At 61.0% G+C, this 55,707-nt stretch carries 59 protein-coding genes and 1 tRNA gene (2 of these 60 running past the window's edge); 37 read left to right on the top strand and 23 right to left on the bottom strand.

What is annotated here, in order from left to right; translation table 11 throughout:
- The 7 genes from FHS64_RS10060 to FHS64_RS10030 form a co-directional block, all read left to right on the top strand.
- A protein-coding gene (locus FHS64_RS10060) for a TCR/Tet family MFS transporter (protein WP_243862915.1) crosses the window boundary here: on the top strand, positions 1-531 show its end. It extends 699 nt beyond the left edge of the window; only the last 531 of its 1,230 coding nucleotides appear in the window; its start codon lies beyond the left edge, outside the window; the stop codon is at positions 529-531.
- A 119-nt stretch (positions 532-650) separates the two neighbouring features.
- Positions 651-2,030, top strand: a complete 1,380-nt coding sequence (locus tag FHS64_RS10055) for a trypsin-like peptidase domain-containing protein (protein WP_167178062.1) — start codon at positions 651-653, stop codon at positions 2,028-2,030.
- A gap of 39 nt (positions 2,031-2,069) precedes the next feature.
- The gene (locus FHS64_RS10050; RefSeq protein WP_167178061.1) at positions 2,070-3,410 is read left to right on the top strand and encodes a replication-associated recombination protein A; all 1,341 of its coding nucleotides are present in this window, start codon (positions 2,070-2,072) and stop codon (positions 3,408-3,410) included.
- A gap of 81 nt (positions 3,411-3,491) precedes the next feature.
- Positions 3,492-3,944 carry a hypothetical protein gene (locus tag FHS64_RS10045; protein ID WP_167178060.1) on the top strand — a complete coding sequence of 151 codons (453 nt, stop codon included), beginning with the start codon at positions 3,492-3,494 and terminating at the stop codon, positions 3,942-3,944.
- Between the two features lie 100 nt (positions 3,945-4,044).
- Positions 4,045-4,479, top strand: coding sequence for a hypothetical protein (locus FHS64_RS10040; protein WP_167178059.1), 435 nt, complete (start codon positions 4,045-4,047; stop codon positions 4,477-4,479).
- Between the two features lie 40 nt (positions 4,480-4,519).
- Complete coding sequence (locus FHS64_RS10035; RefSeq protein WP_167178058.1) at positions 4,520-5,245, top strand: RluA family pseudouridine synthase; 726 nt, start codon at positions 4,520-4,522, stop codon at positions 5,243-5,245.
- 86 nt (positions 5,246-5,331) lie between these two features.
- Positions 5,332-5,844: a CC0125/CC1285 family lipoprotein gene (locus FHS64_RS10030; RefSeq protein ID WP_167178057.1), complete on the top strand. Its 513-nt coding sequence runs from the start codon at positions 5,332-5,334 to the stop codon at positions 5,842-5,844.
- A gap of 4 nt (positions 5,845-5,848) precedes the next feature.
- Here the strand turns inward: FHS64_RS10030 and FHS64_RS10025 are convergent, their stop codons facing one another.
- The gene (locus FHS64_RS10025) at positions 5,849-6,301 is read right to left on the bottom strand and encodes a DUF2214 family protein (RefSeq protein ID WP_167178056.1); all 453 of its coding nucleotides are present in this window, start codon (positions 6,299-6,301) and stop codon (positions 5,849-5,851) included.
- Positions 6,302-6,345: 44 nt separating this feature from the next.
- Here FHS64_RS10025 and crcB point away from each other — a divergent pair, with 44 nt between their 5' ends.
- From crcB to FHS64_RS09985, 8 genes are all read left to right on the top strand, one after another.
- Positions 6,346-6,732 (top strand): fluoride efflux transporter CrcB, encoded by a 387-nt coding sequence (crcB, locus tag FHS64_RS10020; protein WP_167178055.1) that lies wholly within the window; start codon positions 6,346-6,348, stop codon positions 6,730-6,732.
- A complete protein-coding gene (locus FHS64_RS10015) occupies positions 6,729-7,724 on the top strand; it encodes an RluA family pseudouridine synthase (RefSeq protein ID WP_167178054.1) in 996 nt (331 codons plus the stop codon). The genes crcB and FHS64_RS10015 overlap by 4 nt, the downstream gene beginning before the upstream one ends.
- 42 nt (positions 7,725-7,766) lie before the next feature.
- On the top strand, positions 7,767-9,260 hold the full coding sequence (locus FHS64_RS10010) for a putative 2OG-Fe(II) oxygenase (RefSeq protein WP_167178053.1): 1,494 nt from the start codon (positions 7,767-7,769) through the stop codon (positions 9,258-9,260).
- A 19-nt stretch (positions 9,261-9,279) separates the two neighbouring features.
- Positions 9,280-9,957 carry an HAD-IA family hydrolase gene (locus tag FHS64_RS10005; RefSeq protein ID WP_167178052.1) on the top strand — a complete coding sequence of 226 codons (678 nt, stop codon included), beginning with the start codon at positions 9,280-9,282 and terminating at the stop codon, positions 9,955-9,957.
- Positions 9,958-9,972: 15 nt separating this feature from the next.
- Positions 9,973-10,734, top strand: coding sequence for an ATP12 family chaperone protein (locus FHS64_RS10000; protein ID WP_167178051.1), 762 nt, complete (start codon positions 9,973-9,975; stop codon positions 10,732-10,734).
- A gap of 56 nt (positions 10,735-10,790) precedes the next feature.
- A complete protein-coding gene (locus FHS64_RS09995; protein ID WP_167178050.1) occupies positions 10,791-11,753 on the top strand; it encodes an SRPBCC family protein in 963 nt (320 codons plus the stop codon).
- A 90-nt stretch (positions 11,754-11,843) separates the two neighbouring features.
- Entirely contained in the window at positions 11,844-12,290 is a 447-nt protein-coding gene (locus FHS64_RS09990) for a hypothetical protein (protein ID WP_167178049.1), read from the top strand.
- On the top strand, positions 12,290-12,592 hold the full coding sequence (locus tag FHS64_RS09985; RefSeq protein ID WP_167178048.1) for a winged helix-turn-helix domain-containing protein: 303 nt from the start codon (positions 12,290-12,292) through the stop codon (positions 12,590-12,592). The genes FHS64_RS09990 and FHS64_RS09985 overlap by 1 nt, the downstream gene beginning before the upstream one ends.
- Here FHS64_RS09985 and FHS64_RS09980 read toward each other — a convergent pair.
- Positions 12,589-13,356 (bottom strand): pseudouridine synthase, encoded by a 768-nt coding sequence (locus FHS64_RS09980; RefSeq protein ID WP_167178047.1) that lies wholly within the window; start codon positions 13,354-13,356, stop codon positions 12,589-12,591. The two genes, FHS64_RS09985 and FHS64_RS09980, sit on opposite strands and share 4 nt — an antisense overlap.
- Before the next feature lie 55 nt (positions 13,357-13,411).
- A complete protein-coding gene (locus FHS64_RS09975) occupies positions 13,412-14,044 on the bottom strand; it encodes a DUF938 domain-containing protein (protein ID WP_167178046.1) in 633 nt (210 codons plus the stop codon).
- A gap of 204 nt (positions 14,045-14,248) precedes the next feature.
- Here FHS64_RS09975 and FHS64_RS09970 point away from each other — a divergent pair, with 204 nt between their 5' ends.
- Entirely contained in the window at positions 14,249-16,096 is a 1,848-nt protein-coding gene (locus FHS64_RS09970; protein ID WP_167178045.1) for a phosphoenolpyruvate carboxykinase (GTP), read from the top strand.
- 81 nt (positions 16,097-16,177) lie between these two features.
- Positions 16,178-17,224, top strand: a complete 1,047-nt coding sequence (locus tag FHS64_RS09965; RefSeq protein ID WP_167178044.1) for an NAD(P)/FAD-dependent oxidoreductase — start codon at positions 16,178-16,180, stop codon at positions 17,222-17,224.
- Here FHS64_RS09965 and FHS64_RS09960 read toward each other — a convergent pair.
- The gene (locus tag FHS64_RS09960; RefSeq protein ID WP_243862914.1) at positions 17,190-17,933 is read right to left on the bottom strand and encodes a TonB family protein; all 744 of its coding nucleotides are present in this window, start codon (positions 17,931-17,933) and stop codon (positions 17,190-17,192) included. The two genes, FHS64_RS09965 and FHS64_RS09960, sit on opposite strands and share 35 nt — an antisense overlap.
- Positions 17,934-18,100: 167 nt before the next feature.
- Here FHS64_RS09960 and FHS64_RS09955 point away from each other — a divergent pair, with 167 nt between their 5' ends.
- A complete protein-coding gene (locus FHS64_RS09955) occupies positions 18,101-18,877 on the top strand; it encodes a transglycosylase SLT domain-containing protein (protein ID WP_167178043.1) in 777 nt (258 codons plus the stop codon).
- A 136-nt stretch (positions 18,878-19,013) separates the two neighbouring features.
- Complete coding sequence (gene spbR, locus FHS64_RS09950) at positions 19,014-20,168, top strand: SpbR family protein (protein ID WP_167178042.1); 1,155 nt, start codon at positions 19,014-19,016, stop codon at positions 20,166-20,168.
- 12 nt (positions 20,169-20,180) lie between these two features.
- On the opposite strand, the gene FHS64_RS09945 is transcribed toward spbR, so the two are convergent.
- The 3 genes from FHS64_RS09945 to FHS64_RS09935 all read right to left on the bottom strand — a co-directional run bounded on the left by FHS64_RS09945 (position 20,181) and on the right by FHS64_RS09935 (position 22,559).
- Complete coding sequence (locus FHS64_RS09945) at positions 20,181-20,657, bottom strand: Hpt domain-containing protein (protein WP_341771139.1); 477 nt, start codon at positions 20,655-20,657, stop codon at positions 20,181-20,183.
- A 63-nt stretch (positions 20,658-20,720) separates the two neighbouring features.
- Positions 20,721-21,500 (bottom strand): NAD kinase, encoded by a 780-nt coding sequence (locus tag FHS64_RS09940; RefSeq protein ID WP_167178122.1) that lies wholly within the window; start codon positions 21,498-21,500, stop codon positions 20,721-20,723.
- Between the two features lie 63 nt (positions 21,501-21,563).
- Positions 21,564-22,559: a DUF2336 domain-containing protein gene (locus FHS64_RS09935; RefSeq protein WP_167178041.1), complete on the bottom strand. Its 996-nt coding sequence runs from the start codon at positions 22,557-22,559 to the stop codon at positions 21,564-21,566.
- A gap of 223 nt (positions 22,560-22,782) precedes the next feature.
- Here FHS64_RS09935 and FHS64_RS09930 point away from each other — a divergent pair, with 223 nt between their 5' ends.
- From FHS64_RS09930 to FHS64_RS09915, 4 genes are all read left to right on the top strand, one after another.
- Positions 22,783-23,547 (top strand): class II aldolase/adducin family protein, encoded by a 765-nt coding sequence (locus FHS64_RS09930; RefSeq protein WP_167178040.1) that lies wholly within the window; start codon positions 22,783-22,785, stop codon positions 23,545-23,547.
- Complete coding sequence (locus FHS64_RS09925) at positions 23,547-24,338, top strand: hypothetical protein (protein ID WP_167178039.1); 792 nt, start codon at positions 23,547-23,549, stop codon at positions 24,336-24,338. Before FHS64_RS09930 ends, FHS64_RS09925 begins: the two co-directional genes overlap by 1 nt.
- A 99-nt stretch (positions 24,339-24,437) precedes the next feature.
- On the top strand, positions 24,438-25,583 hold the full coding sequence (locus tag FHS64_RS09920) for an efflux RND transporter periplasmic adaptor subunit (protein WP_167178038.1): 1,146 nt from the start codon (positions 24,438-24,440) through the stop codon (positions 25,581-25,583).
- 2 nt (positions 25,584-25,585) lie between these two features.
- A complete protein-coding gene (locus FHS64_RS09915) occupies positions 25,586-28,756 on the top strand; it encodes an efflux RND transporter permease subunit (protein ID WP_208380875.1) in 3,171 nt (1,056 codons plus the stop codon).
- 182 nt (positions 28,757-28,938) lie between these two features.
- On the opposite strand, the gene FHS64_RS09910 is transcribed toward FHS64_RS09915, so the two are convergent.
- Positions 28,939-29,463: a c-type cytochrome gene (locus FHS64_RS09910; protein WP_243862913.1), complete on the bottom strand. Its 525-nt coding sequence runs from the start codon at positions 29,461-29,463 to the stop codon at positions 28,939-28,941.
- A 186-nt stretch (positions 29,464-29,649) separates the two neighbouring features.
- Here FHS64_RS09910 and FHS64_RS09905 point away from each other — a divergent pair, with 186 nt between their 5' ends.
- Complete coding sequence (locus FHS64_RS09905) at positions 29,650-29,919, top strand: FeoA family protein (RefSeq protein WP_167178036.1); 270 nt, start codon at positions 29,650-29,652, stop codon at positions 29,917-29,919.
- Complete coding sequence (gene feoB / locus FHS64_RS09900) at positions 29,919-31,784, top strand: ferrous iron transporter B (RefSeq protein ID WP_167178035.1); 1,866 nt, start codon at positions 29,919-29,921, stop codon at positions 31,782-31,784. The genes FHS64_RS09905 and feoB overlap by 1 nt, the downstream gene beginning before the upstream one ends.
- 94 nt (positions 31,785-31,878) lie before the next feature.
- Here the strand turns inward: feoB and FHS64_RS09895 are convergent, their stop codons facing one another.
- A complete protein-coding gene (locus FHS64_RS09895) occupies positions 31,879-32,205 on the bottom strand; it encodes a hypothetical protein (protein WP_167178034.1) in 327 nt (108 codons plus the stop codon).
- Positions 32,206-32,269: 64 nt separating this feature from the next.
- Positions 32,270-32,896, bottom strand: a complete 627-nt coding sequence (locus FHS64_RS09890) for a TetR/AcrR family transcriptional regulator (RefSeq protein WP_167178033.1) — start codon at positions 32,894-32,896, stop codon at positions 32,270-32,272.
- A 164-nt stretch (positions 32,897-33,060) separates the two neighbouring features.
- On the opposite strand from FHS64_RS09890, the gene FHS64_RS09885 reads away from it, so the two are divergent.
- Complete coding sequence (locus tag FHS64_RS09885) at positions 33,061-34,272, top strand: NAD(P)/FAD-dependent oxidoreductase (protein WP_167178032.1); 1,212 nt, start codon at positions 33,061-33,063, stop codon at positions 34,270-34,272.
- On the opposite strand, the gene FHS64_RS09880 is transcribed toward FHS64_RS09885, so the two are convergent.
- From FHS64_RS09880 to FHS64_RS09870, 3 genes are all read right to left on the bottom strand, one after another.
- The gene (locus tag FHS64_RS09880) at positions 34,269-34,589 is read right to left on the bottom strand and encodes a 2Fe-2S iron-sulfur cluster-binding protein (RefSeq protein ID WP_167178031.1); all 321 of its coding nucleotides are present in this window, start codon (positions 34,587-34,589) and stop codon (positions 34,269-34,271) included. The two genes, FHS64_RS09885 and FHS64_RS09880, sit on opposite strands and share 4 nt — an antisense overlap.
- A 71-nt stretch (positions 34,590-34,660) precedes the next feature.
- A tRNA-Thr gene (locus FHS64_RS09875) sits at positions 34,661-34,736 on the bottom strand.
- A gap of 76 nt (positions 34,737-34,812) precedes the next feature.
- Complete coding sequence (locus FHS64_RS09870) at positions 34,813-35,250, bottom strand: HIT family protein (protein WP_167178030.1); 438 nt, start codon at positions 35,248-35,250, stop codon at positions 34,813-34,815.
- A gap of 102 nt (positions 35,251-35,352) precedes the next feature.
- Here FHS64_RS09870 and FHS64_RS09865 point away from each other — a divergent pair, with 102 nt between their 5' ends.
- A complete protein-coding gene (locus FHS64_RS09865) occupies positions 35,353-35,712 on the top strand; it encodes a phage holin family protein (RefSeq protein WP_167178029.1) in 360 nt (119 codons plus the stop codon).
- A 74-nt stretch (positions 35,713-35,786) separates the two neighbouring features.
- On the opposite strand, the gene FHS64_RS09860 is transcribed toward FHS64_RS09865, so the two are convergent.
- On the bottom strand, positions 35,787-37,112 hold the full coding sequence (locus tag FHS64_RS09860; RefSeq protein ID WP_167178028.1) for a D-alanyl-D-alanine carboxypeptidase: 1,326 nt from the start codon (positions 37,110-37,112) through the stop codon (positions 35,787-35,789).
- A gap of 343 nt (positions 37,113-37,455) precedes the next feature.
- On the opposite strand from FHS64_RS09860, the gene FHS64_RS09855 reads away from it, so the two are divergent.
- The 4 genes from FHS64_RS09855 (at position 37,456) to FHS64_RS09840 (ending at position 41,505) form a co-directional block, all read left to right on the top strand.
- A complete protein-coding gene (locus tag FHS64_RS09855) occupies positions 37,456-37,926 on the top strand; it encodes a phasin family protein (protein WP_167178027.1) in 471 nt (156 codons plus the stop codon).
- Between the two features lie 252 nt (positions 37,927-38,178).
- On the top strand, positions 38,179-38,508 hold the full coding sequence (gene clpS / locus FHS64_RS09850) for an ATP-dependent Clp protease adapter ClpS (protein ID WP_167178026.1): 330 nt from the start codon (positions 38,179-38,181) through the stop codon (positions 38,506-38,508).
- Positions 38,509-38,520: 12 nt separating this feature from the next.
- Positions 38,521-40,824: an ATP-dependent Clp protease ATP-binding subunit ClpA gene (clpA, locus tag FHS64_RS09845; RefSeq protein WP_167178025.1), complete on the top strand. Its 2,304-nt coding sequence runs from the start codon at positions 38,521-38,523 to the stop codon at positions 40,822-40,824.
- Between the two features lie 105 nt (positions 40,825-40,929).
- Positions 40,930-41,505 (top strand): DUF4287 domain-containing protein, encoded by a 576-nt coding sequence (locus FHS64_RS09840; protein ID WP_167178024.1) that lies wholly within the window; start codon positions 40,930-40,932, stop codon positions 41,503-41,505.
- Between the two features lie 15 nt (positions 41,506-41,520).
- Here the strand turns inward: FHS64_RS09840 and FHS64_RS09835 are convergent, their stop codons facing one another.
- The 4 genes from FHS64_RS09835 to FHS64_RS09820 all read right to left on the bottom strand — a co-directional run bounded on the left by FHS64_RS09835 (position 41,521) and on the right by FHS64_RS09820 (position 44,876).
- Complete coding sequence (locus FHS64_RS09835) at positions 41,521-41,826, bottom strand: CsbD family protein (protein WP_167178023.1); 306 nt, start codon at positions 41,824-41,826, stop codon at positions 41,521-41,523.
- A gap of 95 nt (positions 41,827-41,921) precedes the next feature.
- Entirely contained in the window at positions 41,922-43,067 is a 1,146-nt protein-coding gene (locus FHS64_RS09830; protein WP_167178022.1) for a GNAT family N-acetyltransferase, read from the bottom strand.
- Entirely contained in the window at positions 43,064-43,522 is a 459-nt protein-coding gene (locus tag FHS64_RS09825; protein WP_167178021.1) for a RidA family protein, read from the bottom strand. The genes FHS64_RS09830 and FHS64_RS09825 overlap by 4 nt, the downstream gene beginning before the upstream one ends.
- A 76-nt stretch (positions 43,523-43,598) precedes the next feature.
- Positions 43,599-44,876, bottom strand: a complete 1,278-nt coding sequence (locus FHS64_RS09820) for a DNA polymerase IV (RefSeq protein WP_424945241.1) — start codon at positions 44,874-44,876, stop codon at positions 43,599-43,601.
- 125 nt (positions 44,877-45,001) lie between these two features.
- Here FHS64_RS09820 and FHS64_RS09815 point away from each other — a divergent pair, with 125 nt between their 5' ends.
- Together FHS64_RS09815 and FHS64_RS09810 are read left to right on the top strand one after the other, a co-directional pair.
- Entirely contained in the window at positions 45,002-45,370 is a 369-nt protein-coding gene (locus FHS64_RS09815) for a response regulator (RefSeq protein ID WP_167178020.1), read from the top strand.
- 3 nt (positions 45,371-45,373) lie between these two features.
- The gene (locus FHS64_RS09810; RefSeq protein WP_167178019.1) at positions 45,374-46,735 is read left to right on the top strand and encodes a PleD family two-component system response regulator; all 1,362 of its coding nucleotides are present in this window, start codon (positions 45,374-45,376) and stop codon (positions 46,733-46,735) included.
- A gap of 154 nt (positions 46,736-46,889) precedes the next feature.
- Here FHS64_RS09810 and rpmG read toward each other — a convergent pair whose 3' ends face one another.
- Complete coding sequence (gene rpmG / locus FHS64_RS09805; RefSeq protein ID WP_003164451.1) at positions 46,890-47,057, bottom strand: 50S ribosomal protein L33; 168 nt, start codon at positions 47,055-47,057, stop codon at positions 46,890-46,892.
- Positions 47,058-47,277: 220 nt separating this feature from the next.
- On the opposite strand from rpmG, the gene FHS64_RS09800 reads away from it, so the two are divergent.
- Positions 47,278-47,769 carry a hypothetical protein gene (locus FHS64_RS09800; RefSeq protein WP_341771136.1) on the top strand — a complete coding sequence of 164 codons (492 nt, stop codon included), beginning with the start codon at positions 47,278-47,280 and terminating at the stop codon, positions 47,767-47,769.
- A 54-nt stretch (positions 47,770-47,823) separates the two neighbouring features.
- On the opposite strand, the gene FHS64_RS09795 is transcribed toward FHS64_RS09800, so the two are convergent.
- Positions 47,824-48,528: an NUDIX hydrolase gene (locus FHS64_RS09795; protein ID WP_167178017.1), complete on the bottom strand. Its 705-nt coding sequence runs from the start codon at positions 48,526-48,528 to the stop codon at positions 47,824-47,826.
- Positions 48,525-50,861, bottom strand: a complete 2,337-nt coding sequence (gene rnr, locus FHS64_RS09790; RefSeq protein ID WP_167178016.1) for a ribonuclease R — start codon at positions 50,859-50,861, stop codon at positions 48,525-48,527. The genes FHS64_RS09795 and rnr overlap by 4 nt, the downstream gene beginning before the upstream one ends.
- A 110-nt stretch (positions 50,862-50,971) precedes the next feature.
- Between rnr and FHS64_RS09785 the strand changes: the two genes are divergently transcribed.
- The 3 genes from FHS64_RS09785 (at position 50,972) to FHS64_RS09775 (ending at position 54,900) form a co-directional block, all read left to right on the top strand.
- Positions 50,972-52,375 (top strand): pyridoxal-phosphate dependent enzyme, encoded by a 1,404-nt coding sequence (locus FHS64_RS09785; protein ID WP_167178015.1) that lies wholly within the window; start codon positions 50,972-50,974, stop codon positions 52,373-52,375.
- A 4-nt stretch (positions 52,376-52,379) separates the two neighbouring features.
- Positions 52,380-53,543, top strand: coding sequence for a cystathionine gamma-synthase (locus FHS64_RS09780; RefSeq protein WP_167178014.1), 1,164 nt, complete (start codon positions 52,380-52,382; stop codon positions 53,541-53,543).
- Positions 53,544-53,655: 112 nt separating this feature from the next.
- A complete protein-coding gene (locus tag FHS64_RS09775; RefSeq protein WP_167178013.1) occupies positions 53,656-54,900 on the top strand; it encodes a mechanosensitive ion channel family protein in 1,245 nt (414 codons plus the stop codon).
- 59 nt (positions 54,901-54,959) lie between these two features.
- Here FHS64_RS09775 and FHS64_RS09770 read toward each other — a convergent pair whose 3' ends face one another.
- Together FHS64_RS09770 and FHS64_RS09765 are read right to left on the bottom strand one after the other, a co-directional pair.
- Complete coding sequence (locus FHS64_RS09770; protein WP_167178012.1) at positions 54,960-55,646, bottom strand: TorF family putative porin; 687 nt, start codon at positions 55,644-55,646, stop codon at positions 54,960-54,962.
- A 32-nt stretch (positions 55,647-55,678) separates the two neighbouring features.
- Positions 55,679-55,707: the final stretch of an NAD(P)H-dependent flavin oxidoreductase gene (locus FHS64_RS09765; protein WP_167178011.1), read on the bottom strand. Its footprint extends 898 nt past the window's final position; 29 of the gene's 927 nt are visible here — the last part of the coding sequence; its start codon lies beyond the right edge, outside the window; its stop codon occupies positions 55,679-55,681.

Here is a 55,707-nt window from a genome sequence, read left to right as displayed (position 1 = left end):
GTGTTCTCGGCCGTTTTCGTTCTTTATGCCGGTTTCAAATTTGGCTGGGGCCCGCTTCAGGTCGGCCTGCTGCTGGCCATGGTCGGTGTGCTGGATATGGCGGTGCAGGGCGGCTTGGTGGGGCGGATGTCCAAACGGTTCGGGGACCGTCGCACCATGGTGTTCGGTCTGTGGGCCGGGGCAGTGGGGATCGCCCTGATGGGGCTGGTCCCGACGGGGGCGATGTTTATTGCCGCCATGTTCCCCAATGCCCTGTGGGGTCTGGCCATGCCGACGCTACAGGCGCTGATGACGCGCCGTGTCAGCGAAAGCGAGCAGGGGCAGCTTCAGGGGGCCAATATGAGCGTGGCCTCCATTGCCGGTGTGGCCTCGCCGCTGTTCTTTGGCTGGGTTTATTCGATTTCGGTGCCGCATGGACGCGAGGCCGCGGGCATAGCGTTTTATATTGCGGCGCTGGTTCTGGTGGCGGGGGCGGTACTGGGCGGCGTGACGGCCCGTCGCGCCAACCGCCAAGAGAAGGCTCAAACTTGAGGCTTGAAGCGCAACCGTTTGAACACCATTGCTTTACTGTAAGGCGTGAGCCTTGATGCCGTCCCAATCTCTGTGCCGAATGGCATTGGAAAACTGGATCACCTTGGATGAGTGACTTGATGAAGACTTCGCACCTTGCCATGGCCGCAGCCCTGCTGCTGGCGGCCTGCGGCCAGCCGGAACCCTCCAAGGCGCAAGAGGGCGTCTTTACCGAAGCGCAACCGCGTATCGCCCCCAGCGATGCCGGTGCCATGAAAACCAGTTTCGCGCCTGTGGTCCGCACGGCGGCCCCCGCTGTCGTGAACATTGCCGCGCGTGGCGTACAGCAAGGGCGTGACCCGTTCTGGGGTATCCCGACCGCCCGCCAGACCGGCTCGATCGGCTCGGGCGTGATTGTGCGCAACGACGGTATCGTCATCACCAACGCGCACGTCGTGAAGGATATGCGCGAGATCCGCGTCACGCTTCAGGACCGCCGCGAGTTTCCCGCCCGCGTGCTGCTGGCCGACGAACGCTCGGACATTGCCGTGCTGCAACTGGAAGAGGTGAATGGCGACCTGCCGGTCATCCGTATCGACGATCAGGAAGAGCAACAGGTCGGTGATCTGGTTCTGGCTATCGGTAATCCTTTCGGCGTGGGCCAGACGGTGACCAACGGCATTATCTCGGCCCTGAACCGTACCGATACCGGCATCAGCGATTCCGGCTCGTTCATCCAGACCGATGCCCCGATCAACCCCGGTAATTCGGGCGGTGCGTTGGTGGACATGGATGGTGATCTGATCGGCATCAATACCGCGATCTTCAGCCGTACAGGCTCTTCGACCGGCGTGGGCTTTGCCGTACCGGCAGCCATGGTGCGCCGCGTGCTGGATTCGGCTGTGGGTGGTGAAACCCGCGTGGTGCGTCCGTGGCTGGGCGTAAAGGGCGATACCCTGAGTGGCGACATGGCCCGCAGTCTGGGCCTTGAGCGTCCGCAAGGACTTCTGGTGACGGACGTCTATTCGGGTGGCCCTGCGGCGCGTGCCGGTATCGAGGTGGGTGATGTGATCACTGCCATCGACGGTGCGGAAGTGAACGATCAGGGCGGTCTGAACTATCGCGTCGGCACCAAACAGCCGAACGAGACGGTTGCGGTGACCCTGCTGCGTGATGGCCGCACCCAAAGCGTGAATGCCCGCGTGACCCAGCTTCCCGGTGATGCCGAGATCAGCAAGGGTGTAACCGTGGGGCAGGGCGCTCTTGCCGGACTTTCGGGCATTGCGCTCAATCCGGCGCGGGCCGACCGTATGGGCGGTGATCCGTTCACCAATGGCGTGTTCGTGACGGGCATCCAACGCGGCAGCATGGCGCATCGTATCGGCCTGCGCCCTAATGATGTGATCCAGTCGGTGGATGGTCGTGCCGTGACCTCGGTCGAGGCTCTGGGCCGTGCCGGACGCGGTTCGGAAATCACCATCATTCGTGGCGGTCGCAGCCTGAACGGTCGTATCCCTTAAATAGGTGAAATCGGGTGCCGGACGGCCTATGGATAGGTCATGAGTGACCTGTTCGAAGCCTCCGGCATCCATCCGCCCGACGCGCCTCTGGCCGACCGTCTGCGCCCGACAACTCTGGACGAGGTCGTGGGGCAGGATCATCTGCTTGGGGATGGCGGGCCGATCCGGCGCATGACGGCGGCGGGGCGTCTGGGCTCCATGATCCTGTGGGGACCGCCCGGCACCGGCAAGACCACGATTGCCCGTCTGCTCGCCAAGGCAGCGGGCTATGAATATATGCAGATCAGCGCCGTTTTCTCGGGCGTGGCCGATCTGAAAAAGGCATTCGAGCAGGCCAAGGCCATTCGTGCGTCTGGCCGTTCGGTCCTTCTGTTCGTTGACGAAATCCACCGCTTTAACCGCACCCAGCAGGACAGCTTCCTGCCGTTCGTAGAGGCGGGTGTAGTGACGCTGGTTGGCGCGACAACCGAAAACCCCAGCTTTGAACTGAACGGCGCATTGCTGTCGCGTTCGCAGGTCTATGTGCTGAAACGGCTGGACGATGCGGCGATGGAGCAATTGCTGCAACGCGCCGAAAGCCATAATGGCAAGCCTCTGCCCTTGCTGCCCGAAGCACGCGAGGCCCTGTTCACCATGGCCGATGGTGACGGGCGCTATCTGTTGACCATGGTCGAGGTTCTGTTCGATCTGGCCGAGGGCGAGCAACTGGATGTGCAGGCCATGGCCTCCATCCTGCAAAAGCGCGCCCCTGCCTATGACAAGAGCCGCGAGGAACATTACAACCTGATTTCGGCCCTGCATAAGTCGGTGCGTGGCTCCGATCCCGATGCGGCGCTGTACTGGCTGGCGCGGATGCTGAAGGGCGGGGAAGACCCGCTGTTTATTGCGCGCCGTCTGGTGCGTATGGCGGTCGAAGACATTGGCGAGGCCGATCCTCTGTCCATCCTCGTCGCCAATGCGGCCAAGGACACCTATGATTTCCTCGGTTCCCCCGAGGGCGAGCTGGCACTGGCGCAATGCACCGTGCATCTGGCGACGGCACCCAAGTCTATCGGCGTTTATCAGGCCTATAAGGCGGCGATGAAGGCGGCGTCCGAAACCGGTTCGTTGATGCCACCCGCCAATATCCGCAATGCCCCGACCAAGCTGATGAAGGAGCTGGGTTACGGCAAGGGCTATCAGTACGATCCCGATACGGCCGAAGGCTTTTCCGGCGACAACTATTTCCCCGACGGCATGGCCCGCCAGAGCTTTTATCGCCCCAAGGGCGAGGGCCACGAAGAGAAGATCAAGCAGCGCATGGAACGCTGGAGCCAGATGCGGGCGCGGATCAATGCCTCAAAGGGCGATGGTGGCGACGATGATTGGGGCCGCCAATAAGCGGGGCTATGAAAGTTTTTCCTTGCCAGATTGTTGCAGGGGCGTGAGATCGCCGACGGCTTTCAATCTTGGGAGGGACTGATGGTTGGCATTATCCGGCGGCAACCTGCGCCGTGGCATCTGTGGCTTATCGGTATTCTGGCCCTGTTGTGGAACGGCTATGGCGCGTTCGATTTTTCCATGACCCTGACACGCGGCGCAGACTATTTGCGTGATGCAGGCATGCACGAGACAATGGTGCAGTATTTCCAGACCTTGCCCGGCTGGCTGTATGCCCCGTGGGGGATCGGGGTCTGGGGCGGTGTACTGGGCGCGATCTGTCTGTTGTTGCGTGAACGCTGGGCGGTCTGGGCCTTTGCCCTGTCCCTGCTGGGCGCAGCGGGCAGCAATATCGTCTCGGCTTGGGTTTACCCGCCGCCCGCGAGCGTCGCACCACAAGGCGCGATGGCTATTTTGCCCTATGCCATTATCGCGATTGCATCAGCGCTTTGGGTCTATGCATGGCGCATGGCCCGCAAGTCGGTTCTGGTCTGACCTGCCCAAGCCCCTGATTGTGGTGCTCTGATTGTGGCACATAGCGAATAGCTTTAACGATACGGTCTGAACCTCGGGAGGCAAGACAATGAATGTGCAGATGAAATCAGGTCTGACGAAAGCGCCGTGGCATCTGTGGGCCGTGGGTGTGCTGACCCTGATCTGGAACGGTTATGGCGCGTCCCAATGGTATATGCAGGTGACCAAGAACCTGTCCTATTGGGGCAATCTGACGCTGGAACAGGCGCAATATCTGCAAGCCCAGCCGGTGTGGACCGAGGTGGCCTTTGGCGTCGGTGTCTGGACGGGGGTTCTGGGTGCCCTGATGCTGCTGATGCGCCGCAAGCTGGCTTTTAATGCCTTCCTGGCCAGCCTGACCGCCATTGTGGTGAACACCATCTATGTGCAGTTCATGACCAATGGTCGCGAGATCATGGGCATGGGCAGCCTGTATGCGGCGATCACCATCATCGTCGTGGCCGCGGCCTCGGCTGCCTATGCGCGTTTTGCACGCATGCGCGGCATTATCGGTTGATCTGATCGACGTAGCGGGGGAGCTGGGCTAAGAGCGCGCCATGACCAAGCGCCAGCCCCTCGATCTTACGCCCGAAGAAGTCGCCTATATGCGTTCGCTGGTCCTGTTTCAGGACTCGCACGTCATGGTGGTGAACAAGCCGTCGGGTCTGTCCAGTCAGGGTGGCCGTATTCAGGCCCATACGCTGGACGACCTTCTGTGGGCGTTCAAACGCTCGAACGGAAAGCGCCCCGAGCTGGTGCATCGCCTCGACCGCGATACGTCGGGTGTGATCCTGATTGCCAAGACCAAACCTGCGGCCAGCTTCCTCGGCAAGGCCATGCAGGAGCGCAAATTTCAGAAAACCTATCGCGCCATCATTTCTGCTGCGCCGGAACCGCGTCAGGGCCAGATCGATGCGGCCCTGCGTCGCGAGGAGATCGGGCGCGAGGCCTATATGCGGATCGTGGCGGATGATGCCGAGGGCGCACAGGCCTCGCAGAGCCGCTATCGCACCTTGTCGGCCAATGAAGAGGGCGCGGTGGTTGAACTGGAGCCGCTGACCGGACGTATGCACCAGCTTCGTGTGCACATGGCCCATATCGGACGGCCTCTGGTCGGCGATGTGCGCTATGGCGGGGCGCTGACCTTTGCAGGGCGTGGTGCGCCGCGCCTGATGTTGCATGCGGCCAAGCTGAACTTCCCGCACCCGCTGGAAGGTCGCATGACCATCGAAGCCCCCGAACCGCAAGACTTTGCCGATTTGCGGGCAGCGGCGGGGCTGTAAGCCTCTTCATCCTGTGTTCAGCTTGTTGGCGGAACAATGTGCGCCGATCATCCGCTAAACCTGTCAGGCCAAATGGAGATGCCGACATGACCATCCTGTCCCGCAAGAAGGTTTTCACCGTCACGGTACTGGCGGCGTCGGCGCTGGCGCTGACGGCCTGTGCCAGCCTTGCGCCCTATGGCCAGCAAATGGGGCCGCGCGGGCAGGGTTATTCCGAGCAGCAGATCGAGAGCAACCGCTTCCGTGTCAGCTATAATGGTGTGGGCGCTATCGCACCTGTGGCCGACCGTGCGCTTTACCGTGCCGCGCAACTGACCGCCGATCAGGGCTATGACTGGTTCGAGGTCACGCAACGCTGGGTCGATGGTCGTCCCGACAGTGCGGGCGGCGTGCGCCCGACGGTTTCCATCGGGGCCGGTGGTGGTCGCTATGGCGGCTATTCGTCCTCGGGTGTGGGCGTCGGGCTGGGCTTGAACCTTAGTGGTCCGCAGCCGACCTCGACCACGCTTGAGATCGTCATGGGTCGTGGCTCTGTGCCCGCCCGCCCCGAAGTCTATTCGGCACGCGGCGTGATGGAATCTATCGGCAACCGTCTCTAGGGTTTCAGAACGGCCAACGGGCCATTGCGGCGGCCATAACCAGTATCACGCCGACCAGAACCATTTCGGTCAGCACAATGCGATGCATGCGCTGGATATCGGTTTCGCGTGGCTGCCAGCCGCGATCGCCGGCCCACTGTTTGCGCCACCCCAGAAAGCTGACGGTGGGAATGATCGACAGCAGTGCCACAAGGCCGAACACCGCCATCTTGCCCCAGAAAAAGGGGTTGGACAGGTATGCGTCCCAGCCTTTTTCCGTGTGCAATATGCGGATCAGTCCGAAGATCAGGATCAGTCCGGCGCAGAGGCCATAGCCCTGATCCAACTTGGCCAGACGGATCACCGGAACCGGCCTGACCCGCAACAGGGCCAGTTGTGTCGCCATCATAACGATCAGGCCGAGAAAAAGCAGGTGATGCACTGATGCCAAAACCAGAACCGGAATAGGGCTGGCCATAGACGCTCCCTTCGCAAGGACTGCTGAACAGTTTATGGCACAGCATGAACCAAATTCTGCTAGTGGCAACAGGCGGGGCCTTGGGCGCAATGGCGCGGTATGGCGCGGGCGTTGCGGCCTTTCGCCTTATGGGCGCGGGCAACTGGCCATGGGGCACGTTGTTCGTAAACGTCCTTGGCGGGCTTGTGATCGGTCTGCTCACAGGCTGGCTTGCATTTAAAAGTAGTACGACCAGCGAGAATATTCGCCTTTTTGCCGTTGTAGGCGTATTGGGCGGGTTCACGACCTTTTCAGCGTTCTCGCTGGAGATGGTTCAAATGCTTGAGCGCCGCGAGATGGCCACAGCCGCCCTCTATGCGCTCGCTTCTGTTTTTCTGTCGGTGGTCGCGGTGTTCGTTGGCCTAGCCGTCATGCGTAAGGTTTTCGGATGAGCCGCGAAGTTCAAACCCTCTATGTTGCCGAGGATGAAGACGGCATCCGTATGGACCGCTGGTTCAAGCGTCGCTGGCCACACCTGTCCAATATCCAGATCCAGAAAATGGCGCGTGCGGGCAATATCCGCGTGGATGGCAGCCGCATCAAGCCGGAAGGTCGCCTGACCGCCGGTGCCGCTGTGCGCGTGCCGCCGATACCCGAGGCGATTGTTCGCGCTCCCGGTGAGCGTGAAGTTCTGAGCCAGAAGGACATCGACTATGCCAAGTCGCTGGTTCTGTATGAAGACCACATGGTCATCGCGCTGAACAAGCCTGTCGGTCTTGCCGTTCAAGGCGGCACCAAGACGACCAAGCATGTTGACCGTCTGTTGTCGGCATGGGGCGAGGGCATGGACCGCCCGCGTCTGGTTCACCGTCTGGACCGCGACACCTCGGGTGTTCTGCTGCTGGGCAAGGGACCGGAAGCGGCCAAGCGTCTGGCCGGTGCCTTTGCGCGTCGTCAGGCCAAGAAGACCTATTGGGCCATTGTCATCGGCAACCCGAAACCGGGTGAAGGCCAGATCGACATGGCGCTGAAGAAAACCGGCATCAACGATTTCGAGATGATGCGTCCGGCGGATCGCAAGGACCCGAACGCGGAAACGGCCGAGACGGCCTATGCCACGATCAGCCGCGCCTCGCACCGCGCCGCCTTTATGGCGCTGCGTCCGTTTACGGGCCGCACGCACCAGCTTCGCGCCCACATGGCGGGCATCGGTCACCCGATCCTTGGCGACCATAAATATGGTGACGACAAGTCGAAAGAATTGTCGGGCAATTTGAAGCTTCAGCTTCACGCCCGCCGGATCGAACTGGACCATCCGGGCGGCGGCAAGCTGATTGTCGAAGCGCCGATCAGCCCTGAACTGCGGGCCGGTTTCGAGCATTTCGGCTTTACCGAGCAGGATGCCGACGAAGACGTCTTCGCAAATGTGAAGCGTATTCGTTAAATGGCGTAACGCTAAACGATCTGGGGGGATCGGATGATGCAGATGTCGCTTCAACAACGTGGACAACAGGCGCAAACCCTTGCGGGGCTAGGGCGTCTGCAAGAAGCGTTGGTTCTGGTTGAGGCGGCTCCGGCGTCGGAGCGTGAAGCCCTGATGGCTTTGCGGATCAGCATCCTCAAGGCGCTGGAACGCCCCGAAGCGGTGGTGCCTCTGCGTCGTGCACAGGTCAAAGCCGCACCCAACAGCATGGTTGCCCATCATAATCTGGCCTCGGCGCTGGGTGATGCGGGGGCTGCTGCCGAGGCAGAGACAGAAGCCCGCAAGGCGCTGTCTCTGGGCGGTAAGGCACCTGAGACATGGCTGGTTCTGGCCCGCGCCCTTCAGGCCCAGCACAAGCTGGAAGAGGCCATAGCCGCCTATGGCGAGGTTATGGCCCGCCGTAGTGACTATCTGGAAGCCATTAACGAGCAGGCGCAGCTCTTGTGGATGTCCGGCGCGGATGTCGGGACGGCGCGTGAACCCTATACGCAAGCCTTGGTGCGCCATCCGGCCCTTGCCCAGCTTCATCAGGCGCAGGCCATCTTTAACGCCTATGTGGGCCAGCCCGAACGCGAGGTTTGGCAAGAACTGACGCAAGGCGCGGCGAAGGCGGGTTTGCAGGTGGCGGGCATCGAGACAGATGCCGCCCATTTGGCACTGGCGTTTGATCCGGCACTGGCTGTGGCGCACGCCCGCAAGGCTGTGGCCCTGCCACCCAATGATATTGCGTCATGGACGACCCTGGCCAAGGCCTTGCTGGTAACGGGCGAGGTGGGCGAGGCGCGTGAAATCCTGTCGCAGCTTTTGCCGACGGCAGGGCAACAACAGATCGTACTGGCCCTGCATGCCACGGCCCTGCGGATGGCGGACGAGAAAGACCCGCTGGGGCTGGATGATGGCGATGGTCTGATACGCGCCACGCAGATTGATACGCCGGACGGTTGGGGCTCGCTGTCGGCCTATCTGGCCGATCTTAAGGTGGCGCTGGAGGCCCAGCATGCGTTCAACCGCCACCCGATCGGTCAGAGCCTGCGTCACGGATCGCAGACTCCGGTGGATTTACGCCGTGTGGATGATCCGGCCATCAAGGCCTTCTTTAGCGCCATTGACGGGCCGATCCGGCGTTATCTGGCCGCACTGGGGACAGGCAACGATCCGGTCCGCAGCCGTAATACGGGCGAATACCGCTTCGCCGGATGTTGGTCGATCCGCCTGCGGTCGGGCGGCTTCCACGAGGCCCATATCCATTCCAAGGGCTGGCTGTCCTCGGCCTGTTATATCGACCTGCCACCTGCGGTGGACAGGGGCGGGCAGGAGGGCTGGATCGGGTTCGGTGTACCGCCCTTTAACCTGAAACAACCGCTGGTTCCGCTGAAAGTCGAAAAGCCGGAACCGGGCAAGCTGGTATTGTTCCCGTCCTGTATGTGGCATGGAACCCTGCCGTTTGATGATGATCATCAGCGGCTGACCATTGCGTTTGATCTGGTTCCGGCCTGAGTTTTACGACCGAGTATTTATGACTGCTTTTGATGCGCCGCTGGCGGTGTTTGATGTGGATGGCACGCTGGTGGACAGCCGTGCCTCTATCCATCTGGCGGCGTGCGAAGCGGCAAAGGTGCTTGGCCTGCCGGAACCCAGCTATGACCGAGTGCGCCAGATTGTCGGACTGACGCTGGACAAGGCGCTGCATGTACTGGAGCCGCAACTGACCATGGGAGAGCTGGCCGAGTTCGTCGCTGCCTTCCAGAACAGTTTTCGCACCCGTTACGAGGCCGGTCACGAAGAGCCGCTTTATGACGGGGTGATGGATACGCTGCGTCTGTTGAAAAAGGACGGCTGGAAGTTGTCGATTGCGACGGGCCAGAACAGTCGCGGCGTGGCGCGTAATCTGGCACGGCCCGAATGGAGCGATCTTTTCCTGTCGGCCCACTGTGCCTCGGACGGGCCTGGCAAGCCCGATCCGTCGATGCTTTTGGCGGCTGTGCACAAGAATGACGGCTTGTTGGAACGCACAGTGATGATTGGTGACACCAGTCACGATATGCTGATGGCGGCCAATGCCAAGGTGGCCGGACAGGGCGTGGGCTGGGGTTTCCATACGGTGGAAGAACAGCTTGCGGCCGGTGCGACCCATGTGGCCAAGGATTTTCCTGATCTGGAAGCGGCGCTGGTGCGTTTTGCGGCCAAGATTTGAGACTAGAGTAGAGCTATGAGCCACATTCCCCCGCTGGACCCGAACGTCGCTGCCCGTAAGGGCTTCAAGGAATCCGAAGAGCGTATCAAACGCTTCTGGAAGGCTGCGGACGTGGCCGAAACCGAAGACGGCTGGGCGGTGCAACTGGATGGCCGTACACCCAAGACGCCCGTCCATCGCAAACTGGTGCTGCCGACCGAGACGGCTGCGAAGCTAGTGGCGGATGAATGGGCGGCTCAGGGCGAGTTTCTGGATGCGGGCACCATGCCTGCAACCCGTCTGGCCTCGACGGCCATCGACCGCGTGGTCGAGGTGATGGAGGCCGTGGCCGATGAAATCACCGCCTATGCCGGAAACGACCTGACCTGTTACCTCGCCGAAGCGCCGCGTTCCCTGATCGAGCGTCAGGAGCGTGAATGGGGCCAGTGGCGCAACTGGGCCGAGCAAACCCACGGCATCCGTCTGGTGCCGGTGCAGGGCATTATCCACCAGACACAGGATCAGGCTTCGCTGGACAAGGTCAAGGTGCTGGCCCTGTCGTTGGATCATTTCCAGTTGTCGGGTCTGGCTATGGCTGTACCGCTACTGGGTTCGGCCATTCTGGGACTGGCCCTGCAACAGGGCGAGTTGGATGGTGCAACCGCTTATGATCTGTCGCGTCTGGACGAAGCCTTTACCGAAGAGCGTTGGGGTGCGGACGAAGAAGCCACCCTTCGTGCTGCCGCCCAGCGCGCCGAGACGGTGATGCTGGAACAGTGGTTCAAGGCGCTGCGCTAGGACGGCAGAGCACAATGTTCGGATAGGCTGGCCGAAACAGGGGGAGGCTTAAGCGCATGGACGATAGGGCGAGCCGGTTGCTACGCAAGCGTCTGTATCTGGGCCTGGGCCTGTCGCTGGCCTATGCGGCGGTGCTTTATCTGCTGATCTGGCAGGCTAACGGGGGCATGCTGTTCATCAGCGGGCTGATCTTCATGCCCATGGCCATTGCCAGCGTGTTTTCGGCGGTGGCTGATCCTTTGGGGCGCGCCTCAATCGGCACCCATTTGAAATGGGCCCTGATCGGCATCGCGGTGCTGCTGGTTTTGAGCATCATTGTGTTCCGCGAAGGCGGAATCTGTGTGGCGATGGCTGCGCCCTTCTTCTTTGCAGGCGCAACTCTCGGGTCGAGCCTGACGGTTGCGCTCCTTCGCAAACGTGCATTGCGTCACACGCCACCGCTGATGATCCTCGCCCCCTTGTTGCTGGCTCCGTTCGAGCCTCATCTGGATTACCGGATGGTGGACGAGCAGGTGGTGACGGTTATTGAGATCGACGCGCCTCGTTCAGATGTCTGGGCGCATACGGTCGAAATCCGCGATATCCGCAAACCCGAGCTAAAACCGACCTTCAGCCACAACGTGGTGGGTGTGCCCACGCCGGTGAATGCCCGCATGGAGGGGCAGGGCGTTGGTGCTGTCCGCCAGTTGCGCTGGACCAAGGGTGTTCGGTTTGAAGAGGTGGTGACGGCTTGGGATCAGGATCGCCGTCTGGCATGGGATTTCCGCTTCGGACCGGATTCCATTCCCGATGCCGTTGAGGCCCATATCGATGTGGACAGCAGTTATCTGAAGCTGGCGCGTGGTGACTATGTGCTGGAAGACCTGCCGAACAACCGCACCCGCCTGACCCTGACGACGCGCTATCGCATGGCCACGCCGATCAATGCCTATTGTGCTCTGTGGGGCAGGGTTTTCCTGAACGACTTCCACAGCACAGTCCTGAAAGTCATCAAGGATCGCAGCGAGGCGCAGGTCTAGGGCTTTGCAAACTTTCCAATCTGGAAAGTTATCACTTGACGATATGGAAAGTCTCGATCATTTTCCGTTGTGGAAAGTGAGGGACGAGCCATGACCGAAGACCAAACCCCGCAAGAGGCGCTGGACCTGATCCGCAGCACGCGCGAGCAGACTCTGGCCAAGATGGACCACTGGCCGTGGTGGTATGATGGTGGCTATGCGCTGGCCTGTGGCCTGCTTGTGGCCGGTCAGGGTTTCCCGACGGCCTTCAGCCTGCCCAGCGTGGCCATCGCTCTGGCGATATTGGTCGTCATCATGCGTAAATGGCAGGCCGAAAAAGGCGTCTGGGTTAATGGCTACAGCCCCAAACGGGCGCGATGGGCGGCCATTATACTGGCGACTGTTCTGATCGGCCTGATGGGGCTGAGCATCTGGTTCGGCAAGGTTCAGCAGATCTACTGGGTGCCGGTGGTCAATGGTCTGGCCGGTGGCCTGCTGGGTTATGTCGGCAGCCGCGTGTGGATGCGGCTTTACCGCCAAGACGTGAGGGACGTGTAATGGCGGTGCCGGTTTTTGATGCCCTGATCCACGCGCCCGGACGTTTGCAAATCTGCGCCATCCTGTCGGCAGCCGAAGCCGAGTTTGCTGTCGTCCGTGACAGTATAAAAGTGTCGGACTCGGTTCTGTCCAAACACGTCAAGGCGCTGGAAGAGGCGGGCTATGTCGCGGTTCGCAAGGCAGCAATGGGCGGGCGACAGCGCACATGGCTATCGCTGACACCCGCGGGCAAAAAAGCCTTCGTTGCCCATGTCGCAGAGTTGGAGCGACTGGTGAAAGTCGCCTCCAGCCTGTCGGTCTAGCCGACGCTGCCCTTGATGAGGGCTTCACGTTCTGCTGGCGTGATATGACGCCAGCGGCCTTCGGGCAGGGAACCCAGAGACAGCGGGCCGACGCGGATGCGGAACAGGTCGATAACATCCAGATCGACCATTTCGCACATCCGGCGGATCTGGCGTTTGCGGCCTTCCTTCAGGATGAAGCGCAGGTCCTGTCCACGGATCAGATCGACCTTGGCCGGTTTCAGCTTGCGCCCGTCCAGCTCCAGACCTTGACGCAGCAGGTTGAGCTTGGTCTGGGTGATCGTGCCGTCGACGCGGACCAGATATTCCTTGTCTAGTTCCGATTCAGGGCCGATCACAGCCTTGGCGACCACGCCGTCCGACGACAGCAGCAGCAAGCCGCGTGAATCCTCGTCGAGGCGACCGATCGGGGGCAAGCTCTCGTCGCGGCGCGGGATATAGCCGTCATCGTCGCGGTTCTTGAACGAGAGCAGGCGCACGGCGGGAATCTTGCCCGGTTCCGGCTGGCCCGAAACATAGCCGACCGGCTTGTGCAGAATGATGGTGATGCCGGATTGAAGCGCTTCTTCGGCATCATTATCGAGCGTCAGGGTCTGGCCCTTTTCGATCTTGCGACCGGCATCGCGCACAATCTCGCCGTCAATGGTGACAAAGCCCTTGGCAATCAGGGCTTCGGCCTCACGGCGCGAGCAGACGCCTGACTGGCCCAGCCATTTGTTGATGCGAACGGGTTCGTCGCCGTCATAGGTGCGGATAAAGGCCATGGGGAGTCTCCGGTCAGGGCGGGTGTTTACGCTCTGGCGACGGTTTTAGAAAGGATCAGAAGCGGCGGTACATCAGGCTGATATTATTGGCCTGCATCTCGACACGGCGGGTAAAGCGCAGCCCGTGCTTTTTGGCCTCAAGCGAGACATCGCGGCTGTCCCGCAGACCCCATGCGGGGTTGCGGCTTTTCAGGCTCTCGTCAAAGGCGGCATTGGACGGGGCCAGCGGCACGTCTTTTTCCAGATAAGGCCCGTAAAGATAGAGAAGGCCCCCGACCGGCAGCACCTGGCCTGCCAATGCCATCAGGCCCTCGGTCGCTTGCCAAGGGCTGATATGGATCATGTTGATGCAGGCGATGGCATCATATGTCTGTTCTGGCCATGTATCGGGGGCCGTCATGTCCACGCGCAACGGCGCGCGCAGGTTGGGCAGGGGATCCGCCGTGCGCCATGCCTCAATGCTTTGCAGGGCCTCGGATGATGGGTCGGACGGCTGCCAGACAATATCGGGCAGGGCGCGCGCCGCAGCCATCGCGTGCTGGCCGGAACCGGATGCAATTTCAAGAACATGGCCGCGCGCGGGAAGATGTGCCGACAGCAAACCCAGAATCGCGTCGCTATTGCGCGCGGCAGCGGGTGAAAAAAGACCGCCCGAGGGCGCAGTCTGCTGTGTGTCCATTGTCTGCATACCGAAGACTTAGCGCGTGGACGCTGCACACGCCCATAAGAATTAAGCAGAATCTGGAATAATCCAAATTATTGCATCGCAACATTGGTTTGCAAAGTCTTGACCTAGCGGACGGTGCGGTCCATTGGCCGCTGAAACCTGTTGTGATCGTGGTGTTCTTTCGCGTCACAACTGTCCCAGTAAGTGGACGCTAAGGAGCGTGACGTGAGCCAATCCATCCCCGGCCTTCTTCCGGCCCCGACGCAACACGAAGGCCTTGTCGCCTGGGTGTCGCAGATCGCAGCTTTGACCAAGCCGGACCGTGTGCATTGGTGTGACGGCTCTGAAGCCGAGAAATCGGCCATCATTGCTGACCTGATCGGCAAGGGCACGCTGAAGGCACTGGATCAGTCCAAGCGTCCGGGTTGCTATTATGCCGCCTCCGATCCCAAGGATGTGGCTCGCGTCGAAAGCCGCACCTTCATCTGCTCGCAAGATCAGGCCGATGCCGGCCCGACCAACAACTGGGCCGATCCGGTTGAAATGCGTTCACGCATGGACGGCCTGTTCGATGGCTGCATGAAGGGCCGCACCATGTATGTGGTGCCGTTCTGCATGGGCCCGCTGGGTTCGCACATCTCGGCTCTGGGCGTAGAAATCACCGACAGCGGCTATGTGGCTGTATCGATGGGCATCATGACCCGTATGGGCAAGGGCGCTCTGGAACAACTGGGCACCGATGGCGTGTTCGTTCCGGCGGTCCACACGCTGGGCGCACCGCTGGCCGAAGGTCAGGCCGATGTCGCGTGGCCGTGCAATGACGACAAGTGGATCGTCCACTATCCTGAAACGCGCGAAATCTGGTCGTATGGCTCGGGCTATGGCGGCAACGCCCTGTTGGGCAAGAAATGCTATGCGCTGCGTATCGCTTCGGTCATGGCCCGCGACGAGGGATGGCTGGCCGAGCACATGCTCATCCTCAAGCTGACCAGCCCTGAAGGCGTTGTGAAATACGTCGCTGCGGCCTTCCCGTCGGCCTGTGGCAAGACCAACCTCGCCATGCTGCAACCGACGCTGGACGGCTGGAAGGCTGAGACGGTCGGCGACGATATCGCATGGATGCGTTATGGCACCGATGGTCGCCTGTATGCCGTGAACCCGGAAGCGGGCTTCTTCGGCGTGGCACCGGGCACCAGTCGCAACACCAACAAGAACGCTCTGGATTCGCTGGTGAAAGACACGGTCTTCACCAATGTCGCCCTGACTGCAGACAACGACGTCTGGTGGGAAGGTCTGACCAAGGAAGCGCCTGAAGGGTTGACCAACTGGAAGGGCCAGCCGCACGATCCGTCGTCGGGCGAGCCTGCCGCCCACCCGAACGCGCGTTTCGCCGTCTGGGCCGGTCAGTGCCCGTCGATCGCACCGGAGTGGGAAGATCCGGCCGGTGTGCCGATCGACGCTATCCTTTTCGGTGGTCGTCGCGCCTCGGCTGTGCCGCTGGTGACCGAAGCGTTTGACTGGGAGCACGGTGTGTTCCTCGGCTCGACCGTCGCCTCGGAAGGTACGGCTGCGGCTGAAAACAAGGTCGGCGAACTGCGCCGTGACCCGTTCGCCATGCTGCCGTTCTGCGGTTACAATATGGGCGACTACTTCAACCACTGGCTGAAGGTTGGTGCATCGGCACCGGACGCTTCCAAGCTGCCGCGCTTCTTCTTCGTCAACTGGTTCCGTAAGGATCAGGACGGCAAGTTCGTGTGGCCGGGCTTTGGCGACAATATCCGCGTCCTGAAATGGGTTGTGGATCGTCTGGAAGGTAAGGCCGAGGCTGTCAGCACGCCGGTTGGCCATGTACCGTCGCGCGAAGCTCTGGACCTGTCGGGTGTGGAACTGAGCGATGCCCAGCTTTCGACGCTGCTGGACGTCGATGCCGAGGTCTGGACCGAAGAAGCCAGCCTGATTCCGGCCTTCTACGAGAAGTTCGGTGATCGTCTTCCGCAAGCCCTGTGGGACCAGCATGCGGCCCTTACCAAGCGTCTGGAAGATGCGCGTGCGGCCCGCCTCGCAGCGGAATAATCGCATAGCGACTTGAAATCGGGGCACGGGCGGTCGAAGGACTTCCGTGCCTCTTTTTTAATTCTGCGCCAGTAATTTCTCATGACTTCACCCGATATCGTCATCATTGGCGCAGGGGCTTTTGGCCTTGCAACGGCCGCCGAGCTGAAACTGGCCGGACATGCCGTAACTGTGGTGGCACCTGATACGCCTTCTGCGTCTGCTGTGGCGGCGGGGATGATCGCCCCTGCCATGGAGGCGGCGATTGACGGCCTGCCGGTGCATGTCGGCGATATGCTGAAAATGAGCCGGATGCTGTGGGATGTGTTTGCGACACGCACCGGCATTGATCTTCAGGAGATGCCTGCCGAATGGCGTGGCGAGGGGGCCGAGCGCCTGATGCTGCAGATGCAGCGCCACGACTTCGCCCATAGCTATGACGCCGCCAGCCAGACCCTGCTGACGCACGAGGATGCCAAGCTGGACCCTGTTGCGGCGCTGGAAGTGATGGGCGAGGGGGTTACCCGCATCAACGCCACTGCCGAGGCTATCTTCCGCGAGGGGGATGACTGGCTGGTGGTGACATCCGAAGGTGTTGTCAGCGCGCCCAAACTGGTGCTGGCCACAGGGGCGGCGGCGGCCATTGTGGGCCTGCCGGATGCGGTGACGCGCATTATCGACAGCATCGTCCCGATCCGTGGTCTGATCGGCATTACCCGTGAGCGATTGAGCGACCATGTGCTGCGTGGCGAGGGGGCCTATGTCGCCCCGGTCAATGCAGGGCCGTTTGCGGGCGGCAGCGTGATCGGCGCCAGCATGGAAGCCGGTGTGCGCGATCTGGAGCCGGATATGGAATGCTGCGAGGCCATGCTGGCGGCGGCATGGGCGCTATTGGGTGAAGAACCGCGCCCGATCGAGCTCGAATGGCGGGCCGGTGTGCGCGGGGCATCGCCCGATGGTCTGCCGCTGGTGGGGGAAGTGGGCAACGGACTTTATGTGGCGCTGGCCCCGCGCCGCAATGGCTGGCTGTTGGCCCCGTTGGTCGCCAACCAGTTACGCGCCGAGATCGAGGGCCAGTCCGTGACCGAACGGACCCTCGATCCCCATCGTGTGCTTAATCCGTCAGATCGAAGCGGATTCCGACCGTAACACGCGCACCGTCAACGGCTTGGCCGTCCACAGTCTGCGGGCTCATGCGGAAATAGCGCGACAGGTTGGTGGCGGCGCGGCCAAAGCCGTTACGCGCAGGCGTTTCCGACGTGACCTGACAGTCCGTCAGTGTGCCATTGACCCGCACCGCGCAGTTCAGAACTGCATTGCCTGAAATGCCGCGCTCGATGGCGGCATCGGGATAGGCCCGCATCAGTTGGTCCGCTGTCGGTTGCTGGATCCAGTTGGGACGGGTGATGACAGACGGCGGATTAGGCGCGGGCGTGGCGGCCGGTTTCGTGCCGGTGGCATCGGGGGCAACGGGCGTGGACAGGGTGATCGCCGGTCCCGTGGCCGTTGCTGGCGCATCATTGACCGGTGACACCAGTGGCGGCACGGGGCTTTCGATGACCTGTTCGGGCCTGTTCAGCTTGGGCGCAGGGGCAGGGGCCGCCTTGGCGACCTCGGGCTCCAGCGGCTTGGGCGGCGGGTCCAGATAGACGATGGTTCTAGGAACTTCCGGTGCCGTTTGCGGCGCAAGGGTGATTTCGAACTTCTGGTGATAGAGGAACAGACCGACACCCACATGGGCGGCCAGCGCGGTCCCCAACAAGGCAATCCACATACGTCGCGACGACAGATTCGTCGGGCGGTGATCGAGAATGGCGGACAGATTCGCTCCGCCAACAGCACGCGTCATCATCATCATGATCTGCGCCTCCAATCGCAGGCCTCCCCAGACCTGAGGGTATTGCAGCGCTTGGATTACGGCGTTTTGTGGACAAACGGGCTTGCAGCCTGTTTTCAATACCGATTCGTTAACGGCAGCGGTTCCGTGTTAAGGTGTCGTTAACCTTGGTTAGCGACCGTTAGCATATGAGCGTTGGAGCGATTCCTTCTTCAAGAGGCGTAGAGGCAGCCATCCGGCGGGCCTCTTCGACGACGGGTGTCGATTTCGATTTCCTGATGAAGACCGCACGTCGCGAAAGCGGGTTTAATCCCGATGCCAAGGCGCGGACCTCTTCGGCGTCCGGCCTGTTCCAGTTCATCGAACAAACTTGGCTGTCCACCGTCAAACAGCATGGCCACAAGCATGGCTATGGCCAGTATGCGGATCTGATCTATCAGGGCGGCGACGGGCGCTGGCAGGTGAGGGGATCGGCCCGCAATGTGGTGCTGGACCTGCGCTTTGATCCGCAGGCGGCCTCGACCATGGCCGGAGAACTGACCGCCTCCAATGCTTCATACTTGCGTGGCCGCACGGGCCGAGAGCCGAATGGCGGCGATCTGTATGCCGCGCACTTTTTGGGACCGGCAGGCGCGGCGCGTCTGATCGAGGCCATGCATGCGCGCCCCAATAGCAGTGCGGCGTCCCTGTTCCCCGATGCGGCATCGGCCAACCGTTCGATCTTCTACAAGCAGGGCCGTGCCGCCACGGTGGCCGAGGTCTATGCCAATCTGCAAAGCACCGCAGGGGGCGCAACGCCGATTCTGGGCGGGGCGGACAAACCGGCCATGCCATCTCTCAGTGACAAGGAACTGGCACTGGCGGCGCGTCTGGACCGTCTGAAGCAGGATCAGGGATTGTTGGCGCTCTTGCTCAATCAGGGCGAAAGTAGTCACTTCAAGGGTGCCTTTAGCGACCCTGTTTGACGAGCAAATAACACCAATGTGCAAAAACGGCACAATTGAGTCCGTTTTGCTCTTGTATCAAATCGTAACGTTCGATTAACGTGCTGATGGTTAAGCTTTGGCTTAAATCCTGAAATTTCGATTTGAGAGCGGTATCATGGCGAGTGGTTCCCTCCTTGTGAACGAGACTGATCTGAAACTTCTGATCCGTTCAGAGGTCGAGGAGGAACGTGCCACTGCGACACATAAACTGTGCCGCAGCATGGACCGTATGGATATGTCCGACGAAGAGAGAGCCGCCGCGCAAAAGGTGATTGCCTTTTTGTCGCGTGATGCGGCCGAGCTGGTCCGGCGGGCATTGTCTGTGACGCTGCGGGCTTCGACGCTGATGCCGACCGAGGTGGCTCTGCGTCTGGCGGCCGATATCGACACGATTGCCATTCCGATGATCAGCCAGTCGCCGGTCTTTGGCGATGATGACCTGATCGCCATTATACGGGCCGGACGCACCCACGCACAGATTGCGGTGGCCTCGCGTCACGGCTTGAACCGCGACGTGGCCGAGGTTGTGGCCTCGGATGCGGGTATCGAGGCGGTTCGTCGTCTGGCGGCCAATGACAATGCCGATTTTTCCGAGCGGGCCATGTCGATTGCGGTCGACCGTTTTGGCCATGACGAGGAAACCGTCGCCACGCTGGCCAATCGTCACATCCTGCCGCCGTCCATAGTGGACCGTCTGGTTCTGGTGGCGACCGAGCAGGTGAAGCAGCATCTGATCACCCGCCATAAGGTGCCGCTTGAAGCGGCGGTGCGCCTGTCGGACTTTGCCCGCGAAAGGGCGACGCTGGACCTGCTGGATGAAGCGATCCGCAGCCAGAATGTGCCGGAATTCGTCCGCACGCTTCATGCCCGCAGGGCGCTGAACGCCTCACTGCTGTTACGCGCTGTGGCGCGGGGGCAGATGGCCTTGTTCGAGCATGGTCTGTCTGTTCTGGCGCAGGTGCCGCACCATCGTGCCTGGCTGATGATCCATGATGCCGGACCACTGGGCCTGCGGGCAATCTATGACCGTGGTGGATTGCCGCCGCGCCTGTTCTCTGCGTTTCGCGCTGCCGTCGATACATGGCGCAATATTCAGGCAGAGGGTGCAGAGCTGGATGCCGAGGCGTTCCGTCAGCGCATGCTGGAGCGTTTCATGACCCAGATGAACACTCTGGGCCGTGACGATCTGGATTACCTGATGGACCGGCTGGATATGGTGCCGACACGCGATCATGCCTATGCCGCACGTCCGCGTATTGCGGTGGCCTAGTCGTCGGAACGCCTAGGTGCGAAACGCTTTGACCTCGGCTTCCAGCGCCTCGGCCAGTTCGCGGCCCACCGGATGATCCTCGGCTTGGATCTTGTCTCGGACAATGGCGCGGATGGCCGAGATATGGGCTTCGATCAAGGGCCATGGCGCATTCAGCCGATGTTCGGCGTCATCCATCAGGCGGCACAGGCTGCCTGCGACACGGGTGACCAGCGGATATTCGTAGGTGGTGCCAAGACCCTTGAGGTCATGGGCACGAAAATAAAGGGCCTCGGCGGTCTGTGCGTTATAGCCCTCGCTACGAATAGCATTTTCGGCGGCTTCCAGCTTGACCATCTCGTCCTGTAGCCATTGCCCGAACTGGGACGACAGGGTTTTGAGGGCTTCTTCGGCGCGGGCAACCGCGGCGGCATCAATACCGCCAAAGCTTCCACCGACCTTGGAACGCAGGATGTTGGGACGGCGGATCATTTCGGGCCGTTGGGTCACTGAACTATCCTTACCTAGACTGGCTTTATAGTCTGCAGCCTCGGGCTTAAGAATTTCTGTAATTTATCCCGCGAACTGTTCGGCCAGCACGCGTTCCTCATAGGTGCGGCCCGCATCGAACATCATGGTCAGGCTGATATCGCGGCGCTCGCGAACCTCTACACGATGGACGCGGCGGACCTCGAAATTGTCGGCGGTGGCAGAAACGGGACGCTTGTCGGCTTCCAGAACATCAAAGCGAACCTTGGCGGTGTGCGACAGCAGAGCCCCGCGCCAGCGACGCGGACGAAACGCGCTGATCGGGGTCAGGGCCAGACTGGGCGCATCCAGCGGGATGATCGGACCGTGGGCCGACAGATTATAGGCGGTCGATCCGGCAGGGGTGGCCACCAGACACCCGTCGCAGGTTAGTTCTTCGAGGCGCACCTTGTCATTGATGCTGACGCGCAGCTTGGCCGTCTGGCGGGTCTGACGCAGCAGCGACACTTCGTTGATGGCCAGTCCGCTATGGACCTGTCCGCTTTCCACCCACGCATCCATTTGCAACGGGTGCAGGATCGTCCGGTCGGCTTCGGCCAGCCGTTCGGGCAGGTTGTCCTCACAATAGTCGTTCATCAGGAAACCGACCGAACCCCAGTTCATGCCAAAGACCGGCTTTTGCATTTTGAGGTTGGTGTGCAGGGTTTCCAGCATGAAGCCGTCGCCGCCCAGTGCCACGATGATGTCGGCATCCTTGAGCGGCACAATGCCATAGCGGTCTTGCAGGCGCTGGCAGGCCTCGCGCGCCTCGGGACGGTCGCTGGCAACAAAATGCAGGGTCGGAAGTGGCGCTGTCTGGGTCACGGTGTCAGGCAAGCCGAGCTTGGCGTCCAAGTCAAATGCTGAGTGACAATTAATCGAATGGTATCAGTGCAAAGCGGAGGCGTTGCCAAGGCAGTCGACAATGGCCCGAAGTTCCAGCTTGGCCTGATAGCGGTCGCGTTCGCCAAGGCGTAGCTCGCTGTCCAGCAAGGGCGGAGGCAGGCTCATGCCCTGACGGCGCAGTCCTTCCAGCACATCGGGGAAGGCCGCACGGTCGATACCGGCGGCAAGACAGGCCAGATAGAAATGGCGCGCACTGGGGCGACGGATCAGGGAATCCAGTTCGTCCGTGCGAATCTCGGCCAGCAGACACAGGGATTGCAGAAAAAGGGTGTGGCGGTTCTCGCGCACAAACCGCATCAGGCTGGCAGGGGTCAGGCGGCCGCTATCATGCATACGCATGGCGATACGGGCGTCTTGCAACTGTTGGACGGTGTCGCTCATGGCCAGTTTCAGCTTGGCGGCATGGTGCGGGAAGCGCGCACACAGGTCGTCTTGCAGCGTATTGGCGACCCAGCGATAGAGGCGCTCGGCCAAGGCTTCATCAAGGGCCGGATGGGCGCACAGGGGCTGGCGGATGCCGACAATATTCTGCGAGGCATCGACCAGACGCTCCAGACCGTCATCGGGCAGTTGGGCATAGATGTTTGACGCCAGCGCCGTCAGCAGCAGAGGCTCGTCACTGTCCAGAATGGCCTGCGAAACCTTGGCCGCAAGCCCCGGACGCAGGGCGACCTGTAGCCGGTGCTCGGTCGTGGCCGTGGCCAGAAGCTGTAACAGGTCGTTTTCGTTGAGCAGGGGGCTGGCGGAAATCACCGGCGTGGCGATCTCGATCTCGTCGCGGGCCAGATCACGCGCCAGTTCGACCGGCAGCCAGTCGGCAGAGCCAAGGCGGCGCGACAGGCCACGGCGCACATCGTGTTCGACAACGCGCACTAGCTCGACAAACACAGTGCCCAGCTTGCCGTGAATGGTCTGTGGCCCCTGAAAACGGGCATAGGCATCGGCCAGAGTCATGACGAGACGAGTCTGGTCTGTCACCGGTCGCGACTGCACCTTTCTGGTGAGTTGGCGAAGGGTATCAAGGTTGATCGATTCTGATCTTGGCATGTCCGGGGACGGCAAACGCGGAAAACTCCGAATAGCAGGTGGCTATTTCTAGTTGGACCCTATGAAAACAGGGTTAACCGCGCAGCTTGACGGTGACGCTTTCGCATAACAGTGTCGGGGCGAATGGGCGGGTCTTTGAGGGAAGGAAAATCCGATGGCTGACGGCGAGTATTCAGGCCTGAAAACCAGTGTGTCAGAGGCCGAATGGAAGACGCGCACAGAGCTGGCGGCCCTTTATCGGCTGGTCGCGATGAACGGGTGGGACGATATGATCTTCACCCATATTTCCGCCCGTGTTCCCGGCCCGCAAACGCATTTTCTGATCAATCCCTACGGCTATTATTTCGAGGAAATCACGGCCTCCTCGCTGGTAAAGGTCGATCTGGACGGGAACGTCGTTCAGGACACCGACAGCTTTATCAATCCGGCGGGCTTTACGATCCATTCGGCTGTGCATGCGGCGCGTGACGATGCCCATTTCGTCATCCACCTGCACACCGTGGCGGGCGTCGGAGTGGCGGCCCAGAAGCATGGCCTTTTGCCGCTGAGCCAGAATGCCTGTCTGTTGCAGAACGATGTGGCCTATCATGGTTATGAAGGGCTGGCGCTCAACCATGACGAACGCGAGCGTCTTGTGGCCGATCTGGGCCACAAGAACATGATGCTTTTACGCAATCACGGCACGCTGGCGGTTGGAGAGACGGCGGCGGCAGCGTGGGTGCGGATGTTCTTCCTTGAGCGGGCCTGTGCACAACAGGTGGCGGCCCTGTCGGCTGGCGTTGAAAACGTATTGCACGCCCCCGATGCCGCGCAGGAAGAGACAAAATACCAAGGTCAGGGCGTAGGCATGATTGCGGCTCTGGCATGGGCGGGCGCACTGCGCCAACTGGATCGACGATCACCCGGTTATGATGCCTGATGAAGCACTCGGGGGGGCTGCTTCATCGGTTGGGCGCACTGGTGGTCATCGCAGGAACGGCACTGGCCGGCCCTGTGATGGCGGGGGCGTGGAACCAGCCCGAGGGACAGGGGCTGGTGATCGTCAAATACGAGCCGGTCTGGTCCAGCTTTCGTTTTGACGAGGACGGGGATCAGGTGGCCTTGCTCCAACAGCGGCAGGACCATGTGCTGTCGGTCTGGGGGGAGTATGGCCTGAGCGAGCGCGTGACTCTGTTGGTCAAAACCGACTGGCAGGATGCCGATGACGGATTTCACCGCTATCGCGGCATGGGGCCGGTGGAAATCGGCGGACGCTGGCAGGCTCTGGACAAGGACGGTTGGCAGGTCTCGCTACAGGCCAGCTATGTGTCCGATACCCAAGGTCGCAATGCGGCATGGGGATCTGCGGGCGAGGGCGAGCAGGAGGCCGATCTCAGAGTGCTGGCTGGGCGCAGTTTCGGCGGTCGCTATCCCGGATTTTACGAACTGCAACTGGCCCAGCGCTGGCGCGATGGTTTGGCCGATGAAGTGCGGGCGGAAGGCACTTTGGGTGTTCATTTTCGTGAAAACTACATGGCCATGGCCCAGTTTTATGCGGGCAAGGCCGATATCGAAAGCGATGTCGGCGGGGCGCGCTGGCTGACGCTTGAGGCGGGGATTGTGCGCCACTGGAATGACTGGTCCGTACAGGCCGGTTGGCGTGCCACAACCGCCGGACGCAATATTCCTGCAGGTGATGGGCCGATTGTGGCTTTGTGGAAACGTTTTTAACCGACGGAACCACCAAACAGCGTCGTTTAATCAGTTTCATTTGCACTAACGCGTACAGGCGTTATGCGGAACCGCAGTGTGTCGGGGAGAGTAACGAGCGTGATCAAGCGCCATTTTTTTATTATCGTGGCGGGGGCGGTTGTTGCCCTGATGCTGGTTGCGGCTGTTCTCAAGATTGCGCTGGCTAATGACGGCCCGACGGGGCCGGGTGGTCCGGGCGGCCGAGGGGGCGGGCAGTTGGTCGAGGCGACCAGCCCGCAATCGCGTGAATTCAGCGATGATCTGAAGGTTCTGGGCGTGGCCCGCAGCCTGCGTTCGGTCAATATCACTTCCTCGACCTCGGAACTGGTGACGCGGGTCTTCTTCAATGACGGACAGGCCGTGCGCGTGGGGGCTCCGCTGGTCGAACTGCAAGCCGCCGAGGAAGACGCTGCCATCATTCAGGCGCGTGCCCAGCTGACGCAGGCCCAGCGCGAGTATGACCGTTATAAAATTCTGGCCGAACGTGGCGTCGCGCCGCGTGTGATGGCCGAAAATGCCGAAACGGCACTGGAAACCGCCCGCGCCGCAGTGACCGCAGCCGAGGCCCGCCGTGGTGACCGTATTTTGCGCGCACCGTTCGCGGGCGTGCTGGGTCTGACGACCGTAACGCCGGGCACGCTGATTAGTCCGGGGACGGTTATCACCACGCTGGATGATCTCAGCAGCATCCGTGTGGACTTTGCTGTGCCGGAGCGCTTCCTTTCGACCCTGCGGGCCGGAACGGCGCTGACGGCAACTGCAGATGCCTATCCGGGCCGCACCTTTGAGGGCCGAATTGCCCTGATGGATGTGCGTGTGGACGAGCAGACCCGCGCTGTGACCGCCCGTGCCGAATTCCCCAATCCGGGTGGTGATATCCGTCCGGGCATGATGATGCGTGTCGCTGTGCGCCAAGGTCAGCGTCAGGCGCTGGCTGTGCCGGAAGCGGCGGTCCAGTACGAAGGCGCGGGTGCTTTTGTGTACCGTATCGCCGGTGGCGAGCAGGGCAGCATGGCCCAGCGTGTCGAGGTCCAGCCCGGCTCGGTTGAAAGCGGCTTTGTCGAGATCGTTACGGGCCTGTCGCTCAATGATCGTGTGGTGGCATCTGGCCTGAACCGGATTCAACCCGGTGCGCCGGTGCGGACCGAGGACAAGTCCAAGGGACAGACTGCACAAGCTCAGGCACCAGCCCAAGCACAAGCCCAAGCCAAGGCTGACCGCTAATGATGTTGTCCGATGTATCGGTCCGCCGTCCGGTCTTTGCGGCGGTTGCGGCCATTGTATTGTGTGTCATCGGTCTGGCAGCCTTCTTCATGCTGCCGGTGCGTGAACTTCCCGACGTTGACCCGCCGGTGGTGTCGGTCAGTACGTCTTATGCCGGTGCCTCTGCCGAGGTGATCGAGAGCCGGATTACCGAGCCGATCGAGCAACAGATTGCCGGTATTCAGGGCGTCGAGCGGATTACCTCGACCAGCCGCGACGGCCGCTCCAACGTCAATATCGAGTTCCGTTTGGACCGTAATATCGACGACGCGGCCAATGATGTCCGCGACCGTGTTTCGCGCGTTATGGGCCGTCTGCCCGATCAGGCCGATCCGCCGACCGTGTCCAAGGCGGACTCGGATTCTTCTCCGATTATCATCCTGTTCCTGCGCTCGACGACGATGAACCGTCTGGAGCTGACGGACTATGCCGACCGCTATCTGGTGGACCGTTTTGCCACCGTACCGGGTGTGGCGCAGGTCAATATTTTCGGTGACCAGACCTATGCCATGCGTATCTGGCTGGACCCCGCCGCCATGGCGGCGCGCGGCCTGACGGTTACGGATGTCGAACAGTCCCTGACCAGCCAGAATGTTGAACTGCCTGCCGGTTCGCTGGAGGCCAGCCAAAAGGATTATACGGTTCGTGTGGCGCGTAACTATTCGCGCCCAGAGGACTTTGCCAACCTGCCGATCGGTACGCGCGGTGCCGCCTCGGCCAGCGGCCTGACCGGCACGGCCACCTATGTGACGCGTCTGGGCGATATTGCCCGTGTCGAAGAGGGGCCGGTCGAGCATCGCCGCCTGTTCCGTGGCAACAGCATCGACCAGATCGGTCTGGCCATCACCCGTCAGGCCCAGTCGAACGACCTTGAAATCAGTGCGGGTGCCCGCAAGCTGATGGAAGAAGTACGCGGCAGCCTGCCTGCCGGTACGACACTGGAAGTCGGCTCCGACAACTCGGTCTTTACCTCGCACGCCATTGACGAGGTCTGGATCACCATCGGCATTTCGATGGCGCTTGTGGCGCTGGTCAACTTTATCTTCCTGGGCAGTCTGCGCGCGGCCATCGTGCCGTCAGTGGTGGCCCCGATCTGTCTGCTGGCGACCTTTATCATTCTGGCACCGCTGGGCTTCTCGCTGAACCTTCTGACCCTGCTGGCACTGGTGCTGGCGATTGGTCTGGTGGTGGATGACGCCATTGTGGTGGTCGAGAACATCCAGCGTCGTCTGGATCAGGGCGAGCCGCCACTGATCGCCGCCGAGCGCGGGGCGCGTCAGGTGTTCTTCGCGGTGGTCGCGACCACTATTGTGCTTCTGTCGGTGTTTGCGCCGCTGATGTTCCTACCGGGTTATGTGGGGCGTCTGTTTGTTGAGCTGGCCGCTGCGATTGCCGCAGCGGTGGGCTTCTCGGCCTTCCTTGCGCTTAGCCTGTCGCCGATGATGGCGTCCAAGATCTTGCGTCCGACCTCCTCGACGGGGTGGCTGGGCCGCAAGGTCGATTACGCCATGGACAAGCTGAAAAACTCCTACGTCAACTCGCTCAACATGCTGATGGGTCGCCGTATTGCGGTGGGTGGCGTGATTGCCGCCGTGGTGCTGGTCGGTGCGGGTGCGGTCGGTATGGCTCTGGCCCTGCCGAACGAATTGGTACCGGACGAAGACCGTGGTCGCGTCATGGTGCGTGTCGCAGGGCCGGAAGGCGCGGGTTATGACTATATCCGCGAGATCCTGCTGGGGATCGAACCGATCCTCGAGGATTACCGTGAGAGCGGCGAGGTGAACAACTATCTGGTGACGTCGCCGGGCTTTGGTGGCGGCTCCTTCAACTCGGGCAACATCATCATGAATTTGGCCGACTGGTCAGAGCGTGATCGTCCGGCGGCCGATATTGCCCAGGAACTGAACGGCCGTCTGCGTAACCAGACGGGCGCACAGGTCAACGCCTCGACGCCGGGTGCCTTCCAGCGCGGTGGTGGCGGCGGCGGTAACTCGGTCGAGATGATCGTGACCGGCTCCGACTATGCGGCCATCTATAACTGGCTGCGTCCGGTTATGGCGGCCTCGATGCAAAACCCGGGCTTCTCGCGTCCGCGTATGAACTATGAACCGAACGCGCCGCGTCTGCTGGTCGATGTGGATCCGCAAAAAGCCGCCGCTCTGGGCGTTTCCTCGCAGCAGGTTGGCCGTACGCTGGAAACCATGTTCGGGTCGCGTCGCGCGACCACCTATATCAAGGGCGGTCAGGAATATGATGTGATCTTGCAAACCGACCGCGACAACCGTCGCAATGTGTCGGACCTTGAAGGTCTGTATGTTTCGACGGGTGCGGGCCAGTTGGTGCCGCTGTCATCGGTGGTTACGACCAAGACATCGGGCGATACGCCGGATCGTCGCCGTCTGGACCGCCAGCGTGCCATCACCCTGTCGGCAGACCTGACGCCGGGTATGACGATTGCCGATGCCGTCCAGTTCCTGAACGACGAAGCTGCCAAACAGCCTCAGGGCGTGGTCAATATCCGCTGGGGCGGCACGGCCCGCGATCAGGCCGAGGCCGGTGGCGCGGTGATGTGGGCCTTTGTGCTGGCTCTGCTGCTGGTCTTCCTCGTGCTGGCGGCCCAGTTCGAAAGCTGGATCACGCCTGCGGTCATCATGCTGACCGTGCCTCTGGCGGCGGCGGGTGGTTTGTTCGGCCTGTTGATGGCGGGCTCCAGCCTGAACATCTACAGCCAGATCGGCTTGATCATTCTGGTCGGTGTTGCGGCCAAGAACGGCATTCTGATCGTCGAGTTCGCCAACCAGCTGCGCGATCAGGGACGTTCGATCCGCGAGGCCATCATCGAGTCCTCGGCCCTGCGTCTTCGCCCGATCATCATGACGTCGCTGGCCTCGGCCTTTGGCGCGCTGCCGCTGATGCTGTGGCAGGGGGCAGGGGCGGGCAGCCGTCAGACCATTGGTGTGGTGATCTTCTGCGGGGCGCTGTTTGCAACCCTGCTGACCCTGTTCATCGTGCCGGTGATCTATGGCGTTCTGGCCCGTTTCACCAAGTCGCCTGACTATACCTCGCGCAAGATCGAGGAATGGGAAGCGCAGGAACGTGCCGAGGGCAAGGTGCCCGATTTGAGCGCTCATTGATCTTGGCCAAAACTGCAAAGAGCCGCCCCAAGGGGCGGCTCTTTTTGTTTGGGCGGGACGCTCGCCTCTAACGTTCGCCACGCGATGGCTCACTGCTTGAGAGGCGAGCTTTTTAGAGTGCCCCCTAACGCTCGCGACGCGGTCGCTCGTTGCTTGAGGGGGCTTTGCTTCCAGTATGCAACTTACGGGTTTTCCATATCGGGGGCGTAGCCGGTTTCGACCTTGAGGAAGGCGATGACGTCCTTGCGGTCCTGTTCGCTGGCGATGCCGACGAAGCTCATCTTGTTTCCGGGCAGGAAGTCGCGCGGGCGCAGCAGCCATTCGTCCAGCTTTTCGGCATCCCAGACAAAGTCGGCATCTTTGAGGGCGTTGGAGTAGCGGTATTTCTCGTGGGTGCCGACCGTGCTGCCGAACAGACCGTACAGGTTCGGGCCGGTCATGTTGGGGCCGCCCTCGGTGATGGTGTGGCACGAACGGCAGCGGGCAAAGACGCGACGGCCATTTTCCAGATCACCACTGTTATAGGGGGCGGGCAGGGCGGCCAGCAGGGCCAGTTTCTGTTCCTGCGTCGGCTCGGGGCGCTTGGCCGCTGGCGGTGCGCTGTCGGCCACCTCGCCGCCGGAACCACAGGCGGCCAGCAACAGGGCGCATCCGGCCATGAGGGGGACCATACGGGTCTGCGGGTTCAGGACGATTGAAAAGGGCATGGGCGATCTCCGTTGTCGGGGTTGTAGCCCAATGGTCGGCCTCTGCAACGGGACAGAACGCCCTGTGGGTAAGCTTTGTCATAACCGCAATATACCGCCCGCTTACTGGACGCCGCGTATTAGTAGGTGATAATCACTCTCAAAGACGAACGGGTGCTGCGACTGCGCCAGCAAATTCAGAGAACAATGTCCAAAATCATCAGGTTGAGTGAAGCGCGGCGTGGAGATCGTGGCGTGATCGTGCAGGTTGGCACACATTGCCATCACGAAGAACACGAAGTGGAACTGGAACGCCGCCTGCTGGAGCTGGGTCTGGTCGAGGGGGCCAAGGTCGAGTTGCTGCATGAAGGCCTGTTCGGGCGCGATCCGATTGCGCTCAAGGTCGATGACATGCGCGTGGCGCTGCGTCGCCGCGAGGCCGCCAGCCTGAATATCGAAATTGGAGGCGAAGCCTGATGGACGCTATGGTCAAATCGCTTCGCTTTGCGCTGGTCGGCAATCCCAACAGCGGCAAGACGGCGCTGTTCAATGCCCTGACAGGTTCGCACCAGAAGGTCGCCAACTATGCGGGCGTGACGGTCGAGCGCAAGGAAGGCCGCGTGCAGGGGACGGATGGCAAGTCGCTGATCGTCACCGATCTGCCTGGCACCTATTCCTTGCGCGCCCGTTCGCTGGACGAGGAAGTCAGCCGCGATGTGGTGCTGGGCACCCGCAAAGGCGAGGCTGCACCGGATGTTTTGGTCTGTGTAGCCGATGCCACCAACCTACGTCTGGTCCTGCGTCTGGCGCTGGAACTGAAACAGGTGGGCCGCCCGATGGTGATGGCCCTCAACATGTATGACATCGCCCAGCGTCAGGGCTTGCAGATCGACCTTGAAGGTCTGTCGCGTGATCTGGGCATGCCGGTTGTCACCACGGTGGCGACGCGCAAGCGCGGCCTGCCGGAATTGATCGCCGCCGTCGAGGAACAGGCCAAACACGCCGCGCACCAGAGCGAATGGCATGCGCCGTCCGCTGCCGAGGTGCGTACTGCCCACCGCGAGGCCGAGCGTCTGATGAAGGCGCATGTGCAGCCGCCCGCCCGTCCCGATACGCTGACGGGCAAGCTGGATGCGGTGTTGCTGCATCCGGTGGCCGGTCTGGCCATTCTGTTCGGCGTTCTGTTTGTGATGTTCCAGGCGGTATTCACCTGGGCCACTCCGGCGATGGACGGGATCGAGGCCGGTTTTGCCCTATTGGGCCAATGGCTGGGGGCGACGGTCACCAATGACCTGTTGCGAAGCCTGCTGGTGGACGGCCTGATAGGCGGCGTCGGCAGCGTGCTGGTCTTCCTGCCGCAAATCCTGCTGATCTTCCTGTTTATTATTGCGCTGGAAGATCTGGGCTATATGGCCCGTGCCGCCTTCCTGATGGACAAGATCATGGGCGGGGCAGGCCTGCATGGCCGTGCCTTTATTCCGCTATTGTCCAGCTTTGCCTGCGCTATTCCGGGCATCATGGCCACGCGGGTTATCAATGCCAAACGCGACCGGTTCACCACCATCCTGATTGCGCCGCTGATGACCTGCTCGGCGCGTATTCCGGTCTATACCCTGATTATCGCAGCCTTCATTCCCAACACGACGGTGTGGGGTTGGGTCAGCCTGCAAGGACTGGTGATGTTCGGTCTTTATGCAGGTGGCATTGTCAGCGCGCTTCTGGTGTCGCTGGTGATCCGCCGAGTGCTGTGGCGCGGCATGGTCGAGCCGTTCATGATGGAACTGCCCGCCTATAAGATGCCGGACATCAAGTCGGTGCTGATGAACCTGTGGCTGCGGGCCAAAATCTTCCTGAAACGCGCGGGCAAGATCATTCTGCCGCTGATGATTATCGTCTGGGCGCTGTCGACCTTCCCCTATCCGCCTGAAGGCGCAACGGGTCCGGCGATCGACTATTCGTTCGCGGGCATGATGGGCAAGTTCCTGGAGCCTATCTTCGCTCCTATCGGCTTTAGCTGGCAGATGGTTGTCGCCCTGATCCCCGGCATGGCGGCGCGTGAAGTGGCCGTGGCCGTTCTGGGCACCGTTTACTCGGTGGCCGGTGCCGAGGAAAACATCGGCACCTTGGCCACTGTGCTGGCCAATGACTGGTCGCTGGCGACGGGCCTGTCCTTCCTCGCCTGGTACATCTTTGCCCCGCAGTGCCTGCCCACCATCGGTGTGGTTCAGCGCGAGATGGGCTCGAAGAAGTGGACGGCGATCTTTGTGATCTACCTGTTCGCTCTGGCATATCTGGCCGCCTTCATCACCTATCACATCGCTGTCGCCCTCGGCGCAGGCTGATAGGCCAAGCCCCAAACGAAAAGCCCCGAGGAAAACCTCGGGGCTTTTTAGTTCATATAGAGGGCGTGCTTGGCCCTCTGTGACTCTAGCCGGCTTAGTCCGGCCCGCCACCGGGAAGTTCACCGGAAGACTGTCCGACTTGAATCTCTTCTACATATTTGCGTGCAACCGCGTTATGGGCAGCCAACTGTCGGGGCGTGTAACAGATATTGCGACGTCGGATCGAACCGGTGCGCGCGCGGTACTGGCATTCGCTGGCCACTTCGTTACGGAAACGGTTTCGCAGCACGCGCTCTGGAGGCGCTTCTTCACCAGCTTGGGTAATCTCAGCTTGAGGAGCGGGGGGCGGCTGAATCTGGGGTGCCGTATTGGGCACGGTGGCTTGAATGATCAAGCTCATCACAAACGCAACAGACATCATATCCTCCGTATCAGGCCTATTTGAATAACGACGATACTCTATTCGTCGTCGTTCGCATAGGATGTCAACGTCCGGTGGTTAGCTTCAGCACAATGTGGCTGGTCGTATCGACAATGGCCTCGGATGTATCGGCGCGGCGCATCAGGGTGAAACCGGCGGCAACGGACTCGACGAGGTTGGCGGTTTCATAAGATGCCAGACGGGCATTCAGGCCGACCGGATGCAGGCCATTGGCGCGGGCCTGTGCAATACGGCGTTCCAGCGCAAGGTGAAGACGGCGCAGGCGCTTGATGCGGGTTTCGGCAAAGGCCGGTTCGCCCTTGTCGGCCAGCATGTGCTCGACACGCAGGACAGGGCCATGTTCGTCCCACAAGGCCAGCACATCCAGAACATAGGCGCGAACAGATTCAAAGCCGCGATCACCGGACCAGTCGGCATGGATATGGGTCGCAAGTCGCTGGAAATCCTCGGCAGATTCCTCGCACAGCATCAACACTGCTTCCTCGACCGTTTTGAAATAGGTGTAGAAGGTCGGTGCCGAAACATTGGCCGTCTGTGCCACATCGGCAGGACGGATTTCGCCCAGATGCTTGTGGTCCAGAAGCTGGCGCAACGCGTCCAGAATGGCGCGGCGCGTGCGTGCGCCACGGGTGCGGATGGTATGACCCAGCTTGTTCTTGGTATCCGGCATGGCTGTCGGTTGAAGTGGCGATATACGAGATGGCCTAGTTTGTTAAAGGTCTTTCGACAAGTGTGGATTACCCATGCGACAATCTGTCAATAGGGTTTCCGCTCTTGACCCGTGGCGCGGGCACCCGCAAATCCGTGTGATATTATTTTCGGGGTGCGGTGCTCATGTCCAAGGTTGTGATTATCGGTGCAGGCCATGCAGGCGGTTCGGTTGCGGCTTTTCTGAAGCAGTATGGGCATGAGGGGCAGATTATCCTTGCTGGCACCGAGAAGGTGGCCCCGTACCAACGTCCCCCGCTGTCCAAGGCGTGGCTGAAGGGCGAGGCCGACGAAGCCTCGCTGCAACTGCGCGCCGACAGCTATTATGCCGATAACGGGATTGATTTGCGTCTGGGTGTCTCGGCGACCGGTATCGACCGTGCGGCCAAGACTGTTGCCTTTGATGACGGTACGACCGAAACCTATGACTATCTGGTCATCGCCACCGGATCGCGGGCGCGGCGTCTGCCTGCCTCGTGCGGTACGGGCGAGGGGACGCTGGAACTGCGGACCACTGTGGATGCCGAGCAACTGAAAGAGGCACTGGGCAAAGGCAAGCGCCTGCTGGTGATCGGTGGCGGCTATGTGGGCCTGGAGGCCGCAGCATCGGCGCGCGCGCTTGGGGCCGAGGCTGTGGTGCTGGAACGGATGGAGCGCGTGCTGCAACGCGTGGCCTCGCAGACCCTGTCGGACTTCTATACCCGCCGCCATACCGCCGAGGGCGTGCAGATCCGCACCGGAGCCGATGTGGTCACGGTGGCGGCTGATGGTGTGGTCTTTGCCGATGGCGAAACCCTGTCTGCCGATGCGGTGCTGGTGGGCATCGGGGCCATCGCCAATGACGAGATGGCCCAAGAGGCAGGTCTGGAATGCGGTGACGGCATTGTTGTGGACCTTGAAGCCCGCACCAGCGATCCGGCCATCTTTGCCGTGGGCGATGTGACGCGCCGTCCTTTGCCGCACTATGACGGCATCATGCACCGTCTGGAGAGCGTTCCCAATGCGCTGGAACAGGCCAAGCATGTCGCCTGCGCCATTACCGGCCGTCCGGCTCCCGCACCAGAAGTGCCGTGGTTCTGGTCGGACCAGTATGATGTGAAGCTTCAGATCGCGGGCCTGCCGTTCGGTGCCGACTGTCAGGTGGTACGCGGTGATGTGGATAGCGGCAGTTTCGCGGTCTTCCACCTGAAGGGTGACAAGATCGTCTGCGTCGAGGCCGTTAACTCGGCCCCGTCCTTCATGTTCGGCAAACAGGCCATCGGCAAGGGCACGTCGGTTGACGCCGAAGTGCTGGCCGATGCCGAAGCGCCGATCAAAACCGCGGCGATTGCGGCCTAGTCGGCGTTCGGAACGGACACCTTCATGCCCTCCATCGCATCGGTCAGGATGATCTGACAGGACAGGCGCGACGCGGCCTCATCGAAATTGTCGCGCCAGTCCAGCATATTGCGCTCGAACCCTTGGGCCTGTCCCACCTCGGCTTGCCAGTCGGGGTGGATATGCACATGGCATGTCCCGCACGACATCTGGCCCCCGCATTCCGCCTCGATACCGGCCACGCCGTCACGGGTGGCATAGGCCATCAGGCTGGCCCCGCTATCGGCATCGACCACTTGTTCGCTACCGTCCGGTTGAATGAAGGTGATGAAGGGCATGGGATTACAGTCATCCAAAAGGGCATCCTGAAACAGGAATGCGGATGCAGGCTTTGTGATGTGAGGAAAAGTGGTGCCGGTTGCAGGAATCGAACCCGCGACATCCAGTTTACAAAACTGGCGCTCTACCAACTGAGCTAAACCGGCGCGGCCCGACTTATGCTGAGAGAATCTCTCGGATGCAAGAGTGGGGCGCTAGTATTTTGCCATTCGTTTCGATGCGTTACGACAGATTGCTGCGGATACGCTCGGCAAGGGCTTTCAGCTCGGCCGGTTCGGCCATGCAGGACTGTCCGTGACCGGTCATGGCTTTGTTTTCCCAGCGCGGGATGATGTGGAAATGCAGGTGGAAGACGGTCTGGCCGGCGGGCGTGCCGTTGAACTGGGTCACGACCAGACCATCGGGTGACAGGGCCTTGTCGATGGCGCGGGCGGTGCGCTGGACGGCGGCGGTGACGATGGCCAGATCGGCGGCGTCCATTTCAAGGATGTTGCGGGCCGTCGAGGTCTTGGAGATGACCAGCGTATGCCCTTCGGACTGGGGGAAGGCATCCATGAACACATAGACCTGATCGTCTTCCCACACGGTCACGCCGGGGATTTCACCACGCAGGATTTTGGCAAAGACGTTTTGCGGGTCGTAGGTGCCGTGAAGGCTCATTGAAGACTCCTTGTGATCTGGCCGTCAGACTAGCAGTATCGATCCGCCGGTGCACCCACTGTGCGCCGGTTTGAACAGGCTTCTATAGCGGGAGACGGGCTGATGGTTGGATTTCTGATACAGGCTTTGGTGACGATGGCGGGGCTGTGGCTGTCATCCAAGGTAGTACCGGGGGTGGATTTCACGTCTACAGGTTCGCTGATCGCGGCGGCGCTGATCCTCGGTATTGTGAATGCGTTTGTGCGTCCGCTGATGATTATCCTGACCTTGCCGCTGACGCTGGTGACGTTCGGGCTGTTCCTGCTGGTGGTGAATGCGGCCATGATCGGCCTGACGGCGTGGTTCCTTGGCGGCTTTGCGGTCAACGGTCTGTGGGCCGGTATCGGTGCGGCCATTGTGACCGGCGTGGTCAGTTATTTTGCAGGGCTGTTCTTTATGCCCAAGCTAGAGATCCGCGATTGATGCCATCCTGACGGCAAAGAAAAAGGCGCGCTCCGGTTAAGAGCGCGCCTTTTATTGTGTCCGGTGACCGATCCTCAGGAAGGACGGATCACCATGCAGGTGACGCGGCGCGCGGCCAGGGTTTCACAGACCGAGTTGGCCTTGTCCTCGGTCATGCCGGTGAAGCGCGAGCGGAACCAGCCACCATCGGCGGTTTGTACATTGCGCTCGGCACCGGTGAACTCGCTGCGGAAGCGGCGGTTGATTTCGTTCAGCCAGTTGCGGGCGACGGCTTCATCCTTGAAGGCACCGACCTGAACCGACCAGCGACCGGCAGGGGCGGCTGCGCGCGTTGGAGCGGGCGCGCGTTCCGCGTTGCGACGGGCCGATGGGGCAGGGGTGATCGCGGTCGGTGCCGGGGCGTCAGCCGGTGCCGAGACGAGGTTGGCGTCGTCGGCAGCATAGGGACGGCCCTCGGTCGAAACCGAAGCATAGGCGACCGGTGCGGTTGGCGACGGAATGCCGTAGCCGCGAGCCTCGAAGAAGTCCTGATTGGAGGCAAAGCGTTCGCCACGGGCCTTGCGTTCTTGCAGGTCGAAGCCGGTATCCATCAGCTCGGCCACATGGGCGTTACGGCTGGCGGTCGAGCGGCCACCCATGACGATGGTGATCAGGCGTTTGTTGTTGCGAACAGCCGAGGCCGAAAGGTTGTAGCCCGACGCGTTGGTGAAGCCGGTTTTGATGCCGTCATAACCGCGCCCCGTGGCAAGCAGACCATTGGTGTTGCGATAGTCGCGACCGTTATAATACCAGTCGTGCAGACCCAGATAGCGATAGTATTGCGGATAGTCGCGCATCACAGCGCGGCTGAGGATCGCCAGATCATTGGCCGTGGTGGCCTGACGGGTATCGGGCAGACCGTTGGCCGTGGTGAAGCGGGTGCTGTGCATGCCCAGTTCACGCGCCTTGGCGGTCATGCGCGAGGTAAATTCGGCTTCGTTTCCGGCGATATGCTCGGCAATCGCGACAGCCATGTCGTTGGCGCTGCGGACGGCGGTGGCGCGCATAGCGTCATCGAGGCTGATGGTTTGACCGGCGGCCAGACCCAGTTTTGACGGTGGCTGCGCGGCGGCGCGCGGCGAGACGGTCAACTGGTCGGTCAGCTTGATACGGCCTTCTTCCAGCGCCTCATAGGCGAGGTAAAGGGTCATCACCTTGGTGATGGAGGCCGGATAGCGGCGCTCGTCGGCAAAGCGCGAGAACAGAACCTCGCCCGATGTCGCATCCAGAACAACCGACGCGTATTTGCCGCTGTCGCTCGATTGAGCCACCGGCGGGGTCTGTCCCACCGTCGGCAGCAGGGCGCTACAGGCCAGCAGAGCGGTGAACAAGGCAGGCTTGCGAAGAGAGGAGGGGGTCATCGGCATACGGGGCCTCTTCACTGTGGCGCTTCACCACTGAGGTATCCACGCCGGACAAGTGTACAAGATCGCTGACAGGAGTTTCGACACAGTTAACAGCCTGTCAATCATTGCTGTTAGCGATGAGGCAATCTCCGATCGTGATTTCGAGGTTAATGGCTCGGGCGGCGCTTGGCTACGACCCTTCGTAAATGTGATCCGCCATGGAAATTGTGCGCTGCACAAAAAGCCTTGATATTTTATCTCGCATGTGCGAAATAAGGACCGTTGTTATGTATGCGGGCGCGGCCTGCAGGTCATAGCGAGCTGATTTAAATCCCCCATTCCGACCTTGGAGATATCCATGTCTGACGCGACCGAAACTGTGAAGCAAACCGCTGCCAAGGCCCAAGCTCAGGTCAAGGCTCAGGCTGAAGCGATCCAGAAAGCCGGCACTACGGCCTTCAAGGACGGCGTTGACCGTTCGCTGAACTCGCTGACCGAGCTGAACGCCCAGGGCAAGAAGAACCTCGAAGCTGTCGTTGAAAGCGCTGCGGCGGCCCAGAAGGGTGCCGAGGCTCTGTCGCAACAGGCACTGGCCTATGGCAAGAAGAGCTGGGAAGAGAACGTCTCGGCCGCCCAGTCGCTGAGCCAGGCCCGCTCGGTTCAGGAACTGTTCGAGCTGCAAACTGCGTGGGCCAAGTCGGCCACCGAGGCCTATCTGGCCCATCTGAACCAGACTTCCGAAACCCTGACGGCTTCGCTGAAAGACAGCTTCAAGCCGATCAACTCGCGCGTAAGTGCTGCGGTTGAAGGTTTCCAGTCGGCTCGCTAACCCTCCCATAGCGACTGACAAAAGGAAGGCTCCGGTGCTTGCATCGGAGCCTTTTTTGTTTGGGCGAAGGGTGACGCATTTGGACGGTTTGGAAACCTATGCCGTTCACAAACGCTAGGAAGCCGAGGAGGGTGCCAAAAGATGGGGCGCTCACGTCATCGTTGACTGGACGAGGCTTCAAATCAGGGCATCATTGTCTTTAAGGCATCAGTGCCTATCTCTGAGTTGGAACGACTAACAGACGGACTTCGAATGCCAATCAAGCGGTCAGGTGAACAAGGCGCAGGTTCTGGTGCCAGCGTTGTCACCGAGACAAAGCCGAAGGTTCAGCGGCCCTCGCTCTATCGAGTGCTGATCCTGAACGACGACTACACGCCGATGGAATTCGTCGTCTATGTGCTTGAGCGGTTCTTCCAAAAGAGCCGTGAAGACGCGACCCGTATCATGATGCACGTCCATCAGTACGGTGTCGGGGTGTGCGGGGTTTACACATACGAAGTGGCCGAAACCAAGGTCGCCCAAGTGGTGGAAACTGCGCGTCGTCATCAACACCCATTGCAATGCACCATGGAAAAGGACTGAGAGGAGCCCTTCATGCCGTCATTTTCCCGTCCTCTCGAAGAGACGCTCCACCGCGCCGTGACCTATGCAAACCAGCGCAGGCACGAATATGCGACGCTGGAACATCTCCTTTGGGCCTTGATCGACGACCGTGATGCGGCCGCCGTGATGGAGGCGTGTAATGTCGATCTGACGACATTGCGCGGTGCCCTGTCAGACTATGTCGATAATGACCTTGCCGCGCTGGCGACTGCCGATGGCGACGACGCCAAGCCGACAGCCGGTTTCCAGCGGGTGATCCAGCGTGCGGTGATCCACGTCCAGTCCTCGGGCCGCGAGGAAGTGACCGGGGCCAATGTGCTGGTGGCGATCTTCTCCGAGCGCGAGAGCCATGCCGCCTATTTCCTGCAACAGCAGGATATGACGCGCTATGACGCGGTGAACTTTATTGCCCACGGCATTGCCAAAAAGCCGGGCGCGACCGAGAACCGCCAGCCGCGTGGTGCCAGCCTTGAAGAGGCCGAGGACGGTCACGTCGTCAAACAGGGTGGCGAGGCTCTGGAAGCCTATTGCGTCAATCTGAACGAAAAAGCCCGTGAGGGGCGGATTGATCCGCTGATCGGTCGTCAGGCCGAGGTGGACCGTTCGATCCAGATCCTGTGCCGCCGCACCAAGAACAACCCCTTGCTGGTGGGCGACCCCGGCGTGGGCAAGACCGCCATCGCCGAAGGACTGGCCCGCAAGATCGAAGCGGGCGAGGTGCCGGACGTGCTGAAGGGCGCGACCATCTTCTCGCTGGATATGGGCTCGCTTCTGGCGGGAACCCGTTATCGCGGTGATTTTGAAGAGCGCCTGAAACAGGTGGTCAAGGAACTGGAAGGGCACGAAAACGCCGTCCTGTTCATCGACGAAATCCATACCGTGATTGGCGCTGGTGCAACCAGTGGCGGGGCGATGGATGCGTCAAACCTGCTGAAACCGGCTCTGGCAGCGGGCAACCTGCGTTGCATGGGTTCGACCACCTATAAGGAATATCGCCAGCACTTCGAGAAGGACCGCGCTCTGGTGCGTCGCTTCCAGAAAATCGATGTGAACGAGCCGACGCTGGATGACACCATCCGCATCCTCAAAGGTCTGAAATCGACCTATGAGGAGCATCACAAGCTGCGCTTCACCGATGGTGCGATCCGTTCTGCGGTGGAACTGTCGGCGCGCTACATCACCGACCGCAAACTGCCGGACAAGGCAATTGATGTGATCGACGAGGCGGGGGCATCGCAGATGCTGCTGCCGGAAAACAAGCGCAAGAAGGTGCTGGGACAAAAGGAAATCGAGGCGGTCATCGCCAAGATGGCCCGCATCCCGCCCAAGTCGGTGTCCAAGTCCGACACCGAAGCCCTGCGCGAGTTGGTCGCTGATCTGAAACGTGTCGTTTATGGTCAGGACGAAGCCATCGATCAGGTTTCGGCGGCCATGAAACTGGCGCGTGCCGGCCTTCGTGATCCGCACAAGCCGATAGGTTCGTTCCTGTTTGCCGGCCCGACCGGCGTTGGCAAGACCGAGGTGGCCAAGCAACTGGCCGCGACCCTCGGTGTCGAGATGCAGCGTTTCGATATGTCCGAATATATGGAGCGTCACACGGTCAGCCGTCTGATCGGTGCACCTCCGGGCTATGTCGGTCACGATCAGGGCGGTCTGCTTACCGATGCCGTCGATCAGCACCCGCACTCGGTCGTGCTGCTGGACGAAATCGAGAAGGCCCACCCCGACATCTACAACATCCTGTTGCAGGTGATGGACCACGGCACCCTGACCGATGCGGTCGGCAAGAAGATCGACTTCCGCAATGTCATCCTGATCATGACGACCAATGCGGGCGCGGCGGACAATGCCCGCAACGCCATCGGTTTTGGTCGTTCCAAGGTGACAGGCGAGGACGAAAAGGCCATCCAGCGTCTGTTCACGCCGGAGTTCCGCAACCGTCTGGATGCGGTGGTCAGCTTCAAGTCGCTGGCACCGGAGACGATCCGCGAAGTGGTGAACAAGTTCGTCATCCAGCTGGAAGCCCAGTTGGCCGACCGCAACATCACCATCGAGCTGACCGACGATGCCGCCGACTGGCTGGCCAAGAACGGCTTCGACGAACTGTATGGCGCACGCCCGCTGGGCCGCGTCATTCAGGAACACATCAAGAAGCCGCTGGCCGACGACATCCTGTTCGGTCGCCTGACGCGCGGAGGCCATGTGAAGGTGGAGCTGAAAGACGGCAAGATCGTCTTCAACATCACCGAAAACCGTGGCTCTGCCGCCAAGGAAGAGGAAGAAGAGACGGCCTGATCCGTCCTGTCTTCGTGAAATGGCAAGGCCCGCTCCGGTTTCGGAGCGGGCCTTTGCTTTTGTACGGACGGGGCGCAAAAGTGGGGCGTGTGAGGAGAGGGTGCCATGAGCGACGGACTGACAGAGCGGCAGCGCAAATGGTTTGCCTCGGTGCGCGAGAGCCTTGCGGCCAAGACCGGAAAGTCGCTGGAGGAATGGGTGGCCGTGATGGCGGAGTGTCCGGAAACTGCGCCGCGTGCCCGTTTGAAATGGCTGAAGGACACGCACGGTGTCGGCCAGAACTATGGCGCGATGATTTTAGACGCGGCATTTCCAGAAAATGCGCTGGGCTGGGATGAACCGCAGGCTCTGCGCGAGGCCTTGTGGCACGATGCCGGATCACTGGCGGTGCTGGAGGCCATAGAGGCGGTGGCGGCCAAGGTGCCGGATGTGACCTTGGGCCAGCGCAAAACCTACACGTCCTTTTCCCGCAAGGTTCAGTTTGCGGCGATCCGTCCGTTGAAGTCGGGCGGGGCCGTGATGGGGCTGAAACTTGATCCGGCTGTGTCGGATCGTCTGGCCCCCGCCGTTCGCAAGGAAAGCTGGTCCGAGCGGTTGGTGTCGGTGGTTGAACTGGCCGATGCGTCGGCTGTTGATGACGAAATCGGCCGCCTGTTTGCACAGGCGGCCGATAACGGCTGATAAGGCTGCAGTGATTTAGCGCTTGCGGCCCAGAGCGCCGAGCAGGATGGCCGCACCGGCGAGGATGCCTGTCGTCAGCAGCGGTTTGTTGCGCGCGAAATCCAGACCTTTTTTGGCGGGCTCGCGGATATCCGGATGGGCCTTGTCCGCAATGCCGTCGAGGCCGTCGATGACGCGGCCATAGGCGGCCTTGGCGCGGCCACCGGCTTCCTTGGCGACACCTTCGACCTTGAGCTTGGTGTCTCCGGTCAGTTCGCCAAGGCCTTTTTTCACCTTGCCTTCGACCTGGTCAAAAGCGCCTTCGATACGTTGATCCGACATGTGCATGGTCCTTATGTCTGGGAAGGAAATCCGGGGAGGAGGGGAACAGTTAACAAAGCGTCTGGTGACGTTTCGGGTTCCCGCCCTGCGACACTCTATCGAACCTTGAAAGGTGATAATTCGGCCAGCATCGACAGGCGCTCGGCCTCGATGGCGGGTCGTTCCTGATCCAGATAGCGGGCGACGGGTTCGGCCAGCGCCGGATCGGCAATATAATGCGCCGAATAGACGGGCGAAGGCAGATAGCCACGGGCGATCTTGTGCTCGCCCTGTGCGCCGGCCTCGACGCGCGACAGGCCGTGTTTCAGTGCAAAATCAATGGCCTGATAATAGCACAGCTCGAAATGCAGGAAGGGTTTGTCGATACAGGTGCCCCATTGGCGGCCATAAAGGGCGTCGCGCCCGATAAAGTTCAACGCCGCCGCAACCGGAGTGTTGCCCTCAAAGGCCATCACCAGCGCCACCTTGTCGGCCATGGCGGCATGGATGCGTGAAAAGAAGTCGCGGGTCAGATAAGGGCGGCCCCATTTGCGCGACCCTGTATCCATATAGAAGGCATAAAATGCATCCCAGTGCGCTTCGGTCAGGGCATCACCGGACAGGGTGCGGATATCCAGCCCGTCCTGCGCCTCGCGCCGTTCGCGTCGGATGGATTTGCGGCGACTGGCCGACAGGGCATCGAGAAAATCATCGAAGCTGGTCCAGCCCTGATTGCGCCAGATATATTGAATGTCCTGACGCGGCATCAGACCGTGATCGGCCATGAACTGCCACTCGTCTTCGTGCGGGAAGTTCACATGCACCGAGGACAGGCCCATCTGTTCGCACAGCATGACCGCACCTTGAACCAGTCCCTGACGTACGCTGTCGGTATCGGCATCGGTCGCAACCAGCAGGCGCGGTCCGGTGGCAGGGGTAAAGGGGATGGCGCTTAACAGCTTGGGGTAATAGCGGCCACCGGCGCGCTGATAGGCATCGGCCCAAGCGTGGTCGAAAACATATTCGCCCTGGCTGTGGCCCTTTAAATACAGCGGCATGGCCCCGATCAGGGCACCGTCTTCGCTGTGCAGGGTCAGGTGGCGGGCGGCCCAGCCCTGTTCGGGCGTGGCACTGCCGGACGCCTCGCAGGCATCCAGAAAGTCATAAGAGACGAAAGGGTCGCCGGTCGGTAGCGCGAGAGCATTCCATGCTTCGCGCCCGACAGCGGCGACCCCGTTGTGGACCTGAAGTTTCAGGTTCACTTCACCTCGACGATAGCGTCAACTTCAACGGCAAAGCCGAGCGGCAGCTTGTAAACGCCAACAGCCGAACGGGCGTGCTTGCCAGCGTCGCCAAAGACTTCGACCATCAGGTCCGACGTGCCGTTGATGACAGCCGGAATGGCGATGAAATCAGGACCAGCCTGCACAAAACCACCCAGTTTGACGATGCGGACCACGCGGTCCAGATCACCACCCAGAGCGGCTTTGATTTGAGCGATCAGGTTCAGGCCGCACAGGCGGGCAGCGGCTTGGGCTTCTTCCGGCGTGACGTCGACGCCGACAGTGCCCTTGATGCCGCCATTGGCATCGTTCGACAGCTGACCCGAAATGGTCAGGGTGTTGCCCGATTGGACATAAGAGACATAGGAGGCCACCGGCTTGGCGGCTTCGGGAAGGGTGATGCCAAGTTCGGTAAGGCGGGCTTCGATGCTCATGACTGTCTCCAAGAATGAGGGGTGAGGGGATGTAGCGCGATTGCGGGGTGTCTGTCTGCCCCGTCTCAACACACGGTTACGGGGTGTGATCGGGCTTTTTAAGCGCCCGTCCTGCGATGACGGCTTTTGAGCCGAACTTGGCCCGCAAGGCGTCGATGGCGGTCTCGGTTTTCAGATTACGGTTCTCGGTGGTCTGGAACAGGCCGGACGGCGCATCCTGTGCATCCACAACATCGGCCATGCCGATCCCGATCAGGCGATAGGGCACGCCCAGTTCCGGCTTCAGCAGGTCGCGTCCCGCATTGAACAGGGCCCGCGCCGTCTGCACCGGATCGGGCAGGGTGATGCGGCGGGTCAGGATTTTAAAATCTGAGCGCCTCAGTTTCAGCACGATAACGCGGCTGGAAACCCCATCACGACGGGCTTTGGAGGCCAGTTTCTCGCACAGGGGCCAAAGCTCGGCCTCCAGCGCCTCTTGCGAGATCAGGTCCTCGTTAAAGGTGTTTTCGGCGCTCATGCCGCGCCGGTCATGCTCGGGATTGACGGGGCGGCTGTCGCGGGCATGGCTGAGTTCATATAGACGCAGCCCGCTTTCACCATATCGGCGGATCAGGTCTTTTACATCGGCATTGGCCAGATCACCGACCGTGGCAAAGCCGTCCGAGCGCAGGGTCTTGCCGAACACCGGACCGACCCCCGGCAGGATGTTGACGGGTTTGGGGGCCAAAAGCGCCTTGGCCTCGGCCTTGCCGATGACGGAAAAACCGCGCGGTTTATCCAGCTCCGAGGCAATCTTGGCCAGAAAACGGTTGGGGGCCAGACCAATGGAAACCGTCAGGCCGACCTCTTCCTCGATCCATTTTTGTAGCCGCGCCAGTTGGAAGGCCGCCGATCCACCATTCAGGCGCTCTGTGCCGGACAGGTCGATCCACGCCTCGTCCAGAGACAGGGTTTGCACCAACGGGGTTAGGGCCTCGACCGCGCCGAAGATGCGCGCGCTCTCGTGTCTGTATTTGGAAAAGTCAGGGGGAATGACGACGGCTTCAGGACAGGCCTTTAGTGCCTTGAACATCGGCATGGCGCTGCCGACGCCATAGAGGCGGGCAATATAGCAGGCGGTCGAGACCACTCCGCGCTTTCCGCCCCCGATAATGACCGGCTTGTCGCGCAGTTCTGGCCGGTCGCGCTTTTCCACCGAGGCGTAAAAGGCATCGCAATCCAGATGCGCCATGGTCAGTTGACCCAGCTCTGCATGGCTGACCACGCGCGGCGTGCCACAGGACGGGCAACGCTTCACAGCGTCGGTTCCGTGCCACAGGCAGTCACGACAAAGCGTCTGGATCGACAGATTCATGCTCCGGCCGGTTGCGCCTTCACGTCAGTTTAAGACTGGGCAGGGCAAGTTTGGGTTTGAGGGAACCCATTATAGCCGATTTGTCGATTTTTCCCACGGGTTCAGGTTGAGCGGGCAGGTGTTGAATGTCCAAAAAAATCCTCATCGTCGAGGATAACGAGCTGAATATGAAGCTGTTTCATGATCTGCTCGAATCTCAGGGTTATGAGACCCTGCAAACCCGCGAGGGAATGCAGGCGCTTCAGCTTGCCCGCGCCCATCGGCCCGATTTGATCCTGATGGACATCCAGTTACCGGAGATTTCGGGACTGGAAGTGACAAAATGGATCAAAGAGGACGAAGAACTGAGCAATATCCCTGTTATTGCCGTCACCGCCTTTGCTATGAAGGGGGATGAAGAGCGCATCAGGCAGGGTGGCTGTGAGGCCTATATTTCCAAACCTATCTCGGTCACGACCTTTCTGGACACTGTCAGGCTGCATCTGGAAGGATAGTGTATGAGTGCGCGTATTCTGGTGGTGGACGATGTCGAAACCAATGTCCGCCTGCTCGAAGCCAAGCTGACGATCGAATATTACGACGTTGCGACCTGTCGTGACGGGGCCACAGCGATCGAGATTGCCCGCGCCGAACAGCCGGATCTGATCCTGCTGGACGTGATGATGCCGGTCATGGACGGGTTTGAAACCTGTCGCCGCCTGAAAGACGATCCGGTCACGCGCCATATTCCTGTGGTGCTGGTGACGGCGCTGGATGGACGCGAGGACCGTATTCGCGGTCTGGAAGCGGGGGCTGACGACTTTCTGTCCAAGCCTCTGGACGATGTGATCCTGATGGCGCGGGTCCGCAGTCTGACGCGTCTGAAGATCATGATCGACGAACTGCGCGAGCGCGAGGAAAGCGTGCGCCGTATCGGGATAGGCGATGCGGGCATAGAGCGTTTGCGCGGCACCGGCGGCCGTATTGTGATCGTGGACGATCATGACGAACAGGCCGCGCATATCGTGGCCGAACTGGGCAAGAATCATCGCCCCGTACATCTGGGGACGATGGGCAATGACCTGTCATCGTCCATCAACGGCGTTGATCTGTTGATTATCAATGCGGCGACCAAGGGTTTTGACGGCCTGCGCCTGCTAGCCCATCTGCGCGCGCGAGAAAGCACGCGCAACCTGCCGATCCTGACCCTTGTGGATACGGGCGACCGCCCGCGACTGCTCAAGGCGCTGGAGCTGGGGACCAATGATATTGTCAGCATCCCTGTGGATGGCCACGAGCTGTCGGCCCGTGCTTTCACGCAGGTCAGGCGCAAGCGTTATACCGAGTTCCTGCGCGAGCGGTTGGAACGCAATCTGGAAGCGGCTGTCACCGATGTGCTGACGGGGCTTCATAACCGCCGATATATGTCCAGCCAGCTACAGTCGCTGGTGTCGCGGGCCAATCTGGGTGGCGATCAGGTTGCGGTGCTGATTCTGGATCTGGATCACTTCAAGATCATCAATGACAGCTTTGGCCACGATGCGGGTGACGAGGTGCTGCGCGAATTTGCTGTGCGTCTGGCCACCAATGTCCGTGCGCTGGACCTGCCTTGCCGTCTGGGCGGCGAGGAGTTCGTGGTGGTGATGCCCGGCACGTCTCTGGAAGATGCCCAAACGATTGCCGAGCGTATCCGCAGCAATGTCAGCCGCGAGCCGTTCCGTGCCAAGGGTATGGGCGAGGCGTTGACGGTAACGGTATCGGTGGGGGTTGCGGCGTCCGTACCCGATGATACGCCCGAGACCCTGCTGAAACGCGCCGATCAGGGTGTCTATGAGGCCAAGGCACTGGGCCGCGACAAGGTGGTTGTCCGCGCGGCATAGAGCGCGGACGTTTCCTTACGGATTTCAGGCATCGAAAAGTGGGCGGCTGGGAACAGTCGCCAATCTTTCAGGCATAGAAAAACGCCCGGCTGTGAACAGCCGGGCGTTTTCAAAATCGTGCAAGCTGCTGCTCCGCATCGCGCGGAGCAGGGACTTACTTGATCTTGCCTTCTTTGAACTCGACGTGCTTGCGAACGACCGGATCGTACTTTTTCACGACCATTTTTTCGGTCATGGTACGGGCGTTCTTCTTGGTGACATAGAAGAAGCCGGTGTCGGCGGTGGAGTTCAGACGGATCTTGATCGAAGCCGGTTTGGCCATCGGAATTAACCTCTGCGACGGCGAAAGCCGCTATAAATACGAGGCGCGGAACATACCCATACACGCAGCAAAGTCAACGGGCGTGATGTCGCCTTGAGTTCGACTTGCGAACAGGTAGTCTTTTGCCATGAAAATGTCTCGAATTGCACCCGCCTTCGCCCTAACGGCTTCAATTTTCGGCCTTGCTGCCTGTAGTTCGCAGAGCGCGGTTACGGAATCGGTGAATCCGCAAGATGCCTTCTTTGCGAATCTGACAGCCCTGTGTGGCCAGCGATTCGAGGGCAAGGTTGTGACCACCGACCCTCAGGATGCCGATTTCGCCAATAACCGCCTGCTGATGCATGTGCGCGATTGCAGTGACAGCGAGATCCGCATTCCGTTCTGGGTCGGCGAAGACAAGTCGCGCACCTGGGTCATTACCCGTCAGGATGTGGGTCTGCGCCTCAAGCACGATCACCGCGATCCGGATGGCACCACGCACACCCTGCACTGGTATGGCGGCAATACCGCCAATGAAGGCACGGCCGAGCGTCAGGAATTCCCTGTCGATCAGGAATCCATCGACTTGTTCAATGCCAATGATGCCGCGGTTTCGACCACCAATGTGTGGGCAGTCGAGGTTCACCCCGCCAAGACCTATGTTTACGAGCTGAAGCGCCCGAACCGTCTCATGCGCGTCGAGTTCGACCTGACCAAGCCGGTCACAGAATAGGTCATCATCTGATCTGAAATGAAGAAGGCTCCCGATATGGATCGGGAGCCTTTTTTAATGTCTGTGCTCGATGCGGTGCTGGCCGTGCAGCATGCGGACAAAGGGCAGGGGCCTGTTGGGGTTCTGGCGGCGCTCCAGAGCCTCGCCCAGCACAAAGCGGGTGATGGAGGGCAGGTCCAGCTTCATAGCGTCCTCGATAGGCAGCCACGCAATCTCGTCCAGTTCGCCCGAGCCTTCGATATTGTCGGGATCGCGCAGGGCCTCGATGGGGGCCGCAAAGAAACGGGCATCGAAACGGCGCGTGCGACCCGGCGGCGTAATGGCGCGGGCCACATAGGTCAGGGCCGACAGGTCGGGGATGGCACCGGCCTGACGATATTCACGCCATGGACCGGCCACAGAGGCCTCAGGGGCCGACTTGCCGAGAATAAGGCCGGTTTCCTCGAATGTCTCGCGGATAGCCGTCAGGGCCAGCGCACGGGCGCGCCGTGCGGGCATCTCCATTTCCAGCCTGCGGGCAGTTTCGTGGTTCAGATGGCCACTGGCATGGGCGCGAAAATCCGAGGGGTCGATCCGTCCCCCCGGAAACACCCATTTGGAGGCCATAAACACATGGCCTGCCGCACGGCGACCCATCAGGACTTCAAGGTTTCGTTCGCCGCGCGTCAGGATCAGGGTTGCGGCATCACGGGGGCGTTGTCGCTCCCCCGTGCGTGGCGAATCCAGCAGGTCCTGTCTGGCGTCGAACGGTTGGCTCACTTGCGCTTGCCCTTTTTGACACCTTTCAGGCCGCCCAGAGGCTTACCATGGGGTTTGCCGCCATTGCGGGCGCGGGCCGATTTGGGCCCGCCCTTGCCGCCACCCTTGAAGCCGCCACCGCCCTTGCCAGAGCGACCCCGCATACCCAGACGCGGGGACGGGGCATTCGGATCGCGCGGGGCAGGGTCGGACATCATCTGCAAGACCAGACCGCCGGTGATCGGCGTGGCCTCGACCAGCAGGACCTCGACATTATAGCCGAGCGGGAAGCGCTTGCCCGAACGCTCGCCGACCAGTGCATGGGTGCGGTCGTCATGGATGAAATATTCGTCGCCCAGAGACGACACAGGCACCAGACCATCGGCCCCTGTTTCATCCAGACGGACAAACAGGCCAAAGCGGGTCACGCCGGTAATGCGGCCGGTAAACATCGCCCCGACATGCTCTTCAAGGAAGGCGGCGATATAGCGATCCATCGCCGCACGTTCCGCCGCCATCGAGCGACGCTCGGTTTCGGTGATGTGGTCGGCAATGGCTTCCAGTTCCGACATTTCGCGGTCGGTCAGGCCATCATCGCCAAAGCCACACGCGCGGATCAGGCCACGATGCACCATCAGGTCGGCATAGCGGCGGATCGGCGAGGTGAAGTGGGCATAGCGGTCGAGGTTCAGGCCAAAGTGGCCGACATTCGACGGCGTATAGAAGGCCTGCATCTGGGTGCGCAGGACCACCTCGTTGACGACCTCGGCATGGGCGGTGTCCTTGACCTCGCCCAGCAGCTTGTTGAAGCGTTTGGTGGTCGGGGCCTCGCCCTTGGTCCAAGACTTGCCGATGGTGTGCAGGAAGTCCGACAGGTTGAAGATTTTTTCCTGACTGGGCGTCTCGTGCACACGATAGATCAGCGGCGTGCGGGCCTTTTCCAGCGTCTCGGCGGCGCAGACATTGGCCTGCACCATCATTTCCTCGATCAGGCGGTGCGCTTCCAGCGACTTGCGCGGCAGGATGGCTTCGATACCGCCATCGGGCGACATCTTCACGCGGCGCTCCAGGCTTTCGATGGCCAGAGGCGCACGGCGCTCGCGGCCTTTCAGCATACAGGCATAGGCGTTCCACAAAGGATACAGGATCGCATCCATGATGGGGCCGGTCACATCGTCCGGCGCGCCGTCGATGGCGGCCTGAGCCTGTTCATAGGACAGCTTGGCGTGTGAACGCATCAGGCCGCGCGTGAACTTGTGGCTGACCTTCTTGCCGGTGGCGTCGAACACCATACGCACCGCCATGGTGGCGCGGTTCTCGCCCTGTTTCAGGCTGCACAGGCCATTGGACAGCACTTCCGGCAGCATAGGCTCTACGCGGTCGGGGAAGTAGGTCGAGTTGCCTTTGGCGCGGGCCTCGCGGTCCAGTTGGGTATTGGGGCGCACATAGGCGGCCACGTCGGCAATCGACACCCAGACGATCCAGCCGTCGGGGTTTTTCTCGTCGGTATCGGGTTCGGCATAGACGGCGTCGTCGTGGTCGCGCGCATCCTGCGGGTCGATGGTGACGAACGGGATATGGCGCAGATCCTCGCGGCCCTTCAGGGTCGGGACTTCCTGATCGCCTGCCTCGGCCTCTACGGCCTCCGAGAAGCCGGCGGGGATGTTGTGCTGATGGATGGCAATGATCGAGGCAGCGCGGGGATCATCCTCGCGGCCGATATGTTCCAGCACCTTGCCGCGCTTGGGACCATAACGACCCTCGCGCTTTTCGGCAGCCGCCAGAACCAGATCGCCGTCCTTCAGGCCCTCGGCCAGCGAGGCGGGGATAACAAGGAATTCCTTGTCCTTCTTGTCCACCGGCTCGATGCGAACCTCGCGATTGCCCTTGCGGACCACGCCCAGAAGCTTGCTGTTGTCGGAATCCAGTTTCTTGACGAGGCGGGCTTCCCAGCCTTCTCCCGCGCGGCTGAGCTTGACCAGCAGGCGGTCGCCCATAGCCGGCGCAGGTCCGCGACGGTCCTTGTCGGCCACCAGAACGGCCTGAGGCGCATCGGCCTCGCCCTTGACCAACTGGACCAGCATTTCGCCATCGTCGGTGCGGGCCACCACATCGACCACGCCGACGGGGGGCAGGGTGCCGGCCTCGGCAAAGCCCTTGCGGCCGCGCTTGCCCAGCTTGCCTTCGGCCTCCAGCTCGCGCAGCATTTCACGCAGCATGCGCCGCTCGGCCCCCTTGAGGCCGAATGCACGGGCGATGTCGGATTTTTCCGCCTCTCCGGCTTCGCGCAGGAAGGCGAGGAGGGTGTCTTTGTCGGGGAGGCCCGCAACCGGGCGTTTCGGAGTTTTAGCCATTACGCTCTCTGTAGCGAATATTTCGGGCAAAAAGGTGAAAACTTGCACGAGTTGACCGCGAAGGCCGCGAAGCCCAGCCTTGAGGCCTAAGAGCTTTGGAGCATAGACCCATGTCGTTGACCGACACGCCCGCCCTGTCCCGTCCCGCCGCCTCGCTGCTGGACCTGATCGGCAAGACCCCGATGGTCGAGGTAACCAAGCTGGACACCGGCAAGTGCCGTCTGTTGCTCAAGCTGGAAAACCAGAACCCCGGTGGCTCCATCAAGGACCGGATCGCCCTGACCATGATCGAGGTGGCCGAGAACGAGGGCTGGCTGAAGCCGGGCGGCACCATCGTAGAGGCGACAGCCGGTAATACCGGTCTGGCCCTGACGCTGGTCGGAAAACAAAAGGGTTACAAGGTCTTGCTGGTCATTCCGGACAAGATGTCGAAGGAAAAAATCCAGCACCTGCGCGCCATGGGGGCCGATGTGCGCCTGACCCGTTCGGACGTGCCGCATGGCCATCCCGAATACTATACCGACATGGCCGAGCGTCTGGCCCAGCAGATTCCGGGTGCCTATTACGTCAACCAGTTCGCCAATGACGCCAACTCCGAGGCGCATTTCAAATCGACGGCACCGGAAATCTGGGAGCAGACCGGCGGTGATATTGATGCCTTTGTGGCCGGTATCGGCTCGGGCGGCACCATCACCGGCATTGCCCGCTATCTGAAAGCGCAGGGCTCCAAGGCTGAAATCATTCTGGCCGATCCGGTCGGTTCGGCGCTGGCGGGAATCGTCAACGAGGGCAAACCCGGTCCCGATGGCTCCTATACCGTCGAAGGTATCGGGCAAAACTTTGTGCCGGACACCGCCGATATCAATCTGATCGACAAAGCCTATTCTATCCCCGATGCGGAATCGATCGCGACCGCACGCGATCTACTGCTGAAAGAGGGCGTTCTGGCCGGATCGTCGTCGGGTTGCCTGATCGCGGCGGCCCTGCGTTGGTGCCGTGAGCAGACCGAGCCGAAGACGGTCGTCACCTTCGTGTGCGACACCGGCGCGAAATATCTGTCCAAGGTCTATAACGACACATGGCTGGCCGATCAGGGTCTGGCGGAACGCGAGATCACCGGCAACCTGTCGGACCTGATTAGCCGCAAATACGAGACAGGTGATGTGGTCGTTGTCGGTCCCGAAGACACCATCGACACGGCCTTTAAACGTATGCGCGGCAGCGATGTCTCGCAGCTTCCTGTCATTCAGGATGGCCGTCTGATCGGCATCGTTGACGAGAGCGATATCGTCCACCTGATGAACACCGATGAGATCACCCGCAAGGATCGTTTCGCCAAGGCGGTATCGTCGGCCATGACGCGCGATCTGGACACGGTGCAGGTTTCCGAAACGCTGGATGCCCTGATCCCGCTGTTCGACCGCGACCGTGTGGCCATTGTGCTGGACGGCGAGAAATTCGTCGGCCTGATTACCCGCGCCGACCTGATCAACCACCTCAGCCTGAACCGTTAAGCAGATGACCGAAAAGAAAAATCATCAAGGCTTCTCGACCCGCGCCATCCATGCGGGGCAGGAACCGGACCCGACGACCGGTGCCGTTATGATGCCGATCTACGCCACCTCGACCTTCGCGCAGGAAAGCCCCGGCGTGAACAAGGGCTTTGAATATGCACGCGGAAAGAACCCGACGCGCATGGCGTTCGAGGCCTGTATCGCGGACCTTGAAGGCGGCGTTCAGGCCTTCGGTTTCGGCTCGGGCATGGCGGCGACCTCGACGGCGCTGGAACTGCTGGATGCCGGTTCGCACATCGTTACGGGTGATGACCTGTATGGCGGTTCGTGGCGTCTGTTCGAGCGCGTTCGCCGTCGCTCGATGGGTCTGGACTTTGCCTATGTCGACCTCAGCGACATCGCGGCTGTAGAGGCCGCGATCACCGACAAGACGCGGATGCTGTGGGTGGAAACCCCCACCAATCCGATGATGAAGCTGGCCGATATCGCCGCCCTGTCCAAGGTGGCCAAGGCGCATAATCTGATCCTCGTGGTCGATAACACCTTTGCCTCGCCCTATTGCCAACAGCCGCTGGCACTGGGCGCGGACATCGTGATGCATTCGGCGACCAAATATCTGAACGGTCACTCTGACGTGGTTGCCGGTGTTCTGGTGGCCAAGGATGCGGAAATGGCCGCGCAGCTGAAGTTCCTCCAGAACTCTATCGGCGGCGTCATGGGCCCGTTCGATGCCTTCTTGGTGAACCGTGGCCTGAAAACGCTGGCCCTTCGCATGAAGGCCCACTGTGAAAATGCCATGACGCTGGCCAAGTGGCTGGAAGGCCGCGCCGGTGTTCAAAAAGTCATCTATCCGGGTCTGGAAAGCCACCCGCAACACGCATTGGCCAAGAGCCAGATGACGGGCGGTTTCGGCGGGATGGTGTCGGTGGTGATCGACGGCGATCTGGAACGCACCAAGCGCGTTCTGGAGCGGGTGCAGGTCTTTACGCTGGCCGAGTCCCTCGGCGGTGTCGAAAGTCTTGTGAACCATCCGGCCATCATGACCCATGCCAGCATCCCCAAGGATGTGCGCGAGGCCAGCGGTGTCACCGACAACCTGATCCGCCTGTCGGTGGGGGTCGAGAATATCGAAGACCTGATCGCCGATCTGGATCAGGCCCTGTCCTGATACCGAGATTATGACGAGAGGCCGCAGTCTTTAGGGACTGCGGCCTTTTTCATGCGCCCTGTGGCGCTATGTCGGGGTTCACATGGCGGGTCCAGGTCATTAGTTTTGTGCCATGCAGCAATACGACGCCTTGCGCGCCCGTCTCGCAGACTTCCCCATGGCTGAAATGATGGCGGGGTTGTGCCTTCTGGTTCTGGTGGCCGTTGCCGCCGATTTTATAGTCCGGCGCGGGCTGACCCGCATATTATTGAAGCTGGTAGAACGGGCTACCGACGAGTTGGATAGCCTGTTGCGACCCGTCGTGCGGAACCTGTCGCGGGTGGTGCCGACGCTGATTATCCAGCTGGGTATTGCCTCGGTGCCGCATCTGCACCCGTCAGTGGTGACGGTGGTCCAGAATGTTGCGGCGGCCCTGACCATTGTTGCGGTCGTGCTGGCCATCGGGTCGGCGCTGGATATGGCCAATGCCCTCTATGCCCGTTCGGAGCGGGCGCATCGTCGCAACATCAAGGGCTATGTGCAGGTGGTCAAACTGGTCGTCTATGCGATCGGCACCATTCTGGTGATTGCTTCGCTGATCGACCGGTCGCCCTTGTTGTTGCTGTCGGGTCTCGGGGCCTTGGCGGCGGTGCTGATGCTGGTGTTCAAGGACACCATCCTGTCGCTGGTGGCGTCGGTTCAGTTGAACTCGAATGACATGCTGCGTGTCGGTGACTGGATCGAGATGCCGCAACTGAATGCCGATGGCGATGTGATCGACATCGCCCTGCACACGGTAAAGGTCCAGAACTGGGACAAGACGATCACCACCATCCCGACATGGCGGCTGATCAATGAAAGCTACAAAAACTGGCGCGGGATGCAGGAAAGCGGTGGTCGCCGGATCAAGCGCTCACTGCTGATCGACCAGAACAGTGTGCGTTTCCTGAGCGAGGACGAGCGCAACCATATGCGCCGGATCATGCTGATCGACGACTATCTGGCGGAAAAATCCGACGAACTGGCCCGCTGGAACGCGCAACTGGTCGAGAGCGGCCGCGATCCGGTCAATACCCGTCGCGCCACCAATCTGGGCACCTTCAGGGCCTATGTGAAGCAGTACCTGAAAAACCACCCGCGCCTGAACCAGCAGATGACGCAACTGGCGCGCCAGATGGCACCGGATGAAAGCGGTCTGCCGCTGGAAATCTATTGCTTCACGGCGACGACCGCGTGGGCCGAGTACGAAGACATTCAGGCCGATATTTTCGATCATCTGCTGGCGATCCTGCCCGAGTTCGGTCTGAGGCTGGCACAGCAGCCGACGGGGGCGGATATGGCCGCTGTCGTGAAGGCCGTGGCCGGACAGGCGGCATAAAAAAGGGGCCATCCGGCCCCTTTTTCGTATCTGTTATGCCCAACCTTCTAGGTCTGGACTTAGAAGGCGTAGGCGATGCCTGCGACCAAGGCTTCTTTGTACTGTTCGCCGGGCATGTCGGAATCATTGCCGTGCCAGCGAACATCCAGTTCAAGGTCTTTGGTCAGGGCGTAGGCGACACCGATATTATAGCCGGTATAGTCAACGCTGTTGTCCTGATCGCGGCGGCCGATCTCTGCGGTAGCGGTCAGTTTGTCGCTGAAGTCCCAGCCCGCACGCGCGGCCACCCATGTCCATGCCTTGACCGAGCCTGCTCCGTCCGGCGAATGCTGTACCCGCAGACGGGCGCTGGCCGGACCAATGGCGCGCTTCATGTCGGCGGTGAATTCCCACGCCTTGTCATCAACGCCGGGGTTGGAATCCAGACGCCATTTGTGGGTAGCGTTCAGGTCGAAATCGAAACCGGCCCATTGCGGACGAATGCCGCCGCCCAGTTCGACCTCAAGGTCCGAGCCGCCGCTCTTGATCGTTTCAAATGCCGGACCGGCATAGAAGAAGCCGCTGTCGTTTTCCCACAGGGCCTCGCCCCATACGAAGGCTTCGCCGTCGGACTTGGAGATATCTTTGGAGCGGTTATCGGTACCGGCACCCACGGAAAGATTCCACGAACCGGTCTGTGCCATGGCCGAAGCGGGCAGGGCGGCGGTTGCGAAAACGAGGGCGAGGGCGGTGACTGTAAGGCGCATAGGGGCTCCGCTGCGTCTGGTGATGCGCCCGCTTAACGTCGTTTTGTGTCAAAATCCAAAC

Source organism: Brevundimonas terrae (genome assembly GCF_011761985.1).
GTDB lineage: Bacteria > Pseudomonadota > Alphaproteobacteria > Caulobacterales > Caulobacteraceae > Brevundimonas > Brevundimonas terrae.
This window is presented reverse-complemented; position numbering and strand designations above follow the sequence as displayed.

Bases quoted from the DNA above. Each gene is read 5' to 3' on its own strand.
- FHS64_RS09990 (WP_167178049.1), top strand. From the start codon at position 11,844: ATGACCGAAGACCAAACCCCGCAAGAGGCGCTGGACCTGATCCGCAGC.
- FHS64_RS09890 (WP_167178033.1), bottom strand. From the start codon at position 32,896: ATGCCGGATACCAAGAACAAGCTGGGTCATACCATCCGCACCCGTGGC.
- FHS64_RS10055 (WP_167178062.1), top strand. From the start codon at position 651: ATGAAGACTTCGCACCTTGCCATGGCCGCAGCCCTGCTGCTGGCGGCC.
- FHS64_RS09965 (WP_167178044.1), top strand. From the start codon at position 16,178: ATGACTTCACCCGATATCGTCATCATTGGCGCAGGGGCTTTTGGCCTT.
- FHS64_RS10040 (WP_167178059.1), top strand. From the start codon at position 4,045: ATGAAATCAGGTCTGACGAAAGCGCCGTGGCATCTGTGGGCCGTGGGT.
- FHS64_RS09855 (WP_167178027.1), top strand. From the start codon at position 37,456: ATGTCTGACGCGACCGAAACTGTGAAGCAAACCGCTGCCAAGGCCCAA.
- FHS64_RS09870 (WP_167178030.1), bottom strand. From the start codon at position 35,250: ATGAGCCTTCACGGCACCTACGACCCGCAAAACGTCTTTGCCAAAATC.
- FHS64_RS09995 (WP_167178050.1), top strand. From the start codon at position 10,791: ATGGACGATAGGGCGAGCCGGTTGCTACGCAAGCGTCTGTATCTGGGC.
- FHS64_RS09780 (WP_167178014.1), top strand. From the start codon at position 52,380: ATGACCGAAAAGAAAAATCATCAAGGCTTCTCGACCCGCGCCATCCAT.
- spbR (WP_167178042.1), top strand. From the start codon at position 19,014: ATGGCGAGTGGTTCCCTCCTTGTGAACGAGACTGATCTGAAACTTCTG.
- clpA (WP_167178025.1), top strand. From the start codon at position 38,521: ATGCCGTCATTTTCCCGTCCTCTCGAAGAGACGCTCCACCGCGCCGTG.
- FHS64_RS09840 (WP_167178024.1), top strand. From the start codon at position 40,930: ATGAGCGACGGACTGACAGAGCGGCAGCGCAAATGGTTTGCCTCGGTG.
- FHS64_RS09860 (WP_167178028.1), bottom strand. From the start codon at position 37,112: ATGACCCCCTCCTCTCTTCGCAAGCCTGCCTTGTTCACCGCTCTGCTG.
- FHS64_RS09835 (WP_167178023.1), bottom strand. From the start codon at position 41,826: ATGTCGGATCAACGTATCGAAGGCGCTTTTGACCAGGTCGAAGGCAAG.
- FHS64_RS09955 (WP_167178043.1), top strand. From the start codon at position 18,101: ATGAGCGTTGGAGCGATTCCTTCTTCAAGAGGCGTAGAGGCAGCCATC.
- FHS64_RS09865 (WP_167178029.1), top strand. From the start codon at position 35,353: ATGGTTGGATTTCTGATACAGGCTTTGGTGACGATGGCGGGGCTGTGG.
- feoB (WP_167178035.1), top strand. From the start codon at position 29,919: ATGGACGCTATGGTCAAATCGCTTCGCTTTGCGCTGGTCGGCAATCCC.
- rnr (WP_167178016.1), bottom strand. From the start codon at position 50,861: ATGGCTAAAACTCCGAAACGCCCGGTTGCGGGCCTCCCCGACAAAGAC.
- FHS64_RS09985 (WP_167178048.1), top strand. From the start codon at position 12,290: ATGGCGGTGCCGGTTTTTGATGCCCTGATCCACGCGCCCGGACGTTTG.
- FHS64_RS10045 (WP_167178060.1), top strand. From the start codon at position 3,492: ATGGTTGGCATTATCCGGCGGCAACCTGCGCCGTGGCATCTGTGGCTT.
- FHS64_RS10030 (WP_167178057.1), top strand. From the start codon at position 5,332: ATGACCATCCTGTCCCGCAAGAAGGTTTTCACCGTCACGGTACTGGCG.
- FHS64_RS09925 (WP_167178039.1), top strand. From the start codon at position 23,547: ATGAAGCACTCGGGGGGGCTGCTTCATCGGTTGGGCGCACTGGTGGTC.
- FHS64_RS09980 (WP_167178047.1), bottom strand. From the start codon at position 13,356: ATGGCCTTTATCCGCACCTATGACGGCGACGAACCCGTTCGCATCAAC.
- FHS64_RS10035 (WP_167178058.1), top strand. From the start codon at position 4,520: ATGACCAAGCGCCAGCCCCTCGATCTTACGCCCGAAGAAGTCGCCTAT.
- FHS64_RS09905 (WP_167178036.1), top strand. From the start codon at position 29,650: ATGTCCAAAATCATCAGGTTGAGTGAAGCGCGGCGTGGAGATCGTGGC.
- FHS64_RS09785 (WP_167178015.1), top strand. From the start codon at position 50,972: ATGTCGTTGACCGACACGCCCGCCCTGTCCCGTCCCGCCGCCTCGCTG.
- FHS64_RS09815 (WP_167178020.1), top strand. From the start codon at position 45,002: ATGTCCAAAAAAATCCTCATCGTCGAGGATAACGAGCTGAATATGAAG.
- FHS64_RS09960 (WP_243862914.1), bottom strand. From the start codon at position 17,933: ATGATGATGATGACGCGTGCTGTTGGCGGAGCGAATCTGTCCGCCATT.
- FHS64_RS09930 (WP_167178040.1), top strand. From the start codon at position 22,783: ATGGCTGACGGCGAGTATTCAGGCCTGAAAACCAGTGTGTCAGAGGCC.
- FHS64_RS10005 (WP_167178052.1), top strand. From the start codon at position 9,280: ATGACTGCTTTTGATGCGCCGCTGGCGGTGTTTGATGTGGATGGCACG.
- FHS64_RS09915 (WP_208380875.1), top strand. From the start codon at position 25,586: ATGTTGTCCGATGTATCGGTCCGCCGTCCGGTCTTTGCGGCGGTTGCG.
- FHS64_RS10000 (WP_167178051.1), top strand. From the start codon at position 9,973: ATGAGCCACATTCCCCCGCTGGACCCGAACGTCGCTGCCCGTAAGGGC.
- FHS64_RS09775 (WP_167178013.1), top strand. From the start codon at position 53,656: ATGCAGCAATACGACGCCTTGCGCGCCCGTCTCGCAGACTTCCCCATG.
- crcB (WP_167178055.1), top strand. From the start codon at position 6,346: ATGAACCAAATTCTGCTAGTGGCAACAGGCGGGGCCTTGGGCGCAATG.
- FHS64_RS10010 (WP_167178053.1), top strand. From the start codon at position 7,767: ATGTCGCTTCAACAACGTGGACAACAGGCGCAAACCCTTGCGGGGCTA.
- FHS64_RS10015 (WP_167178054.1), top strand. From the start codon at position 6,729: ATGAGCCGCGAAGTTCAAACCCTCTATGTTGCCGAGGATGAAGACGGC.
- FHS64_RS09975 (WP_167178046.1), bottom strand. From the start codon at position 14,044: ATGCAGACAATGGACACACAGCAGACTGCGCCCTCGGGCGGTCTTTTT.
- FHS64_RS09810 (WP_167178019.1), top strand. From the start codon at position 45,374: ATGAGTGCGCGTATTCTGGTGGTGGACGATGTCGAAACCAATGTCCGC.
- FHS64_RS09825 (WP_167178021.1), bottom strand. From the start codon at position 43,522: ATGAGCATCGAAGCCCGCCTTACCGAACTTGGCATCACCCTTCCCGAA.
- FHS64_RS09820 (WP_424945241.1), bottom strand. From the start codon at position 44,876: ATGAATCTGTCGATCCAGACGCTTTGTCGTGACTGCCTGTGGCACGGA.
- FHS64_RS09885 (WP_167178032.1), top strand. From the start codon at position 33,061: ATGTCCAAGGTTGTGATTATCGGTGCAGGCCATGCAGGCGGTTCGGTT.
- FHS64_RS10025 (WP_167178056.1), bottom strand. From the start codon at position 6,301: ATGGCCAGCCCTATTCCGGTTCTGGTTTTGGCATCAGTGCATCACCTG.
- FHS64_RS09770 (WP_167178012.1), bottom strand. From the start codon at position 55,646: ATGCGCCTTACAGTCACCGCCCTCGCCCTCGTTTTCGCAACCGCCGCC.
- clpS (WP_167178026.1), top strand. From the start codon at position 38,179: ATGCCAATCAAGCGGTCAGGTGAACAAGGCGCAGGTTCTGGTGCCAGC.
- FHS64_RS09895 (WP_167178034.1), bottom strand. From the start codon at position 32,205: ATGATGTCTGTTGCGTTTGTGATGAGCTTGATCATTCAAGCCACCGTG.
- FHS64_RS10050 (WP_167178061.1), top strand. From the start codon at position 2,070: ATGAGTGACCTGTTCGAAGCCTCCGGCATCCATCCGCCCGACGCGCCT.
- rpmG (WP_003164451.1), bottom strand. From the start codon at position 47,057: ATGGCCAAACCGGCTTCGATCAAGATCCGTCTGAACTCCACCGCCGAC.
- FHS64_RS09910 (WP_243862913.1), bottom strand. From the start codon at position 29,463: ATGCCCTTTTCAATCGTCCTGAACCCGCAGACCCGTATGGTCCCCCTC.
- FHS64_RS09880 (WP_167178031.1), bottom strand. From the start codon at position 34,589: ATGCCCTTCATCACCTTCATTCAACCGGACGGTAGCGAACAAGTGGTC.